The sequence below is a fragment of the Mesorhizobium sp. WSM4844 genome (assembly GCF_055811775.1).
The window spans coordinates 1-57,671 of sequence record NZ_JBVVQB010000045.1; the positions used below are offsets into that span (position 1 = coordinate 1).

At 57.8% G+C, this 57,671-nt stretch carries 44 protein-coding genes and 7 pseudogenes; 10 read left to right on the forward strand and 41 right to left on the reverse strand.

What is annotated here, in order from left to right:
- The first annotated feature begins 1,639 nt into the window (after positions 1–1,639).
- Together AC0L2A_RS26795 and AC0L2A_RS26800 are read left to right on the forward strand one after the other, a co-directional pair.
- Positions 1,640–2,080 carry a GNAT family N-acetyltransferase gene (locus AC0L2A_RS26795; protein ID WP_473611359.1) on the forward strand — a complete coding sequence of 147 codons (441 nt, stop codon included), beginning with the start codon at positions 1,640–1,642 and terminating at the stop codon, positions 2,078–2,080.
- A gap of 162 nt (positions 2,081–2,242) precedes the next feature.
- Positions 2,243–2,527 (forward strand): annotated as a pseudogene (locus AC0L2A_RS26800) (alanine dehydrogenase); the annotation flags it as partial.
- 114 nt (positions 2,528–2,641) lie between these two features.
- Here the strand turns inward: AC0L2A_RS26800 and AC0L2A_RS26805 are convergent.
- From AC0L2A_RS26805 to AC0L2A_RS26825, 5 genes are all read right to left on the reverse strand, one after another.
- Entirely contained in the window at positions 2,642–4,297 is a 1,656-nt protein-coding gene (locus AC0L2A_RS26805) for an MFS transporter (protein WP_473611361.1), read from the reverse strand.
- A 934-nt stretch (positions 4,298–5,231) separates the two neighbouring features.
- On the reverse strand, positions 5,232–5,996 hold the full coding sequence (locus AC0L2A_RS26810) for a polysaccharide deacetylase family protein (protein ID WP_473611362.1): 765 nt from the start codon (positions 5,994–5,996) through the stop codon (positions 5,232–5,234).
- Positions 5,997–6,001: 5 nt separating this feature from the next.
- Positions 6,002–6,238, reverse strand: a complete 237-nt coding sequence (locus tag AC0L2A_RS26815) for a hypothetical protein (protein WP_473611363.1) — start codon at positions 6,236–6,238, stop codon at positions 6,002–6,004.
- The gene (locus AC0L2A_RS26820; protein ID WP_473611365.1) at positions 6,239–7,642 is read right to left on the reverse strand and encodes an aminotransferase; all 1,404 of its coding nucleotides are present in this window, start codon (positions 7,640–7,642) and stop codon (positions 6,239–6,241) included.
- A 14-nt stretch (positions 7,643–7,656) separates the two neighbouring features.
- Positions 7,657–9,135, reverse strand: coding sequence for an NAD-dependent succinate-semialdehyde dehydrogenase (locus AC0L2A_RS26825; protein WP_473611366.1), 1,479 nt, complete (start codon positions 9,133–9,135; stop codon positions 7,657–7,659).
- Between the two features lie 423 nt (positions 9,136–9,558).
- On the opposite strand from AC0L2A_RS26825, the pseudogene AC0L2A_RS26830 reads away from it, so the two are divergent.
- Positions 9,559–10,035 (forward strand): annotated as a pseudogene (locus AC0L2A_RS26830) (transposase); the annotation flags it as partial.
- A gap of 51 nt (positions 10,036–10,086) precedes the next feature.
- Here AC0L2A_RS26830 and istB read toward each other — a convergent pair.
- Positions 10,087–10,968, reverse strand: coding sequence for an IS21-like element helper ATPase IstB (gene istB / locus AC0L2A_RS26835; protein WP_473611367.1), 882 nt, complete (start codon positions 10,966–10,968; stop codon positions 10,087–10,089).
- Positions 10,965–12,227, reverse strand: a complete 1,263-nt coding sequence (istA, locus tag AC0L2A_RS26840) for an IS21 family transposase (protein WP_473611412.1) — start codon at positions 12,225–12,227, stop codon at positions 10,965–10,967. Before istA ends, istB begins: the two co-directional genes overlap by 4 nt.
- A 162-nt stretch (positions 12,228–12,389) precedes the next feature.
- On the opposite strand from istA, the pseudogene AC0L2A_RS26845 reads away from it, so the two are divergent.
- Positions 12,390–13,403 (forward strand): annotated as a pseudogene (locus AC0L2A_RS26845) (transposase); the annotation flags it as partial.
- Positions 13,404–13,745: 342 nt separating this feature from the next.
- Here the strand turns inward: AC0L2A_RS26845 and AC0L2A_RS26850 are convergent.
- Positions 13,746–14,378: a CehA/McbA family metallohydrolase gene (locus AC0L2A_RS26850; protein WP_473611369.1), complete on the reverse strand. Its 633-nt coding sequence runs from the start codon at positions 14,376–14,378 to the stop codon at positions 13,746–13,748.
- A gap of 93 nt (positions 14,379–14,471) precedes the next feature.
- Entirely contained in the window at positions 14,472–15,206 is a 735-nt protein-coding gene (locus tag AC0L2A_RS26855) for a hypothetical protein (protein WP_473611370.1), read from the reverse strand.
- A gap of 74 nt (positions 15,207–15,280) precedes the next feature.
- On the opposite strand from AC0L2A_RS26855, the pseudogene AC0L2A_RS26860 reads away from it, so the two are divergent.
- A pseudogene (locus tag AC0L2A_RS26860) lies at positions 15,281–15,451 on the forward strand (type IV secretory system conjugative DNA transfer family protein); the annotation flags it as partial.
- A 250-nt stretch (positions 15,452–15,701) separates the two neighbouring features.
- Here AC0L2A_RS26860 and AC0L2A_RS26865 read toward each other — a convergent pair.
- The 3 genes from AC0L2A_RS26865 to AC0L2A_RS26875 form a co-directional block, all read right to left on the reverse strand.
- The gene (locus AC0L2A_RS26865) at positions 15,702–16,880 is read right to left on the reverse strand and encodes a M24 family metallopeptidase (protein WP_473611372.1); all 1,179 of its coding nucleotides are present in this window, start codon (positions 16,878–16,880) and stop codon (positions 15,702–15,704) included.
- A gap of 338 nt (positions 16,881–17,218) precedes the next feature.
- Entirely contained in the window at positions 17,219–18,367 is a 1,149-nt protein-coding gene (locus AC0L2A_RS26870) for a M20 family metallopeptidase (RefSeq protein ID WP_473611373.1), read from the reverse strand.
- A gap of 36 nt (positions 18,368–18,403) precedes the next feature.
- Positions 18,404–19,582 carry an aminotransferase class V-fold PLP-dependent enzyme gene (locus AC0L2A_RS26875; protein WP_473611375.1) on the reverse strand — a complete coding sequence of 393 codons (1,179 nt, stop codon included), beginning with the start codon at positions 19,580–19,582 and terminating at the stop codon, positions 18,404–18,406.
- Positions 19,583–20,396: 814 nt separating this feature from the next.
- Here AC0L2A_RS26875 and AC0L2A_RS26880 point away from each other — a divergent pair.
- From AC0L2A_RS26880 to AC0L2A_RS26890, 3 genes are all read left to right on the forward strand, one after another.
- Positions 20,397–20,864 carry an Lrp/AsnC family transcriptional regulator gene (locus AC0L2A_RS26880; RefSeq protein ID WP_473611376.1) on the forward strand — a complete coding sequence of 156 codons (468 nt, stop codon included), beginning with the start codon at positions 20,397–20,399 and terminating at the stop codon, positions 20,862–20,864.
- 723 nt (positions 20,865–21,587) lie between these two features.
- Positions 21,588–22,763 carry a M20 aminoacylase family protein gene (locus tag AC0L2A_RS26885; protein ID WP_473611378.1) on the forward strand — a complete coding sequence of 392 codons (1,176 nt, stop codon included), beginning with the start codon at positions 21,588–21,590 and terminating at the stop codon, positions 22,761–22,763.
- A gap of 3 nt (positions 22,764–22,766) precedes the next feature.
- Positions 22,767–24,335, forward strand: a complete 1,569-nt coding sequence (locus tag AC0L2A_RS26890) for an amidase (RefSeq protein ID WP_473611379.1) — start codon at positions 22,767–22,769, stop codon at positions 24,333–24,335.
- Here AC0L2A_RS26890 and AC0L2A_RS26895 read toward each other — a convergent pair.
- Positions 24,316–24,765 (reverse strand): hypothetical protein, encoded by a 450-nt coding sequence (locus tag AC0L2A_RS26895; protein ID WP_473611413.1) that lies wholly within the window; start codon positions 24,763–24,765, stop codon positions 24,316–24,318. The two genes, AC0L2A_RS26890 and AC0L2A_RS26895, sit on opposite strands and share 20 nt — an antisense overlap.
- Positions 24,766–25,199: 434 nt before the next feature.
- On the opposite strand from AC0L2A_RS26895, the pseudogene AC0L2A_RS26900 reads away from it, so the two are divergent.
- Positions 25,200–25,700: pseudogene (locus AC0L2A_RS26900) on the forward strand (ATP-binding protein); the annotation flags it as partial.
- 475 nt (positions 25,701–26,175) lie between these two features.
- On the opposite strand, the gene AC0L2A_RS26905 reads toward AC0L2A_RS26900, so the two are convergent.
- The 3 genes from AC0L2A_RS26905 to AC0L2A_RS26915 form a co-directional block, all read right to left on the reverse strand.
- Positions 26,176–28,326: a N,N-dimethylformamidase beta subunit family domain-containing protein gene (locus AC0L2A_RS26905; protein ID WP_473611380.1), complete on the reverse strand. Its 2,151-nt coding sequence runs from the start codon at positions 28,324–28,326 to the stop codon at positions 26,176–26,178.
- 224 nt (positions 28,327–28,550) lie between these two features.
- The gene (locus AC0L2A_RS26910) at positions 28,551–29,897 is read right to left on the reverse strand and encodes a flavin monoamine oxidase family protein (RefSeq protein WP_473611381.1); all 1,347 of its coding nucleotides are present in this window, start codon (positions 29,895–29,897) and stop codon (positions 28,551–28,553) included.
- A gap of 591 nt (positions 29,898–30,488) precedes the next feature.
- Complete coding sequence (locus AC0L2A_RS26915) at positions 30,489–31,487, reverse strand: LacI family DNA-binding transcriptional regulator (RefSeq protein WP_473611383.1); 999 nt, start codon at positions 31,485–31,487, stop codon at positions 30,489–30,491.
- Between the two features lie 104 nt (positions 31,488–31,591).
- Here AC0L2A_RS26915 and AC0L2A_RS26920 point away from each other — a divergent pair, with 104 nt between their 5' ends.
- Entirely contained in the window at positions 31,592–32,800 is a 1,209-nt protein-coding gene (locus AC0L2A_RS26920) for an NAD(P)/FAD-dependent oxidoreductase (RefSeq protein WP_473611384.1), read from the forward strand.
- A gap of 10 nt (positions 32,801–32,810) precedes the next feature.
- Here AC0L2A_RS26920 and AC0L2A_RS26925 read toward each other — a convergent pair whose 3' ends face one another.
- From AC0L2A_RS26925 to AC0L2A_RS27045, 25 genes and pseudogenes are all read right to left on the reverse strand, one after another.
- Entirely contained in the window at positions 32,811–33,128 is a 318-nt protein-coding gene (locus AC0L2A_RS26925) for a non-heme iron oxygenase ferredoxin subunit (protein ID WP_473611385.1), read from the reverse strand.
- A 55-nt stretch (positions 33,129–33,183) separates the two neighbouring features.
- Positions 33,184–33,629, reverse strand: a pseudogene (locus AC0L2A_RS26930) (alcohol dehydrogenase catalytic domain-containing protein); the annotation flags it as partial.
- Positions 33,630–33,631: 2 nt separating this feature from the next.
- Positions 33,632–34,468: a sugar phosphate isomerase/epimerase family protein gene (locus tag AC0L2A_RS26935; RefSeq protein WP_473611387.1), complete on the reverse strand. Its 837-nt coding sequence runs from the start codon at positions 34,466–34,468 to the stop codon at positions 33,632–33,634.
- Between the two features lie 8 nt (positions 34,469–34,476).
- Complete coding sequence (locus AC0L2A_RS26940) at positions 34,477–35,715, reverse strand: NAD(P)/FAD-dependent oxidoreductase (RefSeq protein WP_473611388.1); 1,239 nt, start codon at positions 35,713–35,715, stop codon at positions 34,477–34,479.
- A gap of 467 nt (positions 35,716–36,182) precedes the next feature.
- Positions 36,183–37,019, reverse strand: a complete 837-nt coding sequence (locus AC0L2A_RS26945) for an integrase core domain-containing protein (RefSeq protein ID WP_473611389.1) — start codon at positions 37,017–37,019, stop codon at positions 36,183–36,185.
- Between the two features lie 491 nt (positions 37,020–37,510).
- Positions 37,511–38,512, reverse strand: a complete 1,002-nt coding sequence (locus AC0L2A_RS26950) for a sterol desaturase family protein (protein WP_473611390.1) — start codon at positions 38,510–38,512, stop codon at positions 37,511–37,513.
- A 487-nt stretch (positions 38,513–38,999) separates the two neighbouring features.
- Positions 39,000–39,386: an aspartate/glutamate racemase family protein gene (locus AC0L2A_RS26955; protein ID WP_473611392.1), complete on the reverse strand. Its 387-nt coding sequence runs from the start codon at positions 39,384–39,386 to the stop codon at positions 39,000–39,002.
- Between the two features lie 382 nt (positions 39,387–39,768).
- Entirely contained in the window at positions 39,769–40,515 is a 747-nt protein-coding gene (locus AC0L2A_RS26960) for an SDR family NAD(P)-dependent oxidoreductase (protein ID WP_473611393.1), read from the reverse strand.
- A gap of 78 nt (positions 40,516–40,593) precedes the next feature.
- The gene (locus tag AC0L2A_RS26965; RefSeq protein ID WP_473611395.1) at positions 40,594–41,109 is read right to left on the reverse strand and encodes a VOC family protein; all 516 of its coding nucleotides are present in this window, start codon (positions 41,107–41,109) and stop codon (positions 40,594–40,596) included.
- A 46-nt stretch (positions 41,110–41,155) separates the two neighbouring features.
- Positions 41,156–42,010, reverse strand: coding sequence for an aldo/keto reductase (locus AC0L2A_RS26970; protein WP_473611415.1), 855 nt, complete (start codon positions 42,008–42,010; stop codon positions 41,156–41,158).
- 141 nt (positions 42,011–42,151) lie between these two features.
- Positions 42,152–42,985: a CehA/McbA family metallohydrolase gene (locus AC0L2A_RS26975; protein WP_473611396.1), complete on the reverse strand. Its 834-nt coding sequence runs from the start codon at positions 42,983–42,985 to the stop codon at positions 42,152–42,154.
- A complete protein-coding gene (locus AC0L2A_RS26980) occupies positions 42,945–43,472 on the reverse strand; it encodes a hypothetical protein (protein WP_473611397.1) in 528 nt (175 codons plus the stop codon). Before AC0L2A_RS26980 ends, AC0L2A_RS26975 begins: the two co-directional genes overlap by 41 nt.
- A 205-nt stretch (positions 43,473–43,677) precedes the next feature.
- The gene (locus tag AC0L2A_RS26985; RefSeq protein ID WP_473611416.1) at positions 43,678–44,511 is read right to left on the reverse strand and encodes an aldo/keto reductase; all 834 of its coding nucleotides are present in this window, start codon (positions 44,509–44,511) and stop codon (positions 43,678–43,680) included.
- Between the two features lie 129 nt (positions 44,512–44,640).
- Complete coding sequence (locus AC0L2A_RS26990) at positions 44,641–45,324, reverse strand: 2-oxo acid dehydrogenase subunit E2 (RefSeq protein WP_473611399.1); 684 nt, start codon at positions 45,322–45,324, stop codon at positions 44,641–44,643.
- Positions 45,324–45,560 (reverse strand): biotin/lipoyl-containing protein, encoded by a 237-nt coding sequence (locus AC0L2A_RS26995; RefSeq protein WP_473611400.1) that lies wholly within the window; start codon positions 45,558–45,560, stop codon positions 45,324–45,326. Before AC0L2A_RS26995 ends, AC0L2A_RS26990 begins: the two co-directional genes overlap by 1 nt.
- 25 nt (positions 45,561–45,585) lie before the next feature.
- Positions 45,586–46,587, reverse strand: a complete 1,002-nt coding sequence (locus tag AC0L2A_RS27000) for an alpha-ketoacid dehydrogenase subunit beta (RefSeq protein WP_473611402.1) — start codon at positions 46,585–46,587, stop codon at positions 45,586–45,588.
- Between the two features lie 5 nt (positions 46,588–46,592).
- Positions 46,593–47,567, reverse strand: coding sequence for a thiamine pyrophosphate-dependent dehydrogenase E1 component subunit alpha (locus tag AC0L2A_RS27005; RefSeq protein ID WP_473611403.1), 975 nt, complete (start codon positions 47,565–47,567; stop codon positions 46,593–46,595).
- A 2,011-nt stretch (positions 47,568–49,578) separates the two neighbouring features.
- Positions 49,579–50,341: pseudogene (locus AC0L2A_RS27010) on the reverse strand (IS5 family transposase).
- Between the two features lie 114 nt (positions 50,342–50,455).
- Positions 50,456–51,415, reverse strand: a complete 960-nt coding sequence (gene lipA, locus AC0L2A_RS27015) for a lipoyl synthase (RefSeq protein ID WP_473611404.1) — start codon at positions 51,413–51,415, stop codon at positions 50,456–50,458.
- A 226-nt stretch (positions 51,416–51,641) separates the two neighbouring features.
- Positions 51,642–52,418: an ectoine/hydroxyectoine ABC transporter ATP-binding protein EhuA gene (gene ehuA, locus AC0L2A_RS27020; protein WP_473611417.1), complete on the reverse strand. Its 777-nt coding sequence runs from the start codon at positions 52,416–52,418 to the stop codon at positions 51,642–51,644.
- A 119-nt stretch (positions 52,419–52,537) separates the two neighbouring features.
- The gene (ehuD, locus tag AC0L2A_RS27025) at positions 52,538–53,206 is read right to left on the reverse strand and encodes an ectoine/hydroxyectoine ABC transporter permease subunit EhuD (protein WP_473611405.1); all 669 of its coding nucleotides are present in this window, start codon (positions 53,204–53,206) and stop codon (positions 52,538–52,540) included.
- Positions 53,203–53,874: an ectoine/hydroxyectoine ABC transporter permease subunit EhuC gene (gene ehuC, locus AC0L2A_RS27030; RefSeq protein WP_473611407.1), complete on the reverse strand. Its 672-nt coding sequence runs from the start codon at positions 53,872–53,874 to the stop codon at positions 53,203–53,205. Before ehuC ends, ehuD begins: the two co-directional genes overlap by 4 nt.
- A gap of 59 nt (positions 53,875–53,933) precedes the next feature.
- Positions 53,934–54,806, reverse strand: a complete 873-nt coding sequence (gene ehuB / locus AC0L2A_RS27035; protein WP_473611408.1) for an ectoine/hydroxyectoine ABC transporter substrate-binding protein EhuB — start codon at positions 54,804–54,806, stop codon at positions 53,934–53,936.
- 522 nt (positions 54,807–55,328) lie between these two features.
- Entirely contained in the window at positions 55,329–56,180 is an 852-nt protein-coding gene (locus AC0L2A_RS27040; protein WP_473611409.1) for an alpha/beta fold hydrolase, read from the reverse strand.
- Between the two features lie 229 nt (positions 56,181–56,409).
- Positions 56,410–57,000 (reverse strand): transporter substrate-binding domain-containing protein, encoded by a 591-nt coding sequence (locus tag AC0L2A_RS27045; RefSeq protein ID WP_473611411.1) that lies wholly within the window; start codon positions 56,998–57,000, stop codon positions 56,410–56,412.
- Positions 57,001–57,671 lie beyond the last annotated feature (671 nt).

A 57,671-nucleotide genomic window follows, 5' to 3' on the forward strand; every position in this document is an offset into this window, starting at 1 on the left:
AAGTCGAGATATTCCCGACCGTCTGCAGCGATGAGAGTGGTCCCGACTCCGCGATCGAATAGGGCCGGGAAGGCTCGCACGTAGCTGCGCACCTCAGACTCAAGACGATTAAAAACCGCGAGGCTTACATCATTTTCGAGTGCGAATTGCTTGTTCATCGGCGAACTCCTCAATCTGCAAACGCTCCCAGCCTTCAGCATAAATCGAGTCGCCCACATTAGTTGGGCGAATTTTCCGGCTGGCCTTCATCTTTGACGGCTACCATCCAGAATACAGTTATCACTGGGCCAACCACTGTCGGAACATAATCGCCTAGAATTCCCGCTACTTGGGTTAAAATTCTAAGAAATCTCTGCAACACTCTCGCGCGACGCGGGGAAATGTGGACAAATTCCTAGCCGATGCTGGAGCTGGCGGTTGACGACGCCAGTTCCGCCCCGTGGCGATGCCCCCACGGACGTGATCGACCACGCTTCTCGATGTCGAGGTGGATGAGTCGCCCAAACGCTCCCACAGCGACATGCGGGTTCGGACGCACGCGCTGAGTTTTTTGTTGTGTCCCAAGCGGCGCATAACGCGGCTCACGATTAGCGGAGGCGCCGACCTCCGCAGCAATCTGCTTGCTCATTCAGCGCGATGGTAAACAGTCCAGGATCGGTAACGGAGATCGTCTCGCAGACAGTCGGTCCCGCCTGAATTTGTGGTTCACGCCCTCGGTTGAAGCAGGCAGTAATACTTGTTTTGTTCTCCTGACCGTCACAAACCGGCCCCTAAATGTCGAACCGTAAAGCCGCATCCAGACTCACCGGACCGTGCTTTGCCGAAGCCATGGGTCCGAGCCACCGATTAACCGTTGTAGGGTCTGCGTCGCCTTCGTCCAAGTCATGCCTGATGAACGCAAGGCGAGCGCCGTTGCCTGAGGCCGCCATAGCTTACCGTCCCAAGCTAGGCATTCGGGTCGAGCGCATGATGACCGACCACGGCTCCTGGTGCCCGCCTGCGCCTGCGCTCGAGATGTCGGATTGTCGACACACACATCGGACATGAGAAGCCTCGCTATAGGGCTATCGTTTGTTTTGAATGATATTTCTTACTTGGCACAACAAATGCTGAAATCTTCTCAGGGATGCACTGAGGAGAAATCATTCAATGATCACGCTCGCCGAATATGCGGTCGCCAGTGCCAAACTGAACTTTCCGACTTCGACCCACGATTTTGTGTCTGTCTTTGGCATTCTTCAGGTTGCTCGGACACGACCACCAGGGAGCCCGGTCCGACGCTAAAAATTTTCGCCGATTCACCGTTTTATCTTTGGCTGGAGGAACTAGTGGGCTGGGCACCGCTGTCGCGCGGCAGCTACGCGTCTTGCATCCGCGACTTGGGTCTGCGGCTGTGAGCTTGTGGCCAACGGATCAATCTCCCGGAGGTCAAGTGCGGCATTCACTGGCTCTACACTGCCCGCATCTTTGTCACGGTGAGGCCCAGAGCAAGGCGTCCCTTGAGCTAGTGCAGTGCTTGTCCAAATGACCCAGATGGAGCGAAACAGCTATCCCTACTCCATAGATGCGGCAGAAGTTGAACCATTGCCTCAGCCTAACCTCCAGTGCCCTGGAGCCTACTCTCAGAACGGAGCCGCTTATGGAGATTCGTCTCGCAGGAAGTGCCGACCGCGATCGATGGCGGTCCCTTTGGAACGCATACTGCGCCGACCAGCGTATCGATATGTCAGAACAAGCGACAGAGACGATCTGGCGGCGGATTGAGCGTCCAGACGACCCAACGAACGCGATAATTGCTGTCCGGACAAGTGGCGTCGCGTCAGGTTTCGCCAACTTTATCGTGCACCCCTACACCTTCAGCGACCGGCTACTTTGTTTTCTCGCCGATCTCTATGTCGATGATTCTTCGCGGCGACAGGGGGTCGGCCAAGCCATGCTAGCGCATCTGGCCTCCTATGGTTGCCGGCAAGGCTGGCTGAGGATTTATTGGAATACGGACAGGTCCAATACGCGCGCGCGGGCGCTCTATGAGAAGACTGCTCACTTGAGTCCATATCTCACCTACCACCTTGACCTGTAGAGTCACGGTGACGAGCCCGAGCGCTATGATCGGAGCTTGAACCTGATGCCGCGCCGTCACAGTTGAGACTAAACAACAGGTCGTGCTGAAGGTATGGGTGCGGTGCTCCAAGGAACGAATCCGGCGCCTCTTGGGAGCGGAACGAATGCATGACGTTCGTCCGAGATGCCGCATGCTACGACGCACGCCGATCCGACCTATGAGGATGGCGTGACCCGCTTTTGTGTCGCCAACAAGCCGGATGCAGTGCCGGTCACATCGGCCCACGCGCGCAGCAACGCGACGCCGCATTATGGCCTGCAGCTTGCCGACATTGGGCCTGAAGGCGTCGGTCAACCACATCGGCGCGACGGACTGAAAGTCCACAAGCGTAAGATCACGTATCGCGCTGTGGCCAAAGAACTCGGCTATGAGCTGGTCGAGCCGAAGGCCGTCCTCACCGCCTAACTCGCCGATAAGAGTTTGCCTCCTGTCGCCCACCGGCTAATTTTTTTCCTGGGGATGATTTGCCGGAGGTGTCTTGCGCTCGCTTCGTCAATCTCTCATCCCGATCGTGAATAGTCAGTGCCGGAGAATATAAGGTGGCGAGAGCTCGGGCTTGCGGGCCGAGCTTGTGGGTCGCTCGATGAAAAGCATGTTTTTGGGCGGAAGCTGTCCTGCATGCAATTTTAGCACACGTTCACCCAGCTCCTTGTCGGCTTCCGTGAGACGATGGTTGAGGCGAAGGTAATCGGTCCACGTCGGCGTGCGGAATGTCTCTATCCATTGCATAGGCTCCTGAAGATTGCGCTGGAGCATCCAATGCCGAGCGCCGACGCGGGTGTGCACATGCCGGCGCGCGCGCATGAGGTCTAGGAATGCTTCGAGATTTTCCTCCGGTACTTGGTACTCGACTTTGATCACGATGGGACCGCTTCTTGGCTTGAGATTGAGGGCGACCGCCGGTGCGTCGAATTCCTCCAAGGGGTCGGGCTCGGATTCGCGGCGCTCGCGAAGCGGAAAAAGCACGCCGGTCGCGGCAACGACCAGCAGGGCTCCGGCGGAGCCCTCCAGTGCCCAGACCAGAGAATAGTTCTGGGTAACCGTGCCCCACACCCAGCTTCCCGCGGCTATGCCGCCATCTACGAGTGCGTAATAAATCGAGATGGTACGCCCCACGACCCATCGCGGGCTCGCCAGTTGCACGCTCACACCAACCCCGGACCAGGCAGTGACCCAGCCCGCGCCTCCTAAAGCCAGTGCAATCGCCGCGACCGTAATCGACGAGGTCAGCGCTAGGGTAAGAGAGCACGCCGCGCATGCGACGCAGGCGAGCCTCATTAGGCGTTCCTGCGACAAACTCCGTCTAAACAATCCATTGGAGATGCCCGCGATGACGGCGCCTATTCCGAAGCCTGCCATGAGCGTGCCATAGGCGAGCGGTCCTCCGCCCAACCGATCGCGTACAACAAGCGGCAGCAGCGCGAGGATGGCAATGCTCGCGAGACCAAAGAGAGTTCCGCGAGCGATCGCCGTCTTGATCTCCGATGACATCGCCGTGAAGCGCAGCCCGTCATAGATCGCCGTCCTCATCGACTCACGCGGAAGAGGCGAAGAGCGAACCTTCCATTTGCACCGCCAAATGGTGCCCAAAGGTACCGCATAGCTGAGCGTGGTTACGGCGAATGCCGCTATGAGCCCGAACGAGGCAACAACGATGCCGCCGAGCGCTGGGCCCACGGTCCGCACAGTGTTGAAGCCCACAGAAAGGAGGGTGACGGCGGCGGGAACTTCGCGACGATCCACCATGTCGCCGACCGAAGCCTGCCATGCGGGATCGTGAAGAGCGCCTCCGCATGCGATCAAGAAGCTAAAGCCGAGGATCATCCACGGGTCGACAAAGCCCAGCACCACACAAGCCGTCAGCATTGCAGATGCTATTACCATTAGGCACCGGCCGGCGAACATGACTCTGCGACGGCTGAAATTGTCGGCGAGAGCCCCGGCGACGAAGGACAAGATGAAGGCTGGCAGGTTCGATGAGGCCTGGACTAGCGCAACCATCAAATCGGAGGTCGAAATCGTTGCCATTAGCCAGCTGATGGCAACAGTTTGCATCAACCAACCGAGGCTCGAAACTTGCGTGGCAAGCCAGATCGACCGAAATGTTGAATTCCTGAGCGGCGCAAATGTCGCTGGCGGAAATGGATCTAAATCTGCGCCCGCCGCCTTGCTCATTTAATCATGACTCTAAGGTCCAGTTTGCTGCGTCGCTCTGGAACCAGAACTGCAGCCCTTTTCAAACCAGTTGAAGGCCCGCGGACTGCTAAATGCATAGACGCCCGGCAGGAGATTTGGCTCACTGCCGGGCCGGTACACCTTGGGAGGTGGCGCAGTTCCGAATTTATGCAACGTCGTGAATTACCGCATTGAGCCAAGGGATGTGCCCATCAGCCGCCAAATGATGCTAGCGCATTGAACGAGCCGATTCTGGCTAATAACCCGGTATAGACGCAGGAGATCGGCGTTGCGCCCACTGTTGTGCATAAAATCGGCAGGTCGGCAGCAAGACAGATCCGCACAGCTCTTTTGAAAGTCCTCCGGCGTGCTCGGGCCAGTCCTATGGATATCTCGCCCGGCTGATCCTGCCGCGCTTACGAGGCCTTCCTCATCAGCCATTCAGATTCGAGGATATGAGGTGCTTCCGAGCGATCAACGTCGAAGCGCTCCGCAGTCAAACATGAGCAGCAGAGCGTGTACGCGGCGGCTCGACATTTTTTTGCGGCTTTCGGCTGCGGGTCGGCAAGGATGTGGTGTCGTAATGCTCGCCATCGCCGCAAAGGTCGCGTTCAGTGTCGGCTCAAACTTCGGCCACGCCACCCTTCAGGTTGTCGCACAGCCGGTGGCCGGGCGAAGGATCTGAGCGCCGCACCTTCGTGGCAGCAAATCCAATCGGTAAACTTTGGCCGGAGAACCGGCAAGAACGAAGTTCAGATTTGAAGCGCGCCCAGCACCGCGACCAATCTGCACCGGGAAAATGGCGCCGCACAGAGGACCGACCATTCGAACCGGATGCCCGGCATAGCCGGTCTGCATCACCGCGCCCGCCGCACGCCGAATTGCTGTATGTCGCACTGGTCCGGCTTCGTCCTGCCCGCCCCTTGTCGCAGGGTTAGAGACATGAGGACGCACGCTCGGCGACCTGATGATGTGTGGCGAACCAAACGTCACCCTTTGCTTTGGCGCGTCGAATTAGTTCTTCTACGATCCAGATCCGAGAGCGATATCCAATGACGTGTGGATGCAGAGTCAGCTGAAACAGATCGGCATCTTGATAGGCCCCTACGAACTCTCGAATAAATATAGAAAGCACGTCGTCGACTGATAAATCTGGCCGTGAAGACCCATCGGGACTCATCCAAAGGTAAGTGGCATCGTCTCGAATCCATTCAACCGGTATTTCAATCACTCCCGTGGGTTCCTCGTCTTCCAGCAGTTCATAGCAACTATCATCGGCCATAAGGGATGAGTCGTATGTCAATCCCATTTCACGTATGATCCGTAGGATCCCCGTCGCGCGTTTGGAAGTGATCTTTTCAAGAGTGTCGGCGCTCCTCATCATTAAAGAGCGCTCGCTCTCTGCGCTCAGTTCCGAGTTCAGCTCGTGTATCCAGCCGTGCATGCCAATCTCATGGCCTTCATCGACAACTGCGAGTTGTTCGTCTGGATACAACTGAGCGATCACAGCGGGAACGAAAAAGCTCGCCGGAACGTCGCACTTTTTCAAGAGTCGCAAAGCCCGAGGTATCCCTCGTCGGCTCCCGTACTGACCCCATGATAATCTGCTTAGCGATCGCCCTCCCCTGCGCAATTCGTTCGACTCATGATCGACGTCGAACGAGATGGCGAAGGCACAGCGTTTACCGCCGGGCCACATTGGACTTAGTGCCTTGCCCGCTCTGACTTTGTTGAGGCGCCGCCGCCAATGGCTTTCAGGCCATTTCCCCGGGGATTGAGTGCGGTCGAATTCGCCACCAGTTCCTCCTGAGCAGTGTCTGCATTGAATTCCGCCGAAAACTCAATGAGCGGAACGTGGCACCAGCTCAGCTGGCAGCCCCGCAGGCCGATCAGGCCGTCGCTTGAGTTGCGCCTCGATTTACGACGAGATGGCCAACTCATTCAGATTTTCTCACTCTCGCGAACAAGCTCATCCATAACCGAGCGCACGGCGCTTTCTGCGATTGCAACAATCTCCTCCGCCTCAGCTTTGGTTGTAACCAGTGGCGGAGCAAAGCCCAAAATGTCCCCGTGCGGCATGGCTCGGGCGATAAGACCACGGTCACGGGCGGCCTTCGAGATTCGCGCACCTACCTTGAGGGCCGGATCGAAACGCTTCCGATTGTCGCGATCGGCAACGAACTCGATTGCCGCCATAAGACCGACGCCGCGCACTTCGCCGACGATCGGCAATTGCGCGAACTTCTCCTGCAATAGCGCCTGGAAAAACGCGCCGACGTCACGCGCATTGCCGGGGAGGTCTTCTTTCTCGACAATATCGAGGACCGCGTTGGCCGCGGCGGCGCCGATCGGATGACCAGAGTAGGTGTAGCCGTGCGAGAATGCGCCGACCTTGTCGGCCCCATCCTCCAGGACTTTATACACCTTCTCACCGACGATTGCCGCTGAAAGCGGAAAGTAGGCCGACGTCAAACCTTTAGCGATCGTGATGAGGTCTGGCTCGATCCCATAGTGCTGTGAGCCGAACATGGAACCGGTGCGGCCGAACCCTGTGATTACTTCATCGGCAATGAGCAGCACATCATGTTTTTTGAGCACCGTCTGTATCGCTTCCCAATAACCTTCCGGCGGAGGCGTGATACCACCTGTGCCGAGGACGGGCTCGCCAATGAAGGCGCCGACGTTGTCCGGGCCGAGCCGCTCGATCAGTTGATCAAGCTCGGCGGCGCGGCGAGCGGAGAATTCCCGCTCGGTTTCGCCCAGGGTTGCGCCCCAGTAATGATGTGGAACACCCGTGTGAACAATCTGCGGAAGTGGTAGGTCCATGTGGTCGTGATAAAAGCTCATGCCCGTCATCGAGCCCGACACTACGCTGCAGCCGTGATAGCCGCGTTCACGGGAGATGATCTTCTTTTTGGTCGGCTTGCCGCGCAGATTGTTATAATACCAGACGAGTTTGGCCTGGGTCTCGTTGGCGTCCGAGCCGGACATGCCATAGAAGACCTTGCTCATCTTCCCAGGCGCCATCTTGACGAGGCGATCAGAGAGAATCGCAAGCTCGTCGGTCGTGTGCGCCGCATAGGAATGGTAATACGCCAAGCGATATGCCTGACGCGAGATCGCATCGGCCACTTCCGTGCGGCCATAGCCGACATTCACGCAGTATAGGCCAGCAAAGCCATCGATAAATTGGTTGCCATGCGCGTCCTGGATGCGGATCCCCTTCCCTGTCTCCACGATCGTTGGGTCGCCGAGTTTGCCAGTGGCAAAATCCTTTAGCTGCGTGAAGGGGTGGAGGACGCTGTTGCGGTCCTTTCCGCTGATTTCTTTGATGTTGATGGTCATTGAGATGCTTCCTTTCAAGGCGCGATATTGCCGATACAGACATATTTGGGTTCGAGATATTCGACGAGACCGTGCCTTGAGCCCTCGCGACCGAGTCCTGATTGTTTCCATCCACCGAATGGAATGCTCGGGCCCGTAAATTTTGCGGTATTCACGGCGACCATGCCGTATTCGAGCCGGTCGGAGAGCCGCATAGCTCGGTTGAGATCTTGGGTATAGACATATGCCGCAAGGCCCATTTCGGAATTATTGGCTCTTGCGATCACCTCACCTTCGTCGTCGAAGGGCAGGATAGCAGCCACAGGGCCGAATGTTTCATCCTTGGCAATCGCCATGTCATCGCTCACACCTGCAAGCACGGCCGGTGTGACGAAGTTCTCGCCAAGCGAATTGTCCTGCGCGCCGGTTAGCATGCGCGCGCCGGCCGCCAGAGCTTCAGAAATCTGTTGAGCGCACTTTTCAGCACCAGAAATCTTGGTCATTGGACCGATGTTGACACCCGGCTCCAATCCATGCCCAACTTTCAGTTTACTGGTGGCCCCGGCAAATTTTTCCGTGAAATGCTCGTAAACGGCTCGCTGCACATAGATTCGGTTTGCCGCGAGGCAGTCCTGGCCCGATGTCGCGAACTTGGCTGCCATGCAGCCTGCGACGGCTGAGTCGATCGGTGCATCGCCGAAAAGGATGAAAGGAGCATTGCCGCCAAGTTCGAGCGAGACTTTCTTCACCGTCTTCGCGGATTGCTCGAGAAGGACTCGGCCGACCTCGGTAGAGCCTGTAAAAGAGAACGCACGCACTTGGGTATGCTCCAACAGCCTTCTGGCAAGTGGCGGAGCCTCGCCGGTGATCACCTGAAACACACCGGGCGGGATCCCAGCCTCCTCTGCAAGGCGGGCAAGAGCGAGCGCCGACAGAGGTGTTTCTGGCGCCGGCTTTACGATCATTGTGCAGCCAGCGGCCAGTGCAGCTCCGGCTTTTCTGGTGATCATTGCCGATGGAAAGTTCCATGGTGTGATAGCGACAGTCACCCCAATCGGCTGCATTTGCACCGCTAGCCTGCTTGCGGCGAGATGGCTGGGGATTGTTTCGCCGTAAGCCCGCTCCCCTTCCCCTGCAAACCAATCTAGAAAGCCGGCAGCGTATGAAACTTCGCCGCGGGCTTCAGCAATCGGTTTTCCTTGCTCGGCCGTTATGATGACAGCCAGGTCTTCGGCGCTCTCCCGCATGCCTGAAGCCCATTTCCGCAGATATGCACCACGCTGTAACGGAAGCATGTCGCGCCACTCGAGGAACGCTGCTCTTGCACAATGGACCGCGTCGTCAACGTCGGAGTCTGCGCAAGCCGCAACTTGAGCAAGTTCGTCACCGCTGGCAGGATCAAACACGGCAAGAGTATCTGACTTGGAGAGCCAGGCGCCGTTCAGATACGCATCACCACGCAAAAGGTCTGGCCGATTGAGCCTGCGTAATGCCGTGATTGACGTGTCCCTCATCTAAGACTCCAACGGTATGCTGATGCCCCTAGGTTATTGCTGCCACAGCGCCGATCGGCAGCGCAGTTGGTGTCCCTTGAGCTGCATTCCTGCAAACACCAGCCAATTCGCGTAGAATTGGACACTGCTCACAACTTCACTTGCCAGGAGGCTGAGCGACCGCGAGCGAGGTTCGCCGAACGTCGCGCTGTCGTCGGCGGCGCGGAAATTAATTGGTTCCAGCTCCGACCTCCCGATCGCGAGCTCCCAATCTGGTCTCGTGGCAACGACCACGTTTTAGCACTTTGATGCTGTCGGTAGCGGGGCGTTCCACACCATCAATCTGGGAGAGAAGCCGCATTGCCTCGCCTGAATTGTTCCTGGCTGTTGATCCGTAGCCTCATCTGATTTGCTCCCCGCATTTGTGTAGCAGGAGCAAATCAGATGAGGCAGGTCAGCATGGCGACGCGGGATGAGCTGGTGAGCGCGGTAACGGAGCGCTACGCCCGGAGCGACCGGGCAGAGAAGTCGCGCATTCTCGATGAGTTCGTGGCGGTGAGCGGCGTTCACCGCAAGCATGCGATGCGCCTATTGCGCAACGGACCGCAGGTGGGCCGTTCGGGGCCGCGGCCGGAGCGGCGGCTTTATGACGATGCGGTTGGTGAAGCGCTGATCGTGCTGTGGGAGGCCTCGGACCGGATCTGCGGGAAGCGGTTGAAAGCGTTGGTGCCGATCCTGGTCGAGGCGATGGAGCGTCACGGGCATCTTCAGCTTGCGCCGGAAATCCGGACGCGGCTTTTGGCGATGAATGCGGCAACGATCGACCGCGCGCTTCGCGGGATCCGCGAGACCGCAGGTGGAAAGAAGCGGCGCCGGAGCGCCGCTTCGTCGGTACTGCGGCGGAGCATTCCGATCCGCACCTGTCAATACCGGGTGAAATTTCCCCAAAAGTGCCGAAGTAAAATTCCCCAATTATGCCGTCTCGGACGGCATGGAGAATTGGGTATTTTTCGGCGGCCGACCGCGCGGCCGTGATGGTGGCGCGAAGGACGGTGGAGTAATCAGGGCTTTCGAACGGACGTGTTCAGGCATCAATTCGGCATGCTGGCGCAGCCTGTAGCTTGATCCTTCGATCTGAACGACGACGGCATGATGCAAAAGCCTGTCGAGAAGCGCGGTGGCGACCACGGCGTCTCCAAAAACATCTCCCCACTCTGCAAAGCCGCGATTGGACGTCAGGATCATCGCCCCTTTCTCGTAGCGGGCGTTGACGAGCTGGAAGAACAGATTGCCGCCGCCGGCGATGACCGGGAGATAACCGATCTCGTCGACGATCAGCAGACTTGGCCTGCAGAAGAAGCGGATGCGTTCTTGCAGCTGTCCCTCGCGCTCGGCCCTGGACAGCGCTGCAATGAGATCGGCCAAGGTGCAGAAGTAGACGCTCTTGCCCGCTTTGACAGCTTCGACGCCGAGCGCGATAGCCAGATGGCTTTTGCCGGTTCCCGGCGGCCCGAGGAAATGGGCGGCCTCGTGCCTTTCGACGAAGCCCAGTTGCGCGAGCGTGAAGATCCGATCGCGATCGAGGGAGGGCTGGAAGGAGAAATCGAAGCCGGCGAGCGTTTTGATGGTTGCCAGCCGACCCATCCGCAACGCCGTTTTTATGCGACTGTTCTCGCGCAGGGTCAGCTCTTCGGAAAGGAGAATGTCGATCGCTTCGAGCGCCGACAGCTCGCCATGCTCCAGGCGGCGGACAATATGGTCGAGTGCTTCAAGGGCACGTGGCATCTTCAAGCCGACAAGGTCATGGCGAATGCGGTCGATCATCGACGGCACGGCATCGAGCGCGGCGCTCATGGGCGGTTCTCCTGTGCCATAGCTCTGGCGACGGCGTCGTAGAAGGCGAGCGGCCGCTGTGTGACCCGGTCTCCGGATCCATGAAGAACGATCTCGTCATTGTTGACGTGCGATCGCGATCGCGGCGGTGAGCGAAGGGTTCTGTGTCCTGGTTCGACGCGTCGCTGATGGCGACCTTCCAACACCGGATGCACAGCAATCAGCGCACCGTCTTCGAAGATTCGAACCTCATTGGCCAAGGTGTGAACTTCGACGAGCCGCCTTCTGGTGGCGTCGGGCACGCTGTATGCGTTTCCACCGACACTCACCATGCCCTCTCGGGATATCCTGCGCTCAAGGCGCAGAACCGATCGGAACGGAGCCAGCGGCAAGGGACGCAGATGAAGGCGCTCTTCAGCGAAGGCTTCCATGACGACGCGCTGCGTTGTGGCGTGCACGCGCGGATTGGCAACGACATCCAGCCATTGCCGCAGTTGGGTGTTAAGATCATCAAGGTTGCGAAACGAGCGCGCCAGGAAGAAGTCTTCACGAATATAGCGAAATGGTCGCTCGACCTTTCCCTTCGTCTTGGCGCGATATGGTTTGCAGGCCTTTGGATGAAAGCCGAAATGGCGGGCTAGATCGAGCAGAGCGCGGTTATAAACAATGCCGCCCGTTTCGCCTTCGCCGATGACGGCAGTCTTCATTCGGTCGTAAAGAATCTCGCGCGGAACCCCGCCGATCGCATCGAACGCCGCGGCGTGGCATCGCAGCACCGTCGGCAGATCCTGATGCATAGCAAAGCGCGCCCAGATGAGACGGCTATAGCCCAGCACCATAGAAAACAGCCAGACGATCCTGGGGGTTGCCGGCTCGTCGGTGAAGACGACACGGAATTGGGCGAAATCCACCTGTGCCTGTTCCCCGGGAGCTGTTTCGAACCGAACTTCAAAGCCGGGTTCTGAGGTCGGACGAACGTCTCTGAGAAAGTCCGTGACGGTAGTGTAGCCACCGGCGTACCCACGATCCTTCAGTTCTCGCAGGAGCCGCCGACCGCTAAGGCCGGGATAGGCAGCAACCCGTTCACGCAGATAGGCGGTGAATGGATCAATCACCGTCGCCCGCGGCTCCCTTGGTCCGTAGGCCGGGGCCTCAAGGCCACGCTCGATGTATTTGCGGATTGTCTTTCGATCGACACCGGTCCGCCTGGCGATCGCTGACACCGACAGCCCCTGCCGGTGCATATCCAAGATCATGACTATCTCCCCGAGTTTGATCACCATTCCCCTCTCGACCATCGAGAGCAGTATCGGTGATGACGTGCCGCCGGTCCTCCGGGGCGCGCCCCGGAAGACCGGCGGCAACGCTAAACTGGGGAAGATTCAAACGGCACTTATGGGGAGTATTGATCCGGTATCGACAGCACCTTCTCCGACTAGCAGGATCCGCCGCCCGGCTTTGTGGAGGCCGACCTGGTGCGCACAGCGGCCCGGTGACGAGCGGCAGCTTTGTGCAGACCCTGGTGCTCACCGACGTTGCGAGCGGATGGACGGAATGCGCGCCGTTGCTGGTCCGCGAGCAGAAGCTGCTGAGCGAGGTGCTGACGGATTGCAGCGGCTGCTGCCGTTCGACCTTGTCGGCTTCGACACCGACAATGACAGCGTGTTCCTGAACGAGACGGTGCGCGATTATTGTCAGGAGGCCGGGATCGCGTTCACGCGCTGCCGGCCGTCCGCAAGAAGGACCAGGCTTTCGTCGAGCAGAAGAATGGCGCTGTGGTCCGCCGCATCGTCGGCTATCGCCGTCTGGAGGGGCTTGAAGCCGCCGCGGCTCTCGCGCAGCTCTATGCGACGGTGCGGCTGTTCGTGAACTTCTTCCAGCCCTCCTTCAAGCTGGCCGCAAAGGAACGGGACGGCGCCCGCGTACGCAAGCGTTATCATCGCCCGGCGACGCCCTGCCAACGATTGCAGGCAGATTCGCGGACGCCGCAACCGGTTCGCGCCGCACTCGCGCAAACCTATGCGCGGCTGGACCCAGTCCGGTTGCTGAGCGAGATGCGGATGGCGCAGAAGCGCCTCGTCGACATCGCCGACAGGTCCGGCACGCCATCGGTTGTGGCGGCGATCCGTCTCTCGACCGGTTCCTGTCGGGCCTGCGGACGGCTTGGAAGGAGGGTGAAATCCGCCCAACCGCGCAAGCCAAGCCGAAGCAAAAACGGGGCCGTCGGCGACCGGATCCCTTCGCCCTCGTCACTGCAAGCGTGGTTTGACGAAGAGCCTTGGCGGACGAGCCGCGAATTGCTGGAGCGTCTGCAGGCAGAGCGTCCGGGGCAATACCCAGATCGTCTGCTGCGCACGTTGCAGCGCCGCTTGAAGATCTGGCGAAAGGAAAAAGCCCACGCAATGGTGTTCGGCGCGATGCAGTTCGAGCCGGCAATCGAGCCGATGAAGAAATGATGGTCGGTCGGGAGCATTCCACGGTGAGGCAATACGGGTCTCACCTTGTTTGTCGCGCCGCAGCGGCCAGAAAAGCCGTAACAATGACAGTTTCTTGGCATTCGTCGTCATGGGAAATCCTCAGAGATTGCTTACCGTTCGTTTGAGAGTGCAGGTAACAGCCTACGCACCAACGTCTCCCCTCGCCGTGCGCAACAAGATCGTACCCGACAGGTCGGCCCGGCAATTGCCTATCAAGTTCGTGTTGTGTGTGTATCGAGTGAACCGGAGTGTGCTCATGGCTAGCGCCGAGTTGGTGAAGCCGACGATGCAGACGATGATGCGCAAGTTCCAAGGCCGCTCTCATACGAGCATGCCGCGCTTCGTCGCTTCTAGACTAGGAGCCAGGGTATCCAAGTAGGCTATCGATCCCTCGATCTGTGCAAGCACTGCCACAGCGTCGCCCGTTGCAAAGATTGGCCCATTTCCAACCTCTACCAGGACTGCGCTGGTGTGGGCAGCTATGTCGGCATCACGCCCCGCCACGCTGCCCCGAACGCGGACAGCCAGCCAACAAGACTCCGTAAGCTGCAGCGACCTGTGCCCTTGGCACGACAATTTGTCCGAACGGAATTCATCCACGACCGCTCCATTCCGAAGCAGTTCGACACGCTTTGGAGGAATGCTGACCGATTCAATGCGCCAATCAAACGCAACCGTGCCACCTCCAGAAGGAAGCCGGATCTTGCTTCCAGGGCGCCGCCCTTCCACAGCCATGCTGACGAGAGGCCCCACTGTGACGAACGTGTCGCCACCACGCATAGCATTCATCCAGTTCTGAAAGGTAAAATCGTGATCTCCCAGATAGGCGTATGTGCGGATGCCGCCAAGGAGCGAGGCAGCCCTCATCTTGTCGGAACCCGCGACCAACGGCAAATGGTAACCGATTGAGATACCGATACCAATCGGCAAGTCCGAAGGCGCTGATCTGGGCATCGCGCGGATTGAAAGTCATCATCTCGATCGCGTCGACCAAACCAAGCACGATGTCTGCCGCACGCTCAGCCTGAGGGTTCGGCGCGTGCGGCATTATGACGAGACCGCCCTGCTGACGGCAACGTTCTGCCCAGTCAGCCATCGTGCTTTCCAATGCATCGCCGATTGATGCCTCGTGCGGCCCAGCGGTACATAGCGATCGATTATCTCACCTTCATATCCAAGCAGCGATATGTGACCCAGCACGTGCTGGCGGTTTTCGGTGCCGACCCGAACCAGGAACTCACCATCACCGCCGAAGTCTTTCGCTCCCAAGGTCGTGCGGCCGTCGAAGTCGCCTACATTGGTGAACATTTCGCCCCACTGGGACGCGAGCAGGTTCACGACGTTCACCCCTTCCGCCTGCCCTTCGAGAAGAGCTGTCTGCGGGCTCAGGACATGAACATGCGTGTCGGCACAGACCCAACCTTGTTCGCGCCAGCGGAGCACCTTTTCCAGCTCGAATGTCAAAGTTTCCGTATCCTGATCGATCTCGACGATGCGCCGGAGCGGGCGCATCTCGAAACCCCTGGTAATTTCGACGAAGACGGCACCGACTGGAAGGTCGATCGTGCAAGTTCCATCCACATACGCATACTGGTTGAGTCCATTGGAAAACTCGCCAAATAGATCTTCGAACCAGCCGGAATTGACCTTTCGGTGGTGTCCTTTAGGCGGAAGATACTCCCCGTGCGGCCCATGAACATGCAAGCGCGCGGCAACGCGCCGGCCTGTGCCCTTCTCAAGTATTCGAAGTTTCACGGGCCTTGTGGCTGCCTCGATGGCCATGGCTTCAAGCGCTGGGTCGGTGGCGGAGTGACCCGTCTCGAGTGATCGGAGCTCCCGCACTAGCAGACTGTCATCGCCAGACCGAGCAGATTGTCTTCACCGCGGGAAACCCGCCGCTCCGCTGCGGGCGCGCGATCTGGTTTCGCCGCGACGACATGAAGGACTGCGTCGGAACCAACCGGTTCCATCGGAGCGAAGGCGGTGACAGTGGCTGTAGTCTACTTGGGTCATTTGCGCATTTGTAGAATTGGGCAACGGTCACGCCACGCTCGCGTCACAGGTGGCTCATTTCGGCCTTCAGATCTTAATCTCCGCTGATGCAGAGAACTCATCTGCTAGGCGGGGTTCTCCTGTCCGAGAGGTTTGGCAAGCCGCACCTCTCAGACAGCGCCGTCCTCAAGCTAGATCCCTTCATCCTCTCGCCGCAGGAACAAATTTCAACGGGTTCGAACGGATCCAGTGATCGCAAAACGATTTTGGTCAGAACCAAATCGCCTAGTCCACGACAATCAAGCGGCGATCAACATCTGCCAATCGCTCACCTCCCCTTTCGGTGACTATAAATGATTCAGAGATGGCAGCGCCGAATTCTTGGAGCCTAACCCCCGACTGAAAATGGAAGCACATTCCTGGTTGTAGCATGGTCTTGTCGCCCGCGCGAATACTAACCGTGCGTTCGCCCCATTCCGGCGGGAAGTTGAGCCCGATTGAATAGCCGGAACGGCCTATCTTGATATACCCGTTCCGCTTGAGAATATCTTGCCACACGGCATTCAGCTCCTCGACGACGGTACCAGGCTTTGCCGTCTCGAGAACAGCATCACCGCCTTCCACTATAACCTCAGCAAGACGCGAGACCTCCGCGGGTGGCTTCCCGATGTGAACGGTGCGGCACAGCGGCGCACAGTAGCGGCGTCGGGTGGCGCCGAACTCCATGAGAACGAGGCCAGAGCTCGGCAAGGGCTCGTCGGTCCAACTGAGGTGCGGCGCGTTCGTTTGTTCGCTAGTCTGGATAAGAGGAGGACCGCTGGAGTCGCCATATTTACCGTCCACCCCTCGTGTCTGAGCACGGTACACCTCGGCGACGACTTCATGTTGCGGCACACCCGGCCTTAGGTTAGCGATTGCCGTCTGCATCGTGTGCGTTGCAAGGTGGCCCGCTTCTCTCATGTACACCAGTTCAAGGTCAGATTTTATCAGCCGTGCCCAATTGACCAGTTCTCGGCTGTCAGAAAACTTGGCATTCGGAAGGCCTTTGACGAGATGTTGATGTGCCCGGGCAGTATAGAAGTGGGCGTTAAGCTCGACACCGATTCGATCAGATCCCCAGCCGCGGGAATTGATAAGCTCGCAAAGATCATCAAATGGATGCAATTCTGGATGCTGAAGTCGATGATCGGAAAATGAGCTTATATTTTCTCTAGGCAGATCCGTCGTTATATAAGCGGAATTTACATCGACGAAACGTCCAAACCAGAGCGGCCTGTCCGACTGGAGATGCACTAAGACCACCTGAGGCACGTAGAACGAATAGCCGTCAAAGCCAGTCAGCCAATACATATTCGCGGGGTCTTGGCAGATCAGCAAGTCCAGCCCCGCTCGCTCCATCCGCTGCTTCACGTCATGAACACGACGCCGAAACTCCTCGGGCGGAAATGGCTTCTCATATTTCATCTCGTCGTGTCCTTCAAAACAGGCATTCCTCGAACGGATCAGGCATTCGTCCTGTCCGCCTACTTTCTCTTCGTATCACGTCATAAGAGGCTGTTTTCCCCGAGGATTTCTTCTTGTCGCGGAAAATCTGCATTTCCTACGCACTTGCCGCACGATATCGGCACATGGGCGCCAAATTTTCGGTGGCTCAAGCACGGGCGGCAAAATCAACGTGAGAAGGGACGAGGTCACAGCGAAGAACGGGGCTTGGGACCGTAAGGCTCAGACACGCATCCCGGGTCGATCAGGTCCGCGGCCCGTTGGACAGGGTTTGAGCACCCCGATCAGGCCGGCCACTCCTAATATGTGAGCATGATCCTCTGGTACAATTCAGCAGCCTTGGTCAGGTGATCGATTTCAACGAACTCGTTGTTCGTATGGGCTTGGGCGGTACGCCCGGGTCCGATAATCACACAGGGGATTCCAGCCAATGACAGCTGGTTGGCATCCGAGCCGCCGGTGGCTCCCTTCTGCTCTCCGGTCCCGGCGACGTGGGCACAAGCCGCTCCTGCGACTGCTGCAATTTTGCTCGACTCCGAACTGATTGGAGGCGGGTCTTCCAATGCGGGAAGCAATGACCGAACGTTGATCTTGTCTTCGCCTTCGCGAAGGCCTTCCAATATGCTTTCTACCTCCGCCAACGCGTCCTGCGGCCGCTCCCCGGGTATGAGACGCCGATCGACCCAGATACGGCATACCGGGGGTACAGTGGTAAGTTCCAAACCTCCTTCGATGAGGCTCACGGTCAGCTGTGAGGACCCTACCAATGGGTGCTGCGCCCGAGACACAAGGGATCGATGGTGCTCATCAAGCGCCAATACCACCTTGGCCATGCCCGTGATCGCGTTCACTCCAAGATGAGGCTTCGACGTGTGAGCAGGCACACCCTGAACCTCAATTTGCCAGCGGACAGAACCCATATGAGCTACGACAAGCTCTAATTCGGTGGGTTCACCGACTACCGCACCCTCATATGTGACTCCGGAATCAGCTATGGCGCGGGCGCCAAGTTTGCGGTACTCTTCGTCGATACTGGCTGCCACAACAATCGTGGCCCTGGGTTGCCGTTCACCAAGTGAGCTAAGCGCAATCAACATAGCTGCAAGTGAGCCTTTTGTGTCGCAGCTACCTCGCCCATAAATTCGCCCGTCCCGTTGCTCACCCGAGAATGGATCTGATTCCCACCTATCGATAGGAACGGTATCCATATGAGCAATGAATAGAATACGCCTGTCGGGCTCCTTCCCAGGTACCCAGGTCAAGAAATTCGAGCGACCATCGGCCACCTCGTGAATCCCATAAGCTAGGTTTCGTTCCTTGCAAAAGCCCTCGAGGAACTTGGCTACACCTTGCTCTCCGCTACCTTGTGGTGACAACGAAGGGTTGATGCTCTCGATTTTTATGAGGTCTTTGAGAAGTCCAATAGTCTCGGCGCTCTGGGTCGGCATGTACTCTCCTGTGTGCGATGAACTAGCCGTGTCGCTCTACTTCGACCAGCTCTTGGCTAGATTGATCACGCGATCGACTTCATCGGCCGTGTTGTAAAGATGCAGGGAGAACCGAAGCATGCCTCTGCGTATTGAGACGACTACCCGGTTCTTCGTGAAATGCTCGTGAAGCGACCGAATGCGGGCGTCGACTGGGCGCCCTTCAACAAGATCGCTGGGATTGCCAACGGCTACGATACTGCCAGTGTGAGCGCCTGGTGGCCCGCCGCAGACCGGAAGCCCGATATTTAAGAGACCAGTGGCCATACGTTTTGCAAGTGAGGTAACGCTTTGGTCGATCGCCTCGGTTCCAATCTCAAGTAGCTGGCCCATTGATGCATATGCGGCCAACATCCCGGGGAAGTTGTAATGCCCGATATCAAAGCGGGGCGCCCCAGAGCGCAACTTTACAGAACTAGGTACCGGAGCTGATTCTGGCGCGTTTCCGAAATCTACGCTGAAGCGCGCAAGATAGGCCGGGCTCAGCCGATCGGCCCATTCTCTGCGGCAATATAAAAAACCCGATCCATAAAGACCCATCAAACCCTTCACAGTCGACACTGCCAAACCATCGACGCCAAGTCGATTGACGTCGGTGTGGAGTATCCCAACAGATTGCGTCGCGTCCGCCAAAAGAAATGCACCGTAGTGCCTACAGGCTTCGGATATCTGCTCCATGACGGTCCGAAACCCCGGAACCATCGTCACCGTCGACAAAGCAACAACGCGGGTATGAGAATCAATCGACTTTACGAATGCTTCAGGAGGAATTGAACCGCTATCCGGCTCTACGACTCGCAACTCGACATTGTAGCGGTCTCTGATCTGAATCCATGGCAAGATATTATTTGCGTGTTCCAATTTTGGGCATAGAACGACGTTGTCTCCATCTCTCCAATCGATCGCATTAGCGATGATGTTGATGCCTTCCGATGCATTCTTGGTAATTGCAATTTCATCGTGATCTGAACTGATAAATTGTGCGAATCTAGCGCGAGTACGCTCTACGTGTTCGAGCATTCTTTCTTCGTCGTTTAGACCGTTCAGCCGATTGTTCAAATGAGGCTCGATAGAAGCCAATGTTGTTCTCGAAATGAGGCCCTGGTTCGCGACATCCATGTAGATGGCGTTTGCCGTGGCTGGAAACTCCTTTCGGAGGATGTCCAAGGGAAGCATATGGCTTTCGCTCCTGGGAGTGCGGATAGCGGTTGAGTTACTCTGTTAAGGCGATCGTTCCGGCAAGGGTAAGAATGCCGCAAGACTGGCCTGCGCTGACCGGCCCAGTTTACACGGTGCTCGCGCCGACTTCGGTCTAACATTCGGTTCTCCACGCCGCATTCCTGCGCCAATTCACGATTCACGCAGAGATCGCGAGCCGATGCACCAGGATCACCGAAGCGTCTCAACGAAATGCAGCTGCAGCAACCGCCTCACGACAGAGGAATGTGGTAATTCTTGATACGCGGATTCAGCTTATCACCAGAGCTGGGAGCGGCGGTAGCCTGACTGAGCCCGGCCTTCTCCCCCAACGCCAGACACGCTTGCGGATCATTGTTCATTCGCGGCCGCGCTCGAGGGCCGTAGGACATCCGAAAGCCAGTGCCAGCCCATAGCCTGGTGTCGTGGTCTCCTGTATATATTGTATCGTCGAGACCCTTGGCGATGTCGCTCCCGACGGGCTTGCCTAAACTTCATGCGCCAGCGTGTCGAAACTCATGTTTTCCGGGCCTGGCAATGCGATCGCTAGGGTCTTTTTCGGCCGGCGATCCCCCTGCCCGATGGACACTCTCGCCAGCGATGCCCATCGATCAGCGCCACTCAGATTGTTCCACTATGCCGGTATTGTGCGTAGACGGCACTAGAAACGCCGACTTTCTGCGACGTTGACCGGAGTTTAGCGCCGAGATGGCGTTTGCCACTTGCTACATTTTGGACGTACAGGCTGGCGGGCTCGACATTGGCCGATATCCTCAATGAGCAGAGATTGTGAATGGATCTGGATCGAATTGACCGGAAGATTCTCAACGTCGTGCAGCGCAACAATCGCCTTACGACAGAGGAATTGGGCGAACTTGCCGGACTGTCGGCTACTGCTTGTCAACGAAGATTAAAGCGACTTCGAGACGCTGGCGTGATTGAAGCCGACGTTGCCATAGTTTCACCGGAAGCCGTCGGTCGGGCCCTGCTCTTGCTGGTATCCATCACTCTCGAGCGCGATCGGGCAGATATCATCGATCGTTTCAAGCAGGCAATTCGGCGGACGCCTGAGATCATGAACGCGTACTACGTTACGGGTGAAGCGGATTTTATTATTACCGTTTCTGCTAAGGACATGGCCGAGTACGAAGCGTTTACCCGTCGTTTTTTTTACGAACACCTCGAAGTAAAGGGGTTCAAAACAATCGTCGTAATGGATCGGATCAAGGCGTCGTTTGCTCTGCCAATTGCTGAAGAGTAGCCCACTCACAAGAGCTCGCCCGGGCAACCACCCACCCGCATTCCGCGGCTCGCATTTGTCTCGCGGGCTCTCTCCCAAACACCCTTTGGTCTAGCTCTCGTCGCCGGCCGATACATGTTTTGCTGTTGTAGAGTGCAGATTTCGTGGAGAACGGTTGCACTCAGCTTTGATGCCACGGTCCGGGTGAAGCGCCCAGTAAGTCTTGGGGCGAGAGTTTGCGTCGAAAACTGGTCTCTACAGCCAAATGTCGGCTATAAGGGGGCGATCGTTGTCTGCCCCGTTGCCCATCAGCAGAGAACGGTACGGGCAGGCATTAGTTCATGCAAGGGAACTTTGCCCGGCAAGCGATTGAAGGCCCAGGCAAGCCCCGCGCTAGGTTCATTGTTCCTGCAGCTCTGAATGTCGGCTGTCATTTTTGGTCGCGCATATATGCCCAGGGCACCCTCAGCCTGCAGGTGTTATGCGCTAAAGGCCAAAAAACGCTGATATCCTGCGGGGCCACGGCGCCCTTCGTTCAATCAAACTGTTTGGCGCTTGCTACATTCGGACGGAGCGGGATTCAGGATTGTCGGTCCGCGGGTAATTTGGAGCGCGCGTTCAGGCGGCGGAATAGCTGGGGTGTCCACGTCGCACACGGGCTGTGCTCCCGGCAGCGCGGAACCGGATCTCCCGCCTCTCGCAAGGCGTGAAATTCGCCTGCAAATGGCAAGAAAGGAAAGTCCCGTGGCAATTCTCAATAGCGTCGCAGAGCTTTTCCCCGAGATAGTGGCTTGGCGCCGGGACATCCACGCACATCCCGAACTGGGTTTCGACCTCCCCCGAACGTCGGTCTTTGTCGCCGAGCGCTTGCGCGAATTCGGCTGCGACGAGGTGGCAACCGGCGTCGGCAAGAGCGGCGTCGTTGGCGTCATCAAGGGCAACAGGGTGGTGAGAGACGGCAACCTAAAGGTCATCGGATTGCGCGCTGACATGGACGCGCTGCCGATCGATGAAGCGACCGATCTGCCCTATGCGTCCAAGAACGAGGGCCTAATGCATGCGTGCGGTCATGACGGCCACACAGCGATGCTGTTGGGTGCCGCGCGCTATCTAGCCGATACTCGGAATTTCGCTGGAACGGCTGTCATGATCTTCCAGCCTGCCGAGGAGATCGGTACCGGCGCCGTCGCCATGCTGGATGACGGTTTGATGGAACGGTTCGGCATCGAGCACGTCTACGGAATGCACAATCGTCCGGGCTTGCCGGTTGGTGTCTTCGGGATCCGGCAAGGTCCAGTGATGGCGGCAACTGATAGCATAGAAATTACTATTGAAGGGCGCGGGGGGCATCCTGGAAGGCCTCATGAATGTATCGACCCGATTCTGGTCGGCGCTCAGCTTGTGACGGCCCTGCAGCAAATCCTGGCTCAGAACATTGACCCTGTCGACTCGGCAGGAATTTCTTTCCACCAGTTCCAGTCCGGGCAGAGACTAGTCCCCGTCATTCCGCAAACAGCGGAGCTGGTGGGCACCATGCGGACGCTAAAGCCGGAGGTGCGTAAGTTCGTGAAGGAGCGGGTGGGCGAAGTGGTCGCCGGCATCTCCCAGGTAACCGGCGCCAAGATAGATCTTAAATTCCAGAGCTTCGATGCAATTCTCTTCAACCACGCCCAGCAGACCGACCTTGCGAGAAGCGCCGCGAAGGGCGTGGCGGGTGAAGAGAACGTTCTCGATACGCCGCCGGTAATGGGAGGAGAAGATTTCTCCTTCCTCGCGCAGGCGCGGCCGGGTGCTTTCGTCTGGTGCGGGAACGGCGACAGCGCCGGCTTGCATCACCCTGCCTACAATTTCAACGACGAGGCGATTCCTTATGGAACATCGTACTGGATCAAGCTCGTAGAGAACACGTTGGCAGCTTGAGATATGACCGACGCGGTCCGGCGTCTTGATGATCGGGCTGAATTCATCCTTCAATCCAGCATAACAAATCGGGGAAGGCCGCAGAACGACGAACAACTGCCGCCCTGTGCCTGGATTGACTTTAGCGGACATCGTGAAATGAAAAGTCTTTTATCCGTGCCAACATCTCTTGAGGGTCTATCGGCGTGCGAATGCCTGGAACTGTACCGAAGGCGGCAGCTCTCGCCTGTTGAAGTTGTCGACGACTGTCTTAGCCGCATCGACGCCAACGACCCAGCGCTGAACGCATTTTGCATCGTCGACCACGAAGGGGCCAGGTCTGTTGCCCGGGCCTCGGAGAGTCGATGGATGAAGGGGGAACCGGCCGGAGTACTTGATGGCATTCCGGCCACCATCAAAGACCTCACCTTGACACGAGGCTGGCCGACAAGACGTGGCTCATTGTCCGGCAGCGCCGAGGGGCCCTGGGCAGACGACGCGCCTGTTCCAGCCCGCATCCGTGAGGCCGGTGGCGTTATCTTGGGTAAGACAACCACTCCAGAGTTTGGCTGGAAAGCTGTTACAGACAGCCCGGTCTACGGGATCACCCGCAATCCCTGGAATCCTGACCTGACACCGGGCGGGTCGTCTGGAGGGGCCGCCGTTGCGGCTGCCCTCAATCTTGGCTTTCTTCATCAGGGTAGCGACGGTGGCGGATCAATCCGGATACCGGCGAGCTTCACGGGAACCTTCGGCCTGAAGCCAACCTTCGGCATCGTTCCGCAATGGCCAGCTAGCGCCATGACAACGCTGTCTCATCTGGGGCCGATGACTCGCACCGTTGCGGATGCGATCCTGATGATGAACGTGATTGCGCGAAAGGACGCTCGCGATGGTAATGCTGGACCGGCTTACCCCGGTTTCGACGCCGACCCAGCAAAGGCCACCCTTAGAGGTCTGCGGATCGGCTACAGTCGGAACCTCGGCTATGCGAAGGTGGCGCGAGATATCCAAAACGTTACCGATAATGCGATCGATCAGCTTCGGGGTCTTGGGGCCGAGGTGGCCGAGGTCAATCCGGGATTTGCGGATCCGGTGGAGGTGTTTTCTACATTTTGGTTCGCCGGCGCCGCGCGCATTGTGTCCCGAATGAACAAACAGCAAAGAGAACTACTCGATCCTGGATTTCTGGAAGGTGCCGAACGCGGGCTGAAGATCACGCTTGCCGAATTTCAGGACGCTGAGGCGATGCGGTTCGAGCTTTCCGCTCTCATGGCGAAGTTTCACGAAAATTACGATCTCTTGGTCACACCGACGATGCCTATCGCGCCGTTCCCAGTCGGACGAAATGTGCCAGATGATAGTTACAAAGGGTGGGTGGACTGGACGCCCTTCACCTACCCCTTCAACTTGACCCAGCAACCAGCAGCATCGATTCCATCGGGCCTGGATGATCAAGGGCTGCCCGTCGGGCTACAACTGGTCGGTGCGCGCTATTCCGACACCACCGTCCTAGCCGCGGCATATGCGATCGAAAGTCGCCTCGGGCTTCCTTCTTTGGCGAGGAAAAGAATCAACGCCGCCGCCCCTTAAGAGTGTCATTCAATGCTGTTGATCCGCGGCTTGTAATGGCCCGCTCAAGCAGAAGGCGGCCCGAAGCAAAGTCGTGTGGTTCAAAGAATAGTCGGTTGGGCTGTGGATCACAAAGCGGGAGCGTCGATGGCATCCTGGATCGACATGCCGAAGCCGATGTGGTTGGGGAAGACCTGCAGCATGCCCTGCGTTGCATGTCTCCGCCGGGGCCGCCGAACGGCATTATGAATTCGCCAGGTCGCATGGCAAGGGAGGGGTTTGGCGTCAAACGAGGGCGGTTGCCGGGTGCGATCGCACAAGAGTGGCCTTCAATCGCCCAAGATTGCGAGCCGCGGAGCGAGGGGCAAAAGCCTAGCCCCGGGATAATCGGCCGTTTCCAGGAGACGTCGCTGGGGGTGGCAGAGAACGCATTTCCTTCCGCATCCACCACGCAGACATAAGAAATCAACGACCAGAGCGCCCGGCATCGAGAAGTGACGCCCTATTGTTCATTGCGTTTTTCCGGTAGCGAAACCCGGCAATCTTGCCGGCCTGCGGCATCTTGCCAAAAGCGTGGTCAGGGCTGAGCAGCGCGCGGCGAGTGTCGAGATAGGGTTGCGACAGCAGTATCTCGATCGGGAAGTCGATGAAGCGGGGTCGCCGAAATAGGCTTCCCGGTCGGCGAAGGCAAGGTTCATCTCATGCGCCGACAAGCGCGTCCGGAACCGACTCGCTTCAGCCAGGCTGCGCTTTCCCGAAGCCTGCATCGAGACATCGACTTTGCCGCGCCGCGCGGCCTCGGCCGGCGCAGCACCATAGCGCTCGCCAGGGCGAATGGCTGAAGGCGCATGAGAATTTGATCGTTAGCGCCAGCCCGGAACCGGCAAGTCGTGGCTAGCCTGCGCCTTCGGCCGGCAAGCAGCACGGCTCGATCATTCCGTGCTCTATGTGCGCATGCCGCGCCTGTTCGAGGGTTTGGCGCTCGCCCGTCCCGATGGCCGCTTCCCACGCCTCATCGACAAGTTCACCCGCGCGCAAGTGCTCATCCTCGACGACTCGGACCCACTCCCTCACCGACCAACAGCGCTTCCATCTGTTCGAAATCGTCGAGGAATGCTATCGCCGGAAATCCACCCTGATCACCGCCCGGGTCCCGGTGGCTAGATGGCATGACCTGATCGCGAACCCACCGTCGCCGACGCCATTCTCGACAGGATCGTTCATAACGGCCACCGCATCGTGCTCCAGGGCGATAGCATGCGAAAGCAAAAGGCCGCGCCCCTCTGCGCGAGTTCGTCGGCTTTGTACGTAGAGCGAGAAAACGCCGATTTGCTGCGCTTCCAGAGGACAGTTTGCAACCCCGAACCACCTGACGCTGCTAACTGATACAGTCGCGCTCAGCAGTTCGTAATCAAGGAACGGCCAAAAGTATGAGCAAGAAGAGCCCATTTAAGCATCTCTTCCAGATGCCGACGGGTCACAATGTGCTGCCGCCTGGGTCGATTCTCCTGGTTCAGATTATTATATCCACAGGCAAAGGCACCCGGGCATCGCGGCACAGGCCTCCGGCACGCTGGTATAGCAGGTAGGAAGACCTCTCAAATTTTTTCTCCTCCATAGCCGTTCGATGACGACGTGCGCCAGGCTCCTTTCCCATCATGCCATGCTGATTGTTGACGTCGACATCCTTGGGCCTTACGCAGTCGATGAAGGTGAACTGCTTCCCTGGTCGTTGCCGGAGATGTCGGGCTTGCCGGTCCCAGCTTATTGATTTGTCTTGCGCACTTGGACGACATCGGAAATACGGCGGTGATCGTCAAACGGTCGCCCGCATTGCGGACGAGTTTTGCCTCGTCGCTACTCAAAGACAACGCCGCACAACGTTCTCCAGCAGTTTCGAGATATTATTGTTGAAGTTGTTAATCGGCAGGCTTCCGCAAAACAGGATCGAACCGGCAGAGAAGACAACGTTTCCTTGAGGCTTTGGCACTAAGCAAAGATCCGCCCGAATCTGCGAAGCCTGCCAGGCCGGCATATTCACTTCCGCTCCCCAGTTTACCTTTTCCGGAACGATGGAGTAGTCGCCAATGAATTTCTCGGAGCTCGCTAGAACAACCGCTTCGGGGGGCGTGCCTAGGGCTGGATCGACAATATCGACTTCGAATCCAGCAGCCCCACCGCCGGAAAATCCAAAATTGCCGAGAATTTCATCATCAATCCCGTCAAACAGCCATGCAAAACTCGGATCATAAGAGGCTTCTGTGCGACGGTAGTAGGAGCCTGTAAACGGCCCGTGAGCCGACATGCCCACGCCGACAAGCCGTTGCGGGGGTCTATCGTTCTTGAGCCAGAGGCCGCCATATTGGCCGTCGAAAGCATGAAAGTTCTCCCCGGGCTCCGCCTCCCATGCTCTGGCTCCAGTCTCTCCACGCCGGATTTCTATGGCCGCGGGGAATGCCTGGCTAGTGGCTATCCGCCAATAGAACCCGTTGCCCCCGAGGTAGCCCAGGCTGCCGCCGCCGGCCACGAACTCTCCGATTGCGTCCAAGGTTCGATCCGTATGGTATTCCGGGTGGGTCACTGTCAGCAGCAACGGATACTCTTCCAGTGCCTTGCTACCCTCTGCTTCAAGGTCATGATCTGTGACAACGTCAACAGAAACATCTTTTGCCGCGCACCAGGCGATCAGATGCATGTCGGCGGGGAAGATACGCAATCCAGACCCCCGCGCGTCAGGGTACGCGAAGTAGCCGGGCCGCATGGTTAGCTGTGGCCGCAACATAGAACTGAACTGGATCCCGCCACCATCGGGATGCAAATCATACAGCGAGCGACCAAACTCCGGATATTCCTCCGGGTGGTGCGGATAAGCACCCCAAGCATTGCGCCTTTCGATATACGCAGCGTCGAAGTTGCCGCGGGGATGATTCGCGTAGGCAAGATAGGTGAATGTTGAGAAAAGCACTGCAACCCGTGCCTTTGGCGCGTCTCGGGCTGGGCGGACAAAGAAAGGAATGATGTCCTCAGCGTTCTCGCATCTCAAGCGGATACCGTACACTCCGCTTGGAAGATCGCGGGGTATATCGAAGCAGAAGTCCGTCTCCCAGCCGCAATCGTAAAGGTCATCCTCATGGAAATGAATTGCTGCATACTCATCAAGCGCGTGTCTCCAACACATCTCTTCCCCGGACCATCGCGAGCCGCGTGCGGCTCGTGCCGGCAGATTGTGTAGGGTCCCGTCGAGCCGCAACGGGCCTTTATCGCGGATGTGTGATGTTGGAATGTCGATCCCGAAATCCCAGAAAGCGAGCATGTCCTCTTCCGGCACAGGACTGTCCGCGAGACGTTCGACAAGATGCGCCCCGCGCACCAACATGGGGGCTTCGAGCCGCCCGTTGAAAAACGATGTGAACGCTAGTGGATTTCCATCCTCCGGTTTGGCCGCCAGCACGAGTTTCGAAAATCCACCCGCCCCCCCTCGCCCCGGGCTCCGGACCTCGAAAGATCGCGACCCCGTCTCGACAGAGTATCCTGCAAGATGCATACCGTCTCTTAGGATAGCCAGCCGCAACTCATACCATCGGCCATTTTCGAACGAGAAGGAAATAGCGCTTTTCTCGCCAAGCGCCTCTAGCTCCAGGCCATTCTTCCGGAGAAGAATTGAAACCGTGCCCTCGGACAGATCAATGAAGGAAAACAAAACCTGGGGCGACGTGCGCAGTAGACGCGGTTGGAACCTGATCGAAAACGTAGCACCCGCGGCGATATCGACACTGCCAAGGGGAACGATGCCGTAGGAGCCAAGACGCGACGACTTCGCGACTGATCGGTAGGAACCTTCGAAAGTCGACGAGACCGGCCGAACATCCATGCCTGGCCCCGCCGGATTGGGATCCGCTGAGAATATGCGAACGAGATCAGCAGCGTAATCGCTGGAAAAATTACTGGACACTTTCACTTCGATATTTTCGCCAGCACGGGCCGAAAGCCGGTTTGTGTATCCGATCAGCATGTGCCCATTCCCCTTCGAGTAATCTCGCTTCGCTCGTTGTCCGTCATGTCGGGCAACCTTGGTTAGATTGAGCGGGTCACGTCCGTAAGGAACCGCCTTCTGCGCTCGTCAGCCGTGGCAAGTGGTGGGGTTATCTCACCCGCACTTGATCCCGTGACTGGTCAGCCGGCTTCTGGCGCCCCATCACATCTTTTCGCGCGGTTGCGCGGCAACATGGTAATTGATTAACTCCTAGCGCAGCCATATTGGTGGCTTCGCCGGCTTTGTGCCCCGCCCAGCGCACGCCGCAGCTTCTGCGCCACAGTCAAGCCGCTCTCGATGGCACCGTCGACGTACCCGTACCATCCGCTTGCATAGTCCGTTCCTGCAAAATACACGCCCTCTTCCGGCTTAACGAGCTCGCGGTGGTACTTAGTCAGTTGACCGGGACGAGCAATCGTCCAGGTCTGACCGGAGAATGGGTCGCTCGTCCAGTTGTGTCCCAGGGTTCCTGCGACGATGGCATCCGGGAGCCATTGGCGCACCGCAGCTTGGACCTGTCTCAGATCGTCCATATCGAACCGCGCAGCGTCCGGCCCGAGCACTTGGGCAATGACCCCGCCATCGATGCGAGTGCGAGTTTCCATCCACGTTAGCGGGTGCTCAGATGAGGCCAACGCCACAAACGGCTTATATTCGCCGACCAGTTGAACGAACAACATGGATCCCTGCGTTGCTTGACGCTCGGCTATCATCGCCCGCTTGCCTTCGCTAAGGGGAGGGACGAAGTTGATTCCCGATAGTGCGTTGACCGGAGCGGTCACAACGACAGCCTTGGTGGTCCACTCGGTGCCGGTCGCGGTATGTATCCGAACACCTCCGTTGGTCCGTTCGATCCGTTCCACCGCGGTATCCAGCAGCACCTCGGCACGCGAATCCGCCATGATTGCTTCGACTACCGCCTGAAGGCCTCCTCTGACACGGAAGCGGATGATGTCACCTACGCTGAACCCACCCGCGCTTGCTAACCGGCGTAAGGCCTGGCTGTAGGCGCCCCGCTCCACGGGGGCGCTGAACGCGGCAGTGAAGGCGGCTTCGACGATCGCGCGCTCGTCCTCGGGCATCCCCAGACAGGCGAGACCCTCCGGCATCGATAAACTGTCGGCGCGCTCCACCTCCGATTCGCGAAAGAACGGGTCGTAAGGCCGTTCAAACACAGCCCTGGCCACCGGCGAAATACGCTCGAGGCCGCGACCGATCCGGTCATCCATCTCTTCGGGGAGCATCCGCTCCAGGCGATTCCCATTGAGAAACAGAGACGTGGCAAAGCCCTGCCCCTCATCGTGCAGGTCGAAGATCTCGAATCCATACCGCGTCAACTCTGCCCAGATGTGTGGCTGCGACCAGTGAACCAGTTGGCCGCCGACTTCAAAGGAACGCCCCCAGGCCTGGCGCGACCAAACCCTGCCGCCAATCCGATCACGGCCTTCCAAAACCACGACATTATGGCCGCTGTTGCTGAGCTCGCGCGCTGCCACGGCGCCGGCAAATCCGGCGCCTACGACGACGACATCACAGTTTTTCGACGCCATCGGTGTCCTCCAGCTTTGTAGGCCTTATTAAATGCCTAAGTTACGCGGTCTGCCGCAATCTAGATTGATACACGGTGATGTTGGCGACCTTTCGGCCCTTCGTTCGCGTAAAACCTGCAATTATGGACGCAAAACGCTTAAAGTACGCATTGGGATTCGGTGAGTTCAGTTGGCACAGTTGGATATCGGTCGGGCAGCGGTCGAGTTGGGATGGCGACGTCGGAATCTGCAAGAGATGTCGGCCTGCGGGACCGAGCCTTAATCAACCCTGAACCTCTTGGTGTTCGAACATGCGCAGTTCCAAGGTTACAACTGGTCGGTGATCGTTATTCTGACCAAGACCCGTCATGCACTAACATTGAACCCGGACCACATGATGGGGGCTGGCTAATGGCGCGCAACAAAAACCGGCGGGAAAAGTAGAACACAGCCACACCAACCTGATGATAGGAGCTATACCTTCAGCGATCTAGCCGGAGCAGCGTGGCCGCTCCTATAGCGCGACAATCCGGGAGAGAAGCGCTCTCACGTTGATTGCCGCGCCGCACGCTCCGACTGTGGTCCCCGGAGGTGTAGCGCTGGGTGACAAACTCAGAGCAAGTTATCCCTGATGTGGAGTTGAAATGGAACTCCGTCGGGGATGCTATCGCCTTCCACGCCAAACCTCCGTCGAAGATGATCTACCGCCCGCGCGAGCTGGAGCTCGAGGTTCTGATCAATGACGAGTGTCACCTTGTTGTCGAGCAAGAGGCGCTTGGCGGTCTCGTCAAGTTCGTGGGCGATGAACTTAATCCTACCGATTTGGCCAGCGGAAATGAGCCCCTGCTCCACAAGGTGGCTCCCTACGCCTGCGCTATAGACCGCTCCCACATTATCAATTTGGCGGATTGCGGCGGCGACGCTCTCCCAATAGGGGCGCTGGCTACGGGCACACTCGACGACTTTGACGTTGCGTGGCTCCGCACCCAACTCTGACCAGGCCTGGCGGAATCCGGCCACACGCTCGGCCTCGAACCTGTAATCCAGGTCGCTGCAGGCGATCAGCGTTTCTGTGTCCGCAGCCAGCATCTGCGCCAGAAAAAACGCTGCTGCCCGTCCGGCCCTAAGGTGATCAATGCCAACGTAAGAAAGTCTAGGCGTCGTTGGAAGGTCGGATAGGATTGTCACAATCGGAACTCCAGACGCCGTTTTTGCAGCAATAGCGTCCTGAACCTTCGCCGTTTCGGGTGCAAACAAGATCAAGGCATCGCTTTTCGACTCGGAGATCGCCTCCGCCAAGGCGGCCGAGCGCTTTGCCGGGAGGAACCGCCGCTGCAAGGTGACAGCGCTTCCCAGCTCGGGAATGAGGGATTCAACGGTAGCATTTATGCGCGAGGCACTTCTGCCATCCGGCGTGATCATGATAATTTCGAAGCGCAATCGCCGGGAGTAGGGTGACGGCAGGGGGCGTTTCATCTGGAGCTGGCGCGCAGCCTCAATCACGCGAATGGCAGTGCTCGGGGAAACGCCGCCCCGTTCATTGAGGACGCGGTCGACCGTAGCGAGACCCACGCCGGCGAGCCGGGCAACATCCTCCAGGTTCTTTCGCACCACTTGCTACCCTCGGATTGTCCAAGTCTAAGGGCTGCCAATCCGTCCTTTGACAATTTAGTCTATGTCGTTGAATGTCTAAGAGATATCGTGTGGGGAGGCAAATGCGGAAGAAGATCGTAATTATCGGTGGTGGCCAGGCCGGCGGGCGACTTTCTCAGCTGCTGGCAAAAGAAGCCGACAGCCTCGAAACCACCCTTATTTTTGATGAGCCGTATCCGCCGTATGAACGTCCACCCCTTTCGAAGTCCGTCATCATCGGCGGATCCACGCTCGAAAAGCACTTGATCTGGCGCCCAGAGAGCGCCGCGTGGACAGCAATCAGCATAAAGCCCGGGGTTCAGGCGCTATCCATCAACAGAGATAAGAAGGAAGTCAGTTTGGCCAATGGAGAGTGCGTGGCCTACGACAAGTGTGTGATTGCCACAGGATCCAGCGTCAGGCCTCTGACTGTCCCCGGCGGCGATCTGCTTGAAGTTTTGAAACTTAGGACATACGACGATGCGCTTGCGGTCGCTTCCCGACTTGGTAACATCCGGAAACTGTTGATCGTGGGCGGCGGCTTTATAGGCCTTGAGGTTGCCTCAGCCATGCGTGGCCTAGGTATCGATACGCGGGTTGTGGAGGCTTCAGATCGACTGCTGTCGAGGATTGTTCCCCGGCAGATAGCTGACAAGCTGCTTGAAAGGCATCGCGCGGCAGGCGTCACATTCAATTTCATGACCATGGTCGAACGGTTCATACACGACCGCAATAAGGCGCTGAAGGCCGCGGAATTGTCTAACGGCGAGTCGGTTGAGTGCGATCTCGCGCTCGTTGGGGTTGGGGTTTACCCGAACATCGCTCTTGGCGAGGACGCCGGCCTTGAGATCGACGTTGGAATATGTACGGATCAGGGCCTAGTCACGTCAGACAAGGATATTCTGGCTTGTGGTGATGTGGCGTCGTTCTGGCATCCCACGTTTGACCGTCGAATCCGTGTGGAAGCCTGGCAGAATGCTGAGGATCACGCAGCGATTGCCGCGGCCTCGCTGTGCGGTCTTGCTGTCCCGAATCCGTCGGTGCCGTTCTTTTGGTCCGATCAATATGAACTGTCATTGCAGCTGATGGGAATGCCGCATTTAGGCGTACTGGTGCAAGAAGTCAAAATGGCCGACGGATCGGTCATTTTGGTCCACTCCAACGGGTGGGGTGTTGTGGTCGGGGCGACCGGCTACGGTATCGCCGAGAGCATCGGCAGGGAATTGCGGCGGATCAGGGGAGTGATCAGCCGCTCCAGCTCAACGGCCTTTGGATCCCTGGCTGTTGGATAAGTGCCTATCCCTAGACTTGGATGAATACCGATCCGTTTTCCACCTTAACCGGGAAGATCTTCACGGCGTCACAGACAGGCGCGCCGAGCGGATCGCCCGTTCTAACATCGAATCTTCCCGAATGCCTCGGGCATTCAATCACACCGTGTTCGAGAAACCCTTCGGACAAATAGGCGTGCTCGTGCGTGCAGATATTCGAGCTGGCAAAGAACTCATCACCACCAAGTCGGTAAATGGCATAGCTCAGGCCCTCATGGTCCCACCGCACTACATCATCGACCGGCACGTCGATGATACCAACCGCTTCAACCCATTTTTCGTTCGCCATTTTTGAAAATTCTCCTTAATAAACGACTAAACCGCGAATGCTTTCGCCCCGGTGCATCAGCTCGCGCGTCCTCACGCACCTTGGCGACGGCGATTTCCGGCGGCACAGTGAAATTGGCGAAGGTCGAGCAGCCCATAGAGTGATGAATCCTGTCCTTGCCGATCGAGAAGCGCGAGATCCCATCCGGTATGACGCCCTGGCCCTGGGTGGCGCGGATAGTGGTGCAAAGATTGGTCTTATAGAAAAGGCAGGAGCGGCATTCCGGCGTATAGAGCGGGATGACATGATTACCTTTCTTGACTGACGTGACGCGCCTTCATGGCCGAGGATGGCCAGAAACAGGCCTTCCGGATCGGCGCCGGAAAGGGTGAAATCGTCGGTGGGGCAGATGCCGGTCGCCTTGACCTCGATCAGCACTTCACCGACCCTCGGACCTTCGAGCTGTACGATCATGATTTCGAGCGGTTTGCCGGCCTGCGTGGCGGCCATGGAAACTCCCATTATTAATTTATGATTGAATCTTTCCACACGCGCGCAACGTGATCCTTCAGCAAAAGCGACTCTGCCCAGCGATCAACCGTGTCCTCGCAATCCGGCCCGGTGATGGCATACGGTTTTGGCCCTAATTCGTAGGTAAACGAAAGGGAGGCGTCTTTGCTCGCGCGCTGCTGCCAGCTTCGAAAGCCGTACTCCCACCAGGAAAGAAACTGATCCACCCACATTTTATGCTGCGGGTAGGAGATTTCGATCTGAACTTGTTCGCGCGTTGCCACCCGGCCATGAAAGGCCCAGGAATTATCGAGAATGCGGTGAATCTCGCCATGATGCTCATCGGAAATGGGCCAGGCGAACTCACGCCCAACAACAAAGTGCGATATATCGCCTAGAAGCCTAAGATCAGGGAAGCAATCCAATAGGTCCAGTGTGAAGTGGAGATCGGTCGTCATGCGGTCGCGATGGGTCTCGATATAGACTTCGACGCCCGCTTCACGGGCGAGCCGGCGCCATCCTTCGAGCAAGGGGATACATTCCTGAACGCGTCGCGGCCGCACGTCCGGCTGCAGATCGATGTGGTGAACGCCGAATTCTACGGCATTTTCAAGCACCGGCTTGAGGTCGTCGACGGTCCTCGGAAAGCATTGCCCTTCGGCTTGCATGCCGTTGGCCTTGAGCAACGCGGATAGCTTCTTTACGAATCTGCGGTCGCGCCAATCGGCACTCACCCCTTGGAAGCCAGCCTTAAATATCTTGTCGATATTGTCCTCAAGTGTGCGTTCCGGATAGCGGGTACTGCGCAATTCCATTGCCCAAAGCGACTGGAAAATCAGGAAATTTTGCATTTCTAACTCTACGTTGCCTGTTGAACCTCAAGTAGCTCCCGAAGGTCAGCTACAGCGCGAATAGTCCCGGGAGATGGGGACATACCCCGCTGGAGCATTGTTGACCCCACCCGAACCGCCTTGGCGACGACCCCGATCGCGCCGTAAGCGCTAACTGCGACCAGCTTTTCCCGATCATGATGGAAAGCAGCGATGCCGCCCGACGCCAGGGGCCTGAGGGTTATGGCCTGGTCCGGTGCCGGCAAGCCGGCCACTTGAATGACTTTATCGAACTGATCCGACCACATCCACGGCACCATTTCATAAGCAACCTGATGGCCCAGCATGTTCCTGGCCACGAGTTCGCCGTGATCCTCGGCATTTTTCCAGCATTCAATTCGCTGAGATCGCAAGGATTCGTCCCGTCGAATAGAGCTGACATCGCCGGCAGCGAAAATCGCCGGATCGCTTGTGCGAAGGAATTTATCCACAACGATGCCGTCGTCGATTTCCAACCCACAGGCCTCGGCCAGCGCAGTTTCGGGGCTCACTCCGATAGAAACCAGCAGAACGTCACAAGGAATCTTTTCGCCGGACGTCAAACGAACGCCCTTGATATAAGCGTCTCCTACGATACCTTCCACAGAAGTGCCTAGTCGGAACTGAATGCTCGCGCCTTCATGATCCTTGCGGACTTCCGAGGCAATTTCCGCCGGCACGACTCTTGCGAGGAGGCGTGGGGCTGTCTCTACAACAGTGACCCCACAACCCTTGGCCACAGCCGACGCCGCAACCTCTAGGCCGATCAAACCGCCACCGATTATGACCAACCGTTTGCCGGCGCTGAAAGTGTCCCCCAACGCTTCAGCGTGGACTGCCGACCGTAGCGTCATCACGCCGGCGGGAAGAGTCCTGCCGAAATCCAGCGTGCGCGGCTTCGCCCCGGTAGCGATCAGAAGGCTCACATAGGTGAGGGATTGGCCGTTCGACAAAGCCAGGGTCTTGTGGGTGCGGTCGATCGTCGTTACACGCACATCTTCATGATAGAAAGTGGTGTCGTCCTCCATCCAAGCGCTCGGCAGCAGCGGGATTTGTGATATCTTTTTCTGCTGCAATAACACGGATTTCGAAAGTGGCGGCCGCTCGTAGGGCCAGCGCTCCTCTCCATTGATGAGATGTATGGGGCCACCCCAACCGTGAGGGCGCAGGGACTGTGCAGCCTTGCAGCCCGCATGCCCGGCACCGATTATGACGATGCCTTTTTCCATAGCGGTTCCTCCTGCTGAGCGCCAAATTGCCGATTACCCTTACGACAGAAGAATTTGCACGCAGAACGGTTAAACTCCATCTTCAAAAATGAGGGGTTTCCCTCTTTTGCCAGAGCTGCACAAATGGGAACGGGCGCCGAGCTGAAGCTCATGGAGGACGTCGCGGTTCAGTTCGATCAAATTGGCTTCACATCGGTTGAGGCTTTCTTGGCTTCATGCGTTCGCGGAACTGCCGATCCATCGCCCCTGTGCCTCCGTTGATCCGTTATGGAAGGTCCCGAAGCACTTATCGAGCGGAATAGCGCCATCGGCGTAATTGCAATCGAAATACTTGTGATGCAAATAATGCTGAAAGCCGCCCGTACTTGTCCAACGAGGGCGCTGTATTCCTTCTAATTAGCTCCATTGGATGAACTTCTTAGCGGCATCGACCTTCTGAGAGCCTGTTTGCGCCTTGACCGCCATGGTCAGCGCCAGGTCGTTTGCTTCGCCTTCGACATGCCACCCGTCCTGTGGATCAACTCCCAGAAGGTGCTTGTTTGTAGCGTCGGCCATCTTGCCCTGCGCAACCGGTCAGATGGTTGACAGAATAGTCCGAGCACATGGCTGACAGTTTCGCCGTCAACGTTGGTTGTTTTGGTATTTGTCCGGTTCGGACGTGGTGGCCCGAAGCGACGGAACTTTCCGGTTTTTCGGTCGATCAGGCCAAGGTCGACGCTCATGAAGCGGACGGCATGATCTCCGCTCTCGGTCTCGGCCAAAGCCACCGGCTCGCCGATGAAGGCCTCGCCAATGAAGATGCCCTTGCCGCGCCACTTGATCTCGCCGGAGCGGCGTACCCGCCGCACCTCGATGCCGTCGCCCACATAGGCCGGCTCCTCGATGCGATGCGGATAGGCCCTGTGGGAAGGCTCGTAACGGCTGGCCGGCGTCTGCTGATCCAGCGCTTCATGCGGGCGCTCCTGGTTGTAGCTGCGCCGGAAGGCGTCGAAGCGTCGCTGCTGGTCGGCCGCCGTTGCGGCCGGCGGGAGCAGCGTGTCGGCCTTCAGCGTGCCGTGCAGGCGCTCGTGGCGCCCGTTCTCCTGCGGCTTGGCGGGAGTGATGAACTCCAGTCCGATGCCCAGCTTCAGCCACTTCACCGACAAAGCGGTGAGGCCTCCCGCGCCGACCGAACCCCAGGGCGAGCCATTGTCCACGCGCAGTCGGTCGGGCAGGCCGAACTCCTTTAGCAGCCAGTCCATCTCGACTTCGACCGAAGCCCCGGTCGGCGCGCAGATCCGGCAACCGACAAAGTACCGGCTCATCGCATCGCTCACCGTCAGCGGATCGCAGCGGGCCCCGTCCTGTGTCCGGAACCATCCTCCGGCCGCAATGGCACGGCGAGACGGCCACTTTCCGGCATGGCTTGCGCCTCAACAAGTGCTTGTTTCAGATCGACACAGCGCCGGGATCTGGCCGGAGCGGAACGCATAGCGCATGGAACAGAACCGAGATCTCCTAGAGGCTAGAGGGGAGCGTCGCCAGATCAAGAGCAACCTGTAGTAGATCCGGACCGCATGGGCGATGATCTGTGGCGGGAAACGGTGGCGCTTGTAGCTAACGTTGCGGTCTTTATGATATCGGTCCATTGACCCTGAACGCCAGTGAAGTTGATAACGCCGCGGCCGGCGGAAAGATATTTAATCGCCGGCTTTGATCCCGGCCCAGCTTCGCCGGCCAAGATAGCGCCAGCGACAGGCATCCACTAGCATTCAAAGTGGTCACCCAATGGGGCCCGCAAGCGCCATCGCAAGTTTTAGCTCACTCGCTTGCGCGCGCGTTCCCTCAATCTCCTGTTCATAGCTTCCTCCGCTTCGGGTGAACCATCATGAAAAGTCCCAAACCATTTATCGAGAGGGATAAGACCACCAGCGTAGTTACATTCAAAGTACTTGTGATGAAGGTAATGTTGAAAGCCGTGCGTATTTACCGCTTTCTCTCCCACCACAAGCTTGTCGAATCCTGTGTGGGCTTGTGCGGGGTCCAGAGCATCATGAAGCAGATGGAATATCGCATGAATTGGGTGGGATGGGATCACTACGTAGACTAAAACTCCGGAAAAGTAGAGTAGGTGCTCGATGGGGTGCATCGCCAATCCCGACCAAGGGCCTGGATTCACGTTGTTGTGGTGTAAAGAATGGACCCATCGATACATCGGAGGCCAGTGCAAGAATCGATGAATAACATAAAAATGCAGGTTTCCGATAAATGGGGTCACGAGCAACAATACAGTGCAGTAGATAGGATCCTCCCACCAATTTACGAACGGAATATAACCGTTCGCAAAAAGCCATAACATACCTGCTTCGTAGGCGGTCCAGATTGGCACGCCACTCCCTAGCGACCAAATAACGTTGTCTACATTTTGGTGTTTGAACAAGAAGGCTCGATTGCCTTTGGCTGGCCATAAACTATTGTACTTGAATTTAGTGTTTTGTAGTTTGAAAGTATAGAGCCTGATATGCCACGCACCATAGACTACCAAAGCTATTAAGATATTCCGTCCGAAGAGGTATGCCAACCACTCATAGTTGGATGATCTGAGCGTCTCCATAGAAGGAGTTAGGTATGCCCAAACCCCGCAGGCGACGAGGACGTGAGCAACATACCAGGGCATGAGATATCCATCGAATGCAAACAACCACCGAAGAGTGGCTATTGGCCTTAATGGCCACACGAACAATGGTGGATATTTGAGCGGATCGCGCGGCTTCCAATCGCCACGTTTGTTGCGGGTTCCATATTCTAGATCATCCATATTCCGCTCCAAAAGACGATTTCTTATTCAGAAATGTTAGGTTGGCCGACATAAATAGGCATCACCCTTTCGTGATGGTTTTCCATCATCCAGCTACGCACCCTGGCAGCTCAACACGAAAGAGACTCGGCCGGAGCTGGTTTGGAAGCGGCCCTCACCGCCTAGGTTGCAACGGCCAACTCGCTTTGGTCACAGTACAGCCAGTCGGGCAGGCATCGGTGCTTTCGCACCGCCCGTAGCAGCAGGTTGTGGGAAATGGTGTCGAAGAATGCCCGAATGTCGAGATCGAGAACCCAGTCATGGCGCCAGCATCGGGTTCTGTCGCAATCGTTTTGGCAACGGGGCGACGCGGCATGAGAAGGGCGACGTCATTCCGGAGAGTTCTCGCGTTCAAAGGGTCTCCATTTAGATCCATACAACAGCGGTCAAGCAACAGATGCGAACGTTATTCGGTAAAGCGTTGCGGTGTCATAGATCGGCAGCCCTGTTATACGGCGGATTGCTGGTGTGACCATCGGAAACAATGTACATTCAAAAAGGAGTGCAGCAATCGCTGGATGTGAAGCGCGAAGTCGCGCAACACAGGCTGCAACATATCTGCCTGGATCTCGGCGACACTAGTCGGCCGTCGCGGGCGGGTCATCATCTCGTTTCGCCACAACGTGCCGCCTTCGATGCCGCCTATCACCACCCTTGCCCGTGCGGCTGAATCATCAATACCCAGCAGTTCTTCGCCGCAATGTGTCGCGTCGCCGGTCACGACGGCGAGCTTTCCGCCGGCCGGAAGCTGCCGGAGTAGCGTGGGTACCAGTAGCAGGCTCGACATCGCCACGGGAACGTGCACCGACGCGGCCACCGCTGCCTGATGCCGCATACTGAAGCCGCAGTCCCCAGTTATTGCGACGGCTCCGCGCTCGACCAACCGCCGGGCAGCTGCTATGTAGGCTGACTCGAGAGCAGGATCGCCGGGGATGACCCTATCCGCCCAAGCTCCTGCAGCCGTCTCTATGACTATTGGGAAGTCGAAAGTTGCCGGATTGAAGACCGAGCCTGGTTGGGGAGGCGGAAATTCACCGGGCGCTAGCCCGACCTCCAGTCCTATAATTCCGAGGGCTCTTTGTGGTTGAGTTGTCATGACAGGCCATCGCGGTCGTCGGGTAAGGCGTCGGCCCATCGGCGTGAGTATTCCCGGCGGGTCGCTTGCAGAAGTGGTTCGCCTGTAGAATGACGTTTACCGCCCTTATTTTGCTCTGCATCTAAACGGTGAGATAGCCGCCATCAATTGGGAGGGTTACCCCGTTGATGAAGCTCGCCGCCTTCGAAGCTAGGAACACCACCGGCTCAGCAATCTCACGAGGCTGTCCGAACCGTTGCATTGGGCAATGCCATTGCAGCCACTCATCCGTCTTGCCGTCCCCCTTTCCGCCCATTGCCGTGTCGATATAGCCCGGAGCCACTGCGTTGACACGTATCGAGTAGGGCGCAAGCTCGCGGCACATGATCTGGGTTAGCGACCGAACGCCGCCCTTCGACGCGGTATAGCCGACGTGAGCGAACCCGCTCGTGAACGCCACCACTGACGAGATATTGATGATAGTTCCGTGCGTCGACTTCAGTGCTGGAAGGAACGCACGGGCCATGTCGAAGGCGCCCGTCAAATTGACGGCGATGCTTCTGTCCCAGATTTCGGTTGAAGCAGGATCGTCCATACGCTCAGTCCCTCCGAAGCCAGCATTGTTTACGAGAATTGAGAGCGGTCCCGAAGAAGACTGTAGCCGCGCTGCAAACGCTTCAATGGCATCTCTATCCGTGACATCGAGCATGCCGGAGAATGCAACCAGGCCATCATTCGTGATCGACTCCGCCACACTTTCCGCCACAGACGCTTCGACATCGACTACGACGACACGAGCGCCGGCTTCAGCCAAGGCACGAGCGATTGCCGCACCAATTCCACGCCCAGCGCCTGTTACTAGAGCAAGTGGATTCCCGTCGAGCTTCATGATAGTCTCCTGTTTCTTCAAGTTGTGTTGCTATTCTTGGCCAGATCGGCTGCCGCACGCGGGCACGTCAGATAGTGGTCAAAGTTTGCAGTCCTGGTTGCATCGGGCCGGATAAGTAAAGTCCGGTTCGGGCCGCACAAACTCCAGCGGCGCTCGTGTAACCTCCACATAAACGCCCAAGGCCTTGACCGTATCGAAATAGCTGAACCTTGAGCCACGGAAATTGCCTTCCATAAGGCGCGGCGAGTTCCGCTTTTCCATCTCCGCGACGAAGCTCTCGTAAGAACCACTGAACGAGACGTGCACATGGTGAAAGCCTTCCCCATGTCGCTCCAAATGTTCATCATAGATTGAGGGCCCACTGACCGGCTCTATGAGTTCCCATTGCGTAGGACCGACGTTGGCTAGGGCCAGCCGCATCGAGTACTCGGCGGGCTTCCCACGCACTCGCATGTCCGTGAGCTCTGGGGCAGCATAGGTCTTGACCCACCAAGGGCCGATACCCATTGCGCTGTAACGTTCTAGCCAGGGCTCCAGTTTGCGGACCACAAGTCCAACCTGATCGAGTTTGGTGAACAGCGAAGAGGCTACCATGCGCTTTACTTCCGATTATATCTTGCTCTGCAGCAGCGATTAAGTTTCAGGATAAAGAAGGAGAGCCGAAATCAGGCTCATCCCACTTCGGGGTGTAGTCCAAATGCGCGATGCGCAGATTGCGCGACCGTAGCCGCGAGATAGTTGTCATCTCTTCGTCGGAAAGCTTGAAATCGAACACGTCAATGTTTTCCGCCAGCCACTCCTTGCGCTCGGCGCGCGGAATGGCGACCACACCTTTCTGCTGAACGTGCCATCGAAGGACGATCTGCGCGGGGCTTTTGCCGTGCAGTTTGGCGGCATCCCTGATCGCCGCTTGCTCTAGCAAGTCTCCATTGCGACCGAGTGGACTATAGGCGACCATCGCCATGCTGGCTGCGCGGCAAGCGGCATAGACCTTGGTCTGGTCAAGAAAAGGATGATATTCAACCTGGTTGGCCACAAGCGGGGCGTCCGAGAGGTGCACCGCCTCAGCAAGTATCGCGGAAGGAAAGTTCGATACACCGATGTGCCGTGCGATGCCGGAAAGGCGGACCGCGTTCAGCGCCTTGATGGATCCCTCGAGCGGAATTTCGGGATTGGGCCAGTGGATCAGTAGCAGGTCGATCGTGTCGAGGCCAAGGCGCTTCAGGCTCCCTTCGGCCGATCGCTCCAGATCCCCCGGCGCGATATCGGTAAACCATACTTTGGTTGCGACGAAGACTTCGTCGCGCGGCACGCCGGAAAATCGCAATCCCTCGCCAACTGCGCTTTCGTTATCATAGTACGCTGCGGTGTCGAGATGGCGGTAGCCGAGCGAAAGCGCTTGCGCCACCAACTCCGAGCACATTTCGCCCTTGAGCGTCCAGGTACCCATCCCGATTGCAGGAATCGTCACACCGTTCACCATCACGCTATGTATCACGGGAACTCCTTACCCGACTTGCATTTCCGACCTCAAACGCGCGCCCAACGCTCGTGGCGACCGACGCACCAAGGGTTTCCGCGGGGCCGAGTGTCGCGAAATCATGGCAGACCGATCAAACAGACCCCGCACTGCCGATCAATGCTCGCGTTGTGTGTGAATGGAGTGCACCGGAGTGTGCCCATGGCTAGCACCGAGTTGATGGAGGCGGTGATGCAGACGATGATGGGCTAACTCCAACCCCGCTCTCATGCGGGCGTGCTGCGCTTCCTCGCCTCTAGGAGCCAGCGTATCCAGGTACGCTATCGATCCCTCGATCTGTGCAAGTACTGCCACAGCATCGCTCGTGGCAAAGATTGGGTTATCTCCGACCTCTATCAAGACGGCGCTGGTGTGCGCGGCTATGTCGGCATCACGGCTTGCCACGCCGCAACGAACTCGGACCGCCAGCCAACAAGACTCTGTGACTTGCAGTGAGCTATGACCTTGACAACACAGCTTGTCCGAACGGAATTCATCCACGACGTTCCCATTGCGGAGTAGTTCGATGCGCTTCGGAGGAACGCTGACCGATTCAATTCCCCAATCGATCCCAACTGTGCCACCGCCCGGAGGAAGGCCGAGCTTGCTTCCAGGACGCCGCCCTTCCACAGTCATACTGACGAGCGGCCCCACTGTCATAAATGTGTCGCCAGCACGAACAGCCTCCATCCAATTCTTAAAGGTAAAATCGCGATTTCCCAGGTGGGCGTATGTCCGAATGCCGCCAAGCAGCGAAGCGGTATTCATCTTGTCGGAACCGGCGACCAACGGCAGATGATGACCAATATTCAGATATCGATACCAATCGGCCAGTCCGAACGCACTGATCTGGGCATCGCGTGGATTGAAGGTCATCATCTCGATCGCGTCAACCAGACCAAGCACGATGTCAGCCGCACGCTCGGCTTGAGGGTTCGGCGCGTGCTGCATAACGACGAGACCCCTGCCGACGGCACCGTTCCGCCCAGTCAACCATTGTGGCCTCCAATGTATCGCCGATCGCTGCCTCGTGCGGCCCCGCGGTGCATAGCGGATCAATTATCTCGCCCTCATACCCAAGCAGAGACATATGACCCAGCACGTGCTGGCGGTTTTCTGTGCCTACCCTAACCAGGAATTCGCCAACGCCGCCGAAGTCTTTGGCTCCCAAGGTTGTACGGCCATCAAAGTCGCCGACATTGGTGAACATTTCGCCCCACTGGGAGGCGAGGAGGTTGACGACATTCACCCCTTCCGCCTGTCCTTCGAGAAGAGCTGTTTGCGGGCTCAGAACATGGACATGCGTGTCTGAACAGACCCAACCATCTTCGCGCCAGTGAAGCACTTTTTCCAGCTCGAATGTTAGGGTCTCCGTATCCTGCTCGATTTCGACAATGCGCCGAAGCGGGCGCATCTCAAAGCCCCTTGTTATTTCCACGAATCCCTTTCCTCTGCCATGAAATTGGCAACAAGACGATACGCCTCCCTTCGATCTTATAAAACGCGTAGCCTTTTGGTCCTTACTATGCGGCCAGGTTCTCAAAGTGCACGGATATTGACGCAGAAATTTGCCGTCGTTTCTGATCTCCCTTAGATCCGCAAGCAGCTCTATGAGTTTCACCGGCGGGACCTTTTACGCGCCACTACTCAGGCTCATCCCATGTCGGCGAGTAATCGCGATCGTAGATGCGTAGATTACGCGACCGGAGCCGAGAGATGGCAGCCATCTCTTCGTTAGAAAGCTTGAAATCGAACACGTCAATGTTTTCCGCCAGCCACTCCTTGCGCTCGGCGCGCGGAATGGCCACCACACCTTCCTGCTGAACGTGCCATCGCAGGACTATCTGCACCGGGCTTCTGCCGTGCCGTTTTGCGGCCTCCCTGATCGCCGCTTGTTCGAACAACGTCTCGCCGCTACCGAGCGGAGCATACGCGACCATCGCCATGCCGGCTGCGCGGCAAGCGGCATGGACCTTGGTCTGGTCAAGAAAAGGATGATACTCGACCTGGTTGGCCACAAGCGGGGCGTCTGACAGGCGCACCGCCTCAGCAAGCATTGCGCTGGGGAAGTTCGACACGCCGACATGCCGCGCCATACCGGAATCGCGAACGGCGTTCAGCGCCTTGATGGATCCCTCAAGCGGAATTTCGGGGTTGGGCCAGTGGATCAGTAGCAGGTCGATCGTGTCGAGGCCAAGGCGCTTAAGGCTCTCCTCGGCCGATCGCTCCAGATCTCCCGGAGCCAGATCGGTCAACCAGACTTTGGTTGTGACGAAGACGACGTCGCGCGGAATGCCGGAAAATCGCATTCCCTCCCCGACCGCGCTCTCGTTGTCGTAGGTCGATCCGGTGTCGAGATGCCGGTAGCCAAGCGAAAGCGCTTGCGACACCAATTCCGAGCACACTTCGCCCCTGAGCGTCCAGGTCCCGACCCCGATTGCCGGAATCGCCGCACCATTCACCATCACGTTATGCATAACCACCCTCACCTTGCCCCCGCACCGCGAATTTCCCATCGACAAAGGTGTGCCGATGCGTGGCACCCTCTTCTTAAAGCTACTGGACTGCGCCTGCGCTCTTCGAACAAAAAAAGGCGCGGCTCAAGGTCATCCCAATCTGTCCGGATTTAAAATGATGTCCCGCAAGCCCTGCAGGAATTTGCTCGCTTCGGCTCCATCGACAGCGCGATGGTCAACTGACAGCGTGCAGGTCAGCATTGTCGCGACCCTCGTGCTGCCTTGACGATCTGCAACCACTCGCGGGGCAGCGCTTCCTACGGCCAGAATGGCACACTGTGGCGCGTTGATGACAGCGTCGAATTGTTCGATCCCATAGCCGCCAAGATTTGATATGCTAAACGAGCCGCCGGATATCTCACTAAGCTTGAGCGCGTTGCGGCCCGCTCGCTCCGAAAAATCCCTTACTTCCGCGGATATTTCCATAACCGACTTGGTTTCGGCAGCGCGCACCACCGGAGTAGCCAAACCACCTTCGACGGCGATTACTACCGAAATGTCGGCACTGTGAAATCGATGGATTGCAGTATCCGTCATCTGGCAGTTGACGGCAGGATTGTCGACCAGCGACATCGCAACCGCCTTGATGAGACAATCGTTGACAGATATTTTTTTGGCCGGAGTCGCTTCGTTGATGGCTGTTCGCCAACGCAAAAGAGCATCAACTTCCATGTTTGCGACGAGGCGGAAGTGAGGAATTGTCTGCTTTGCGTGCGTCATTCGGGCAGCTATGGCTTTCCGCAACGGCGTCAGCGGGATCTCGGTGATGGACATTAGCCTTCAATCGTTCCAATAACCGCGTTAACCTCAAGAGTCGCGCCTTCCGGTGCAACGATTGTCGTCAATATACCGCTCGCCGGCGCTTCGACTTCGACTGTGGCCTTGGCTGTCTCGACTTCGACGATTATTTCGCCTTCACGTACCTCCTCCCCGACTTTTTTCAACCAGCGAACTATTGTTGCTTCCTCAATTCCCATTCCACCGGAAGGTAGGATTATTTCGGTTGTCATGTCTGCATCCATTCTATTCGAAGCGTCAGAGCAGCCGCCGTACGGCGGCGATGATGTCGTTTTTCGTCGGGAAGAAATCCTTTTCGAGGGCTGGACTGAAGGGTACGTGAATGTCTGGAGCACTCACGCGAAGAATCGGTCGCTTCAGCAGATCGAACGCTTCCTCCGCCATCACCGCGGCGATCTCACTTCCGACGTTACAGACGGAGTGCGCGTTCTCGACGATTACTAGCCTTCCGGTCTTCGCGACCGAAATTTTGAACGCCTCGTGATCGAGTGGCTTCAAGGTTCGCGGGTCGATCACCTCCACAGAGATGCCCTCGGCGGCGAGCGCGTCGACGGCTTCCATCGTCGGCCGAATGGCACCGGCAATTGCGATTAGAGTTACATCGCTTCCCGCGCGCTTCACATCCGCTTTGCCAATAGGGATTAAGCAGTCCGGATCCGTGGGCACATCGCCCTTGAGCGGCCACAGGCGGGTATCTTCAAAGACGAGCACAGGATCGCCGTCGCGAATGGCCGATTTCATAAGCCCCTTGATATCGGCGGCACTGGTCGGGCAGATGATCTTGAGGCCTGGCACATTCATGAAAAAGGGATAAGGCCGGTCGGCATGCTGCGCCGCCTTGGACCCAACTGAGAACATGCAGCAACGAAACACGATCGGAATGTCGATCTGACCTCCAGTCATATACCGCAACTTTGAAGCCTGGTTGATGATCTGATCCGAGGCGAGATACATAAAGCTGGCGATTGAGAGGTCTACGATCGGTCGTAATCCATTGATGGCCGCTCCGATACCCAGGCCGGTAAAACTGCCTTCTGAAATCGGCATGTTCCAGACCCGGTTTTTGCCGAAACGCTCAACAATTTTGTCGCCACCGTAAACAGAAATGTCTTCTCCCATCAGGAACACGCGCTCATCACGATCCATCTCCTCGATCTGAGCCTGCGTGAGCGCTTCAAGATAGGTCATCTTGATATAGGCGCCAGCTGTTGGGGCAAGTTCCTTAGCAGCACTTTGCATATCGATTAGCTCCTCTCCAGCTTAGCCGCGAAGCTGTTATGGCCTACAAGTGAAGAATTGAACATGTAGTCTGCCAATGTTTCCGGGCCAGGCATTGGGCTGGCTAGAGCAAACTGTACAGCCTGCCGGACGGCTTGAGCGACTTCGTCGTCTATTGCTGTCAGACTACTTTCATTCACACCTTGTTCTAGTAGCACAGTGCGATAAAGCACGACCGGATCCCGATCGCGCTTATGAGCCTCGACTTCTTCAACCGGTCGATAAGGCTGCCCTGGAACCACCATCCCAAAGTTGTGCTCATCGAAACGATAAGTGTTGGCGACTATGAGAGTCGGCCCCTCGCCGGCCCGCGCTCGCGTCACCGCCCGTACCGCAGCCTCATAGACGGCGTTCACGTCCTGCCCGTCAACCGTCACCCCCGGCATGCCATAGCCAGTCGCGCGAAGCGCGATATCGGGCTGCCCGTGGCTTTCAGCCAGCGATGTGGCGATTGCATAGCCGTTGTTCTCGCAAAGATAGATGACCGGAAGTTTCCACAGTGAGGCCATGTTGAGACTCTCGTGGAAGGTGCCCTGGTTCACTGCTCCATCGCCGAAAAAGCAAAGAGTAACCTGGTCTACGCTTCTAACCTTGGCGCTGAACGCGCAGCCTGTGGCGAGAGGAATGCCCCCTCCGACGATGGCCGATTCGCTAATAATCCCTACCGACCTGTCCGCAAGGTGCATCGAACCGCCGCGTCCCTTGCAGATGCCGCCCTCCTTCCCCATCAGCTCGGCCATGAGCGCGTCCAGATGCGCGCCCTTGCCGATCGGGTGCCCGTGTGAACGATGCGTTCCGGTCATGACGTCATCGTCCCGAAGGGCGAGACATGCCCCCACGATAGCTGCTTCCTGGCCCACGCTCGCATGGAAAGAACCAGGGATCTTGCCGCCTTTGGTTTGGCGCATACCCTCTTCTTCGAATCGGCGGATGCGCAGCATCCGGCGATAAGCCTCTAATCTATGATCACCATTCAACAGCATGATCTAAACATCGCTCCGATACCGACACTCGCATAACTTATCGAAGTGCGACGCCGATTTGCCGCAAATTTTTATCCCCAGAAGCTGATAATCGGCTTCAATACCACGAAGGCGCAGGAATGCGTCGCGAAGCCCTTATAGCCCGCAGGCCCGCTTGCGATGACGTTGCTCCTCTGCGAAGCAGCACTGGACATGGGTCGCCGGGTCAGCAGTCCGCCCGTGACATTCTGTTGTGCCGGCCAAACGCGACACCCCACAGAACCAGATTCCAGCACTCATGAAGTGCCACGTTGAAAGGGCGCAGATATAACCTTCACCTGCTGCGTGCCGCTTATATCATCAAATGCATTGCCAAACGGGCGCCATCCAGACCTGACCTCACCGGGTTAGTTTAGGGTAGTTTCGATTGCCTCTAAGCGGTCAAGCGACGGACGCGAACGTCATCCGATAAAGCGTTGCGGTGTCATAGATGGGCAGTCCTGTCACACGGCGGATTGCTGGCGTGACCATCGGGAACAATGTACATTCAAACAGGAGCGCCGCAATTTCGGGATGTGCAGCGCGAAGTCGCGCGACACAGGCCTCCACATCTAACTCAATCTCGGCGACACTAGTCGGCTGTGGTGGCCGAGTCTTCCCGTTACGCCACAACACACCGCCTTCGATGCCGCCGATCACTACTCTTGCGCGTGCGGCTGGATCATCGATACCCAGCAGATCTACGCCGCAATGTGTCGAGTCTGCAGCCACAACGGCGAGCTTTGCTTCGGCCGGAAGCTGCCGGAGTAGCGTAGGCACCAGTAGTAGGCTCGACATTGCCACGGGAACGTTCGCCGCCGCGGCCACCGCTGCCTGATGCCGGATACTGAAGCCGCAGTCTCCGCATATTGCGACGGCGCCACGCTCGATCAGCCGCTGGGCAGCTGCAATGTAGGCCGGTTCGAGCGTAGGATCGCCAGGGATGACCCTATCCGCCCAAGCTCCTGCCGCCGTCTCTATGATTATTGGGAAGTCGAAAGTTGCTGGATTGAAAACCGAGTATGGAAGTGGAGGCGGAAATTCACCGGGCGCTAGCCCAACCTCCAGTCCTAAAATTCCGAGGGCTCTTTGTGGTTGAGTTGTCATGGAAGGAGCTTTCTTGAGTTGGGAAGCAGCTGCTGTGGATTGTTTCCTTAGCAATACTGGCCGTCAGTTCGGCGTTGCAGGCTGCTCTGTGCCGTGTATGAATCTAGCAGCGTCAAGAGGGCAGTTTTAGCGAAATGTCCCTTCCATACGCAGGAGATCGGCGTTATTTTGCTACAGGCGCATGACCGGGGTGCAAACTCGTTAGTGCTGAAGATCCGCAAGCTCGTATGAAAGCCGGTGCGCGTGTCCGGAGCCAAATGGGCTCCTTCTTAGTTTTTCATTGAACACGCGTGCACACGAAGCAACCTAATCGCTATGGTCAATGGCGGGGAAATAGTCCTGTCGGCCGCTTTTGCAGATGGTAGCGGCGGTTGTTTACCGACTGCACGATGGCATCTACGAAGATCGAGATGGCCGCAAGGACTGGGCCTACACCTCACTGGGGCTGTAAGCGTTGGCGCGCAATCGGCGACGCCTGGGCGGCGGGCCGCCCGCGCCAGGATGATTGTTCGCTAGGTCCGCGGTCGCGAAAGGTTTAGTGCCGTGCAGGGCCTCCCACTGGCCGCCGTTCACATTCTCGAGCGCCGCGGCATCGCCGAGCACGTTTTGGCGGCCTGAGCGTCGGCGGCATCGTCAACAACCGTCGCGTTTTCCCGTCTCAGCCGGACGCTGACCACCTGCGTTATACGCATGACCTTCACGGAACGTGTGCTCGAAACTGGCGGACGACCTGTGAGCGGCTCGTGGCACTGCACGGCGCAGAGATGATCTCCATAACGTCGAGCCTGTCGCCTGCTCGCCGGGTGTTGCGCGTGATCAAGGTGAAGCGTTGCGTCAGCTAGGGTCAGGACTCATTGATCCAGAAGATGAATGTGGCGGCGAAAGCGATAGCGGACAGGAAGGTGTGAGCGCAGCGGTCGTATCGGGTATGGATTCGTCGCCAGTCCTTGAGGCGGGCGAAGGTGTTCTCGATCTTGTGGCGTTGGCGGTAGAGAACCGGATCGTAGTTATGCTTGATGCGGTGCTTTGCATGGGGCGGAATGCACGGAGTGATGCCGCGCTGGACGAGGGCATCGCGGAAGCCGATCGAGCTATAGGCACGGTCGGCGAGCAGGTGGCGGGCTGGCGGCAGGTGCTCGAGTAGCGCGGCGGCAGCTTTGTGGTCCTGGCCTGGCCTTCGGTCAGGTACAGCAGCAGTGGACGACCTTTGCCATGGCAGACCACCTGTAGCTTGCTGGTCAGGCCGCCTCGGCTGCGTCCAATACATCGGGGTAGAGCCCCTTTTTGAGCAGGCTGGCGGCGGTGCGATGTGCCTTCAGGTGTGTAGCATCGATCATCAACTGGTCCGGGTCACCGGCCCGAGCCGCCAGTTCGGCCAGGATGCGGTTGAACACGCCCATCCGGCTCCAGCGGATGAATCGGTTGTAGATCGGTTTGTGCGGCCCGTAACCGGCCGGAGCATCTCGCCAGCGCAACCCATCGCGGATGACGAACAGGATCCCGCTGAGCACCCGCCGATCATCTACCCGAGGCACGCCGTGCGACAGCGGGAAGCACGGCTCGATCCGCCGCATCTGCTCCGGCGATAACATCAGCAAATCATCCATCGTGGCACCTCCGCCAACAATGAATCAGCCGCTCACCATCAATTCAACCGGATTAATAGGTCCTGACCCTAGCCGCGTTATAGGGTTGCTTCGAATTTGGTCATAAGACCGGTGTCAACCCGATTTCATCAGTTGCGCCTCGCGGGCGGCGCGAAGCTTTGCGAAATCGTCTCCGGCATGGTGCGACGAGCGGGTCAGCGGGCTCGACGCCACCAGCAGGAAGCCCTTCGACTTGCCGATCGTCTCGTAGGACTTGAACTCGTCCGGCGTGACGAATTTCTTCACCGGGTGGTGCTTTTTGGTCGGCTGGAGGTATTGGCCAATCGTCATGAAATCGACATCGGCCGAGCGGAGATCGTCCATCAGCTGCAGGATTTCGTTCCACTCCTCGCCCAGCCCCACCATGATGCCGGATTTGGTGAAGATCGCCGGGTCGAGTTCCTTGACCCGTTGCAGCAGCCTTATCGAATGGAAGTAGCGCGCGCCGGGCCGCACCGTCAGGTAGTTCGACGCCACCGTTTCGAGATTGTGGTTGAACACGTCGGGCTTGGCCGCCACGACGATTTCCAGCGCCCCGTCCTTGCGCAGGAAGTCGGGCGTCAGGATCTCGATCGTCGTCTGCGGCGTGGCCGCGCGGATCGCGTGGATGACATCGGCGAAATGCTGCGCGCCGCCATCGTCGAGGTCGTCGCGGTCGACCGAGGTGATGACGACGTGGCTGAGGCCCATCTGCTTCACCGCCTTGGCGACGCTGTCCGGCTCGTTCGGGTCGTGCGCGGTCGGGCGTCCCGTCGAGACGTTGCAGAAGGCGCAGGCGCGGGTGCAGATCTCGCCCATGACCATGAAGGTCGCGTGCTTCTTTTCCCAGCACTCGCCGATGTTCGGGCACCCCGCCTCCTCGCAGACGGTCACCAGCTTGTGCGACTTCACGATCTCGCGCGTTTCGGCATAACCCTTCGACACCGGCGCCTTGACGCGGATCCAGGCCGGCTTGCGCAGCACCTCCTGGTCCGGCCGGTGCGCCTTTTCGGGGTGGCGCGGACGCGGAAGCGTTCTATCGAGTACAGTAACCATCTTGCCTCGGTGGACGCCGCGTGCCTTGGCGCGCGGCCAACTAGTCAGAGTATCAGGAACGCAGTTTCCTGGATTGATCTAGGCGGCAAGCGCGAAGTCTAGGCTAACCCGTCCCCGAAACCGTCCGAGGAAAGCAGAAGTCCGGTGCAGCCTCTCCGAACTGACTAGTTCCGGTGGGGTAATCGCCGCCATGGGGACAACTTGACCAGCAGCACAATCCGCGAACTTACCTCGCCTCCAGCACCGCATTGAGAAACTGTCGTGTCCGCTCGTTTTGCGGATTGCCCAAGAGCTGGCTGGGCGGGCCTTGTTCGACAATCTTACCGCCAGAAAAGAAGCACACGCGATCGGAGAACTCCTTGGCAAAGCCCATCTGGTGCGTGACCATCAGCATCGTTAGGTCATATTCGGCGCCGAGCTTGCGGATGACGTTGAGCACCTCTCCAACCAGTTCCGGGTCGAGCGCCGATGTCACCTCGTCAAACAGCATCACCTTGGGCCGCATGGCCAACGCCCGAGCGATCGCCACGCGTTGCTTCTGGCCCCCGGAAAGCTGGATCGGGAAATGGTTCTTCTTCTCCCCGAGGCCCACCAAGTCGAGCAGCTCTGCCGCTCGGGCCTCCGCCTCCTTCTTCGAGAGCCCAAGGACGGAGATCGGCGCCTCCATGCAGTTCTGCAGAGCGGTCATATGCGGGAACAGGTTGAAGTGCTGGAACACCATACCGATCTTGCTGCGCACGCGACGGAGATGACGCTCGCTCGCCGGCACCATTTGGCCGTTCTTCTGCATATGCGTGAGCGGTTCACCATCGACCCATATCACCCCCCCGTTGATGTGCTCAAGCGTCATCAGCATGCGCAGAACGGTAGTCTTGCCCGAGCCGGAAGGACCAATGATGGACACCTTCTCGTTGCGCGCGATCTCGAGATTGAGTTCGTCCAGCACCGTCAACGCGCCGTAGCGCTTTGTGACGTTCTCAAAGCGGACCATGGGTTCGTTCATGACTTTTTCGCTGCGCGTGATATCAAGGTCAAGCTCGTCCCGCCTGGCTAATGCCCTAGGGCGCTTCGTGAGATCGTCCTCGAAGCGAAGCACAAATTCGCTCATAGTATAAGGCCTCCCTATTGCAGATGGTAGCGGCGGTTGAGCCAGACGCGAACCGACTGCACGATAGCGGAAGCAACCAAGCTGAACACGTAGTAGAAGAAGCCGCACATAGTGATCGCTTCTATGTACCGATAGTTGTTTCCCCCGAAATTCTTCGCCTGCTGCAGCATCTCGAAAATCGAGATGGCCGCCAGGACCGGCGTGTCCTTGAACATGCCGATGAAATAATTGCCCAGAGCAGGCACCATGGGCGGGATCGCCTGCGGAAGAATGATTGTTCGCCAAGTCCGCGTTCGCGAAAGGTTTAGTGCCGTACAGGCCTCCCACTGGCCGCCGTCCACATTCTCGATACCGCCGCGGAAGACTTCAGAACAATAGGCTGCGTAGTGGATCCCGAGCACGCCAATTCCCGCCGTCCAGGCAGGAATGAAGATTCCGATCTGCGGACCAACGAAATAGACAAAGAACAACTGCAGCAGCAAGGGCGTTGAACGGATAAACTCCACGATCTCCGCCATTGTGGTCGAGATGTAGCGGTTTGGCGACTGGCGGATCATCGCGAAGACAAGACCCAACACCAGCGCGATCGCAAACCCGAGCAGCGTAGCCTCAATGGTGACGATCGCTCCCTGATAGAGATATGGGAAAGCCTCCCATACGTAAGACCAATCCCAGATCTTCAAGCCATCTGCTCCCGAACGAAACCGCGCGAGACGCGGCGTTCCAGCCAGCGCACGAAAGGAGTGATGAGGGCGCGCGCGATGATGTAATAACCAAATAGTGCGACCGCGAAGAACAGCATGTAATCGCCTGTTGCGTCGGCCGCCTGCTTGGCGGCGCTGGTAAATTCGGTGATGGTAATGAAGAAGACGAGCGAGCTACCCTTAAGCACATCGATGAGCATGTTACCCCAGGTCGGCAGCATGGCGCGCATCGCCTGTGGCAGGATAATACGCCGCATCATGGTGAGCCGCGAAAAATTGAGCGCTGTAGATGCCTCATACTGGCCCCTATCAACGGCCTGAATGGCGGCGCGGACGTACTCGGCGGCGTACCCTGAGGCATTCATTCCGATCCCCAAAATTCCGACAGTCCACGGCGACAGGAAAATACCGAAAATCGGCAATACAAAGAACCACCAGTAGAGCTGAACCAGCATGGACGTCCCGCGGAAGAATTCGATGTAGGCGATACTGAACCAGCGCAACTGCCGATGGGGAGAGACTCTGGTTAGGCCCACTACAAGCCCAAGAATGATCGCTACGACGCAGGCGCCAAGAGTGACAATGACCGTAGTCATGACGCCCTTGGTGAGCACGGCAAAGATAAAGCTGAGATCGACCTTACTCATGTGCCCTCCCCACTGACCGCCTCCCGGCCAAGGGCCGGGGAGCGGTCAGACGCATAGCTTCAGCCCTTGCAAAGATCAGCGGTCTTGCTGCCATCCGGGAGATCGCGTTTGGTGTAACCATATTTGCCGACCGAGGCCATCATTTCGTCAGAGCCAATATAGTCTTTCAGCACAGCATTGAACGCGTCTACCGCAGCCTGCTCGCTGAGCGGGAAGGCTATGGCGGGATGTTCATTCGGTCCCGGCGGGGTATACGGGTCAGCCACCTCAATGCTGGGATCCTGCTCGGCAAGAGTCGTCGCGTTCAGACTATAGAGCGAGCCGGCAGCGGCGCGGCCGGCCTTTACAGCCTGTACGACCTCGGGCGGTCCGGCGACCTGCATGACCTTGTCGTCAGGGAAACCTAATTTCTTCGCCTGCTCGACTGCGGTGGTACCCGTCATGATGGCCAGGGTAAGTCCCTTCTTCTGAGCGTCCTGGAGAGAATGCAGCGCTTCCGGATTGCCCTTTGGCACGATCATCGAGTCATTGCTCGATGCGATCGGTTCGCTGAACAGGACGTTGCGGCACCGCTCCGGCTTAATCCACATGCCGCCCGTGATGATGTCAAAGCGACCAGCCTGGAGGCCTGGGACAAGGGAACCCCAATCGGTTACGACCGGCTCGATTTTGGTTGTTCCCATCTTTTTCAGAACGTCCAGCGTCATCACATTGACCAGGCCAAGCGGCTCGTTGTTCACACCAGGATAGGCACTGGGAGGCTCATTGGTGAAGCCAAGACGGATCGTTTCTCCATTCTTAATCTTCTCGAGCAGCGACTCCGCCGAGGCCGAACCGGCAAAGGACGAGATTGTCATCGCCGCTAGGCCGAGCGCGGCAATCCTCTTCAAGATTGCAGTTTTAAAGCATTCGTCGAGTTTCCACTTGACCATTGGTTAGTCCTCCGTTTTCGCTTCGCCGATGGTCTCCCAATATGCCTCGGGAAAAGACCGTTGCATCATTTGTTGAGCTTGTAGTCCGGCGGTTCCCATCATCGTGTGAGCTGCAGGGCCCCCACCTCAATATCCTAGGTATAAATTCATCCAGTCGATCCCTTGCTACGCCACTTGTGCATGCTTCATGAGCGTAGCAGCGCAGCTGTGGTGCTTTGTGCGAGAATTGCAAGTTATTCGCAGAAATTCGGCGATTTTGGGGTTCAGGCGCACATTTCCGTCATCCCCGTGGTTAGCTGAAAGTGAACAATCGCGAGCTGTGGTATGGCCAGCTGAGGCACACCACGTCTGGCATAACTCCTCCCCTGCCCGGTTGGATGAGATGGCAGGCGCCAGCACCTGGGCTATGCCCTTATGGCCATGGTCTCTATGGCAGGGCACACATTCGTCGTATGCGACACGCCGCTGAGAGATGCGCCTCGGAAACGCTGGCGCGAGCATTGTTGTTCCCGTCACAGTTGATTACTCATGCCATTGACGGATGAGTCTGTTCACGGCTTCGCTCCGATCAACCTGGACGGAATGGCCGGCATTATTGAGCAGATGGAAATCTGAATTCCTGATCAGCTTCGCCAGGTTGAGCCCTTGCTCCGGCGTCGCGGTCGGGTCGTTCTTGGACCAGATGATCAACGTCTGGGCCTGAAGCTGATCAAGGTAGGGGAAGATATACTTCTGCTGCAGCAGTGCATAACGATGCAGGTTTGTCTCGTCTTCCGGCAACCTCTGCCAGATCTCCCATTGTCCCCGGGCCGCGGCCCGCCGATAGGCTTCTCGCTCGGCGCCTTCCACATCCTGCCCGTGGGCGCGGCAGCCTTTCCGCCGGGCGGTGATGTATTCCTCTTCGCTCGGCATCGGGCCGGAACAGTCGTAAGCCTGCCGGCAGGCCTCCATCCAAGCTTCGTCACGGTCATCTCCAAACGCCGGCGACACGGAGTTGGCGGTCAGCAGGACAAGCTTGGAAACAAGATCGGGACGCACGATCGCGACCCGCGCGGCGACGAATGATCCTTCTGAATGGCCGACTAGCGTGATCTGCTTCAAACCCAGTTGTTGGAGGAAGCTAATCACATAGTTCACACGACCGAGCCGGTTGATGTATTTGCCGTCAGCGGGATAATCCGTTCCCCCAAAATGGAGATGATCAATCGCTACCACCGTAAATTGATCGGATAGCCCGTTCAGCTGCCGAACAAAGGAACTCTTACCCTCTGCACCGAAGCCCGCCCCATGCAGGAAAACAATCGGCCTACCGGCTCCGTTCTCGCAGTACGATGTCTCGATACCATCAATCGATACGCGATGCTCGGTGATCATCAGTTCCTCGGCAAAAGGAGGGGCATCAGGTCGGCATTGCGACATGCGAAATGAACTGCCAATTGCTCACTCCTGAGCGTAGCAGCCTCACATGCCACGTTGCCGAATTATCTCGTCTGAATACCGGAAATCGGCACCCGGAGCCTCGTCTTGTCACTTTGCTGTGTCGTCTCCCGGCCACTGCGGCCGGGAGCCTTTCAGGTGCATGGGTGGCATTCCCCGCAAGATTTCAGCCCTTGCACAGGTCGGCGGTCTTGGTGCCGTCAGGCAGATTGATTTTGGTGTAGCCGTATTTCCCGACCGACTGCATCATTTCGTCGGAGCCGATATAAGTATTCAACACCTCGTTGAAGGCATCGACCGCCGCCTGCTGATTGGGCAGGAAGGCGAGACTTGGGTAGCCGGCCTTCCCAGCCGGCGGGGTGAACGGATCTGCCATTTCAACGCTGTCGTCCTTGTCAGCGAGCTCCTTTACCGTGAAGTAGTTTAGCGACCCCGCCGCCGCGCGGCCGACCTTCACTGCCTGCAAGAATTCGGCCTGACCGGCGACCTGCATGACACGATCCTCCGGAATGCCCGCGTCTTTGGCGTTCGTGACCGTGTCGGAACCGGCGGTGGTGACCAGCGTCAGGCCCTTGTCACGAATATCGTCAAAGGAGTGCAGGTCTTTGGGATTGCCATTCGGCACGAGCAGGGCTTCGGTAAACTTAGCAAGCGGCTCGGTGAACACCACATTGCGGCAGCGCTCCGGCAGAATGTACATCCCGCCTGTGATGATGTCGAAGCGGCCCGCCTGCAGGCCAGGAATGAGGAGCCCCATTCCGTCACGGTTGGTTCGACCTTGGTCGTGCCGAGCTTCTTAAGGATGTCGAGGGTCATGGCGTTGACGAAGCCGAGCGGCGCGTTGTTCTCGCCAGGATAGGCCGACGGAGGGTCACCGGCGAAGCCAAGACGGATCGTCCCTCCATCTTGATCTATCGAGCAGCGACTGCGCCGAGACCGAACCCGCAAAGCAAGATATTGTCATCGCCGCTAGGCCGAGTGCAGCCATCCCCTTCAAGATTGCAGATTTAAAGTTGTGTTCGGCTTGCCACTTGTTCATTGGTTAGTCCTCCGTTTCCGTTTCGCCGATGGCCTCCCAATACGCACCGGGAAATGGCCATGCACTATTTGTTGAGCTTGTCCGGCGGTTCCCATCGTAATGCGGGCTGTAGAGCCGCACCTCAGTACCCTAGGTACGCTCCATCCTCCTTGGCACTAGCCTCATGAAGGTAGCAGCACAGTTGGCGCGCTTTGTGCGAGAATTCTGCTTTGCACGCATAAATTCGGCGTTGTTACTAGTGGTGCGCAGATTTCCCTCATGCGCTTAGTTCCCCCATGACTCGTGCAAGTCGTCGCGGCATGGGCCAGTAGAGGTGGCACCAACTCCGGCATAGCTCCTGAGAACAGCGCGAGCTGGGCGGTCGGAGCGTGCGGGGCCATAGAACCAGC

Coding starts and splice junctions, on each gene's coding strand:
- AC0L2A_RS26815 (WP_473611363.1), bottom strand. CDS start 6,238: ATGAGTTGGCCATCTCGTCGTAAATCGAGGCGCAACTCAAGCGACGGC.
- AC0L2A_RS26850 (WP_473611369.1), bottom strand. CDS start 14,378: ATGCCCAGATCAGCGCCTTCGGACTTGCCGATTGGTATCGGTATCTCA.
- AC0L2A_RS26820 (WP_473611365.1), bottom strand. CDS start 7,642: ATGACCATCAACATCAAAGAAATCAGCGGAAAGGACCGCAACAGCGTC.
- AC0L2A_RS27045 (WP_473611411.1), bottom strand. CDS start 57,000: ATGGGGCTCCTCATTCCTGGCCTGCAGGCGGGCCGCTTCGACATCATC.
- AC0L2A_RS26985 (WP_473611416.1), bottom strand. CDS start 44,511: ATGCATAACGTGATGGTGAATGGTGCGGCGATTCCGGCAATCGGGGTC.
- ehuA (WP_473611417.1), bottom strand. CDS start 52,418: ATGAACGAACCCATGGTCCGCTTTGAGAACGTCACAAAGCGCTACGGC.
- AC0L2A_RS26855 (WP_473611370.1), bottom strand. CDS start 15,206: ATGGCCATCGAGGCAGCCACAAGGCCCGTGAAACTTCGAATACTTGAG.
- AC0L2A_RS27000 (WP_473611402.1), bottom strand. CDS start 46,587: ATGCAAAGTGCTGCTAAGGAACTTGCCCCAACAGCTGGCGCCTATATC.
- AC0L2A_RS26865 (WP_473611372.1), bottom strand. CDS start 16,880: ATGAAATATGAGAAGCCATTTCCGCCCGAGGAGTTTCGGCGTCGTGTT.
- ehuB (WP_473611408.1), bottom strand. CDS start 54,806: ATGGTCAAGTGGAAACTCGACGAATGCTTTAAAACTGCAATCTTGAAG.
- AC0L2A_RS26950 (WP_473611390.1), bottom strand. CDS start 38,512: ATGGATGATCTAGAATATGGAACCCGCAACAAACGTGGCGATTGGAAG.
- AC0L2A_RS26905 (WP_473611380.1), bottom strand. CDS start 28,326: ATGCTGATCGGATACACAAACCGGCTTTCGGCCCGTGCTGGCGAAAAT.
- AC0L2A_RS26995 (WP_473611400.1), bottom strand. CDS start 45,560: ATGACAACCGAAATAATCCTACCTTCCGGTGGAATGGGAATTGAGGAA.
- AC0L2A_RS26795 (WP_473611359.1), top strand. CDS start 1,640: ATGGAGATTCGTCTCGCAGGAAGTGCCGACCGCGATCGATGGCGGTCC.
- AC0L2A_RS26960 (WP_473611393.1), bottom strand. CDS start 40,515: ATGAAGCTCGACGGGAATCCACTTGCTCTAGTAACAGGCGCTGGGCGT.
- AC0L2A_RS26875 (WP_473611375.1), bottom strand. CDS start 19,582: ATGCTTCCCTTGGACATCCTCCGAAAGGAGTTTCCAGCCACGGCAAAC.
- AC0L2A_RS27005 (WP_473611403.1), bottom strand. CDS start 47,567: ATGCTGCGCATCCGCCGATTCGAAGAAGAGGGTATGCGCCAAACCAAA.
- AC0L2A_RS26805 (WP_473611361.1), bottom strand. CDS start 4,297: ATGAGCAAGGCGGCGGGCGCAGATTTAGATCCATTTCCGCCAGCGACA.
- AC0L2A_RS26965 (WP_473611395.1), bottom strand. CDS start 41,109: ATGGTAGCCTCTTCGCTGTTCACCAAACTCGATCAGGTTGGACTTGTG.
- AC0L2A_RS26990 (WP_473611399.1), bottom strand. CDS start 45,324: ATGTCCATCACCGAGATCCCGCTGACGCCGTTGCGGAAAGCCATAGCT.
- AC0L2A_RS26935 (WP_473611387.1), bottom strand. CDS start 34,468: ATGCAAAATTTCCTGATTTTCCAGTCGCTTTGGGCAATGGAATTGCGC.
- istB (WP_473611367.1), bottom strand. CDS start 10,968: ATGAGCGCCGCGCTCGATGCCGTGCCGTCGATGATCGACCGCATTCGC.
- AC0L2A_RS26880 (WP_473611376.1), top strand. CDS start 20,397: ATGGATCTGGATCGAATTGACCGGAAGATTCTCAACGTCGTGCAGCGC.
- AC0L2A_RS26825 (WP_473611366.1), bottom strand. CDS start 9,135: ATGAGGGACACGTCAATCACGGCATTACGCAGGCTCAATCGGCCAGAC.
- ehuC (WP_473611407.1), bottom strand. CDS start 53,874: ATGAGTAAGGTCGATCTCAGCTTTATCTTTGCCGTGCTCACCAAGGGC.
- AC0L2A_RS26925 (WP_473611385.1), bottom strand. CDS start 33,128: ATGGCGAACGAAAAATGGGTTGAAGCGGTTGGTATCATCGACGTGCCG.
- AC0L2A_RS27040 (WP_473611409.1), bottom strand. CDS start 56,180: ATGATCACCGAGCATCGCGTATCGATTGATGGTATCGAGACATCGTAC.
- AC0L2A_RS26945 (WP_473611389.1), bottom strand. CDS start 37,019: ATGAGCCGGTACTTTGTCGGTTGCCGGATCTGCGCGCCGACCGGGGCT.
- AC0L2A_RS26810 (WP_473611362.1), bottom strand. CDS start 5,996: ATGTGGCCCGGCGGTAAACGCTGTGCCTTCGCCATCTCGTTCGACGTC.
- AC0L2A_RS26890 (WP_473611379.1), top strand. CDS start 22,767: ATGACCGACGCGGTCCGGCGTCTTGATGATCGGGCTGAATTCATCCTT.
- AC0L2A_RS26870 (WP_473611373.1), bottom strand. CDS start 18,367: ATGCCGACCCAGAGCGCCGAGACTATTGGACTTCTCAAAGACCTCATA.
- AC0L2A_RS26910 (WP_473611381.1), bottom strand. CDS start 29,897: ATGGCGTCGAAAAACTGTGATGTCGTCGTCGTAGGCGCCGGATTTGCC.
- AC0L2A_RS26920 (WP_473611384.1), top strand. CDS start 31,592: ATGCGGAAGAAGATCGTAATTATCGGTGGTGGCCAGGCCGGCGGGCGA.
- AC0L2A_RS26975 (WP_473611396.1), bottom strand. CDS start 42,985: ATGCAGCACGCGCCGAACCCTCAAGCCGAGCGTGCGGCTGACATCGTG.
- AC0L2A_RS26955 (WP_473611392.1), bottom strand. CDS start 39,386: ATGCGGCATCAGGCAGCGGTGGCCGCGTCGGTGCACGTTCCCGTGGCG.
- AC0L2A_RS26940 (WP_473611388.1), bottom strand. CDS start 35,715: ATGGAAAAAGGCATCGTCATAATCGGTGCCGGGCATGCGGGCTGCAAG.
- lipA (WP_473611404.1), bottom strand. CDS start 51,415: ATGGTTACTGTACTCGATAGAACGCTTCCGCGTCCGCGCCACCCCGAA.